We start from the raw sequence: 56860 nt of genomic DNA on the forward strand, positions 1-56860 counted from the left end.
TCGGCGGTTCGGCGGTTCGGCAGTCGATACCCCGACTTGTCACCGAGTGCGCGACCGATCGGCACCGGACCAAGCTCCAGGATCCGATGTCGCCGACGCTTCGCCAAATCCCCCGGCCCTGACGGCACCACACCGCCCGTTCCTGCCGCGCACCGCGCAATACCCGGCGCCTACGCGGCCTCCGCCTCTTCCCCGCCCGCCGCCGCGCGCTGCTGCTGCAGCGCCCACATCTGCGCATACAACCCGTCGGCGCGCACGAGTTCGTCGTGCGTGCCGCGCTCGACGATCCGCCCGTGATCCATCACGAGGATCTGCTGCGCGTGCACGACCGTCGACAGCCGGTGCGCGATCACGAGCGTCGTGCGATGCCGCGCGATCTGGTCGAGCTCGTGCTGGATCGCCCGCTCCGAGCGCGAATCGAGCGCCGAAGTCGCCTCGTCGAACAGCAGCACCGGCGGATCCTTCAACAGCGTGCGCGCGATCGCGACGCGCTGCTTCTCGCCGCCCGACAGCTTCAGCCCGCGCTCGCCGACCGGCGTGTCATAACCCTTCGGCAAGCTTTCGATGAAATCGTGGATGTGCGCGGCGCGCGCGGCCGCGATCACCTCGTCGCGGGTCGCGCTCGGCCGGCCGTACGCGATGTTGTAGTAGATCGAGTCGTTGAACAGCACGGTGTCCTGCGGCACGATCCCGATCGACGCACGCAGCGAATCCTGCGTGACGTCGCGGATGTCCTGGCCGTCGATCCGGATCGCGCCGCCCGCCTGCCGGTCGAGATCGTAGAAGCGGAACAGCAGCCGCGACAGCGTCGACTTCCCGGAGCCGCTGTGGCCGACCACCGCGGTCGTCGTGCCCGCATCGATCGTGAAGGAGACGTCGTGCAGGATCGGCCGCGCCGGCTCGTACGCGAAATTCACGTGCTCGAAGCGCACCTGCGCGCCGGCGACCGCGAGCGGCCGCGCATCGGGCAGGTCGGCCACTTCCTTCGCGGCCGACAGCAACCCGAACATCCGGTCCATGTCGGTGAGGCTCTGCTTCAGCTCGCGATAGACGACGCCGAGAAAGTTCAGCGGAATGTACAGCTGCAGCATGAACGTGTTGATCAGCACGAGATCGCCGAGCGTCAGCTTGCCCGCGAGCACGCCCTGCGTCGCACGCCACAGGATGAACACGAGCCCCGTGCCGATGATCGCCTGCTGGCCGAAGTTCAGCACCGACAGCGAATTCTGCGAACGGATCGCGGCCTTCCGGTAGCGCTTCAGGTTCTCGTCGTAGCGCTGCGCTTCCCACTCCTCGTTGCCGAAGTACTTCACCGTCTCGTAGTTGATCAGCGAATCGATCGCCCGTGAGTTCGCGCGCGAATCGAGTTCGTTCATCGTGCGGCGGAAATGCGTGCGCCAGTTGGTGACCTTCACCGTGAACACGATGTACGTGACCAGCGCCGCAAACGTCACGTACGCGTAATAGGCCTCGTACTTGACCACGAAGAAGCCGAGCACGAGCCCGACCTCGACGAGCGTCGGCAGGATGCTGTACAGCGAATACGAGATCAGCTGCTGGATGCCACGCGTGCCGCGCTCGATGTCGCGCGACATGCCGCCCGTCTGGCGTTCGAGATGGAACCGCAGCGACAGCCCGTGCAGGTGCCGGAACACCTGCAGCGCGAGCTGGCGCACCGCGCTCTCGGTGACCTTCGAGAACAGGATCTCGCGCAGCTCGGTGAACAGCGACGTCGACAGCCGCACGAGCGCATACGCGACGACCAGCAACCCGACGCCGCCCGCGAGCACGATGCCGGCCGACTGTTCGGCGCGGCCGAGCGCGGTGATCTGCTGGACGTAGGACAGGTGGTCGACGATGCGCTTCATCACGACCGGCACGCCGAGGTTCGCGACCTTCGCGCCGATCAGGCAGGCGAGCGCGAGCGCGACGCGCCATTTGTAGGTGGTCAGGTACGGCAGCAGCGACCGGATGGTCTGCCAGTCGTTGCGGGGCCCGGTCGAAGCCGGCGCGGGCTCGCCGGAAGCGGGAAATCGGCGCATGGGGAAGTCTCTGTGGCGGTGCACGACGCGTGTATCGGCGGCCGGCTTGCGCACTTTCTCGTACAATTTGCGAACGTTGTATTGTCGCAGAAGCCGCTTCGCGCCGCTGCCGGCGCCCTCGCCGGCCGGCCTGCGCACGGCGGCATGTTTCTTACAGGATGAAAGCCCCCGCCATGACCGATTCGACCCTCGAACTCCCGCAAAAGCAGCCCGCGCTGCGCGTCGTCCCGCAACCGCACGACGCGAACGTCCACGGCGACGTGTTCGGCGGCTGGATCATGTCGCAGGTCGACATCGCCGGCTCGATCCCCGCGAGCCAGCGCGCGAACGGTCGCGTCGCGACGGTCGCGGTCAACTCGTTCGTGTTCAAGCAGCCGGTGTTCGTCGGCGACCTGCTGAGCTTCTACGCGACCATCATGCGCACCGGCAACACGTCGATCACGGTCGACGTCGAGGTGTACGCGCAGCGCATGCGCCTGATGGGCGAAATCGTGAAGGTCACCGAAGCGACGCTCACCTATGTCGCAACCGGCCCCGACCGCAAGCCGCGGCAACTGCCGCCGCTCTGACCGGCGAGCGCCGCGACCGTGCGGCGCACGGCCAGCTCAGTGCGTGGCCGTCAGCCCGAACTCCCGCATCGCGGGCAGGAAATCGTGGTTCAGCTTCGGCTTGCGCGACAGCTTCACCAGCACGTAGCGCTGGAACGGCGCAAGCTGCTGCCACTGCGCGAGCCCGGGCGCCGTCAGCCCGGCCAGCGCGCTCTGCTGCACGAGCGACTCCGGCACGATGTCGGTGGCACGCCAGGCCGGCTGCTCGTCCGGCTGGAACCACGAGGGTTCCAGATCCGCGTGCGTGCGCAGCATTTCGAACAGCGCGTGATCGAAGTTGGGCTCGATCGCGGTGTCGTCGTCGGCCGGAAAGCGTGCGAGCAGCTTGCGGTCCTCGAGCGGCAGCAGTTGCCACTGCTCCAGCGAAATCCGCAGACCGAAACGGTCAAGATTGAAACGCACGATCATCGGGATGTACGTGAAGTTTTCCGACGATTCGTGTTCGAAGGCGAATAACAGTGGAGCGTCGCTGAGTCCCATGGTCGTTACCTGATGTGGCGGATGCCGGCGCGGCCGGCTTGCCTGGGGTATTTTAGAACCTCTGCGCGCGGGCAGCGGATACGAATGCCGCCGCCCGCGCGCCGAATCAACGGGAGTACTCGTGAATCCGACCGAATCCGGTGAAATGCGCGACGAACCGCGCGGCGCGATCGAACTGTCCGTGCGCCGCACGCGCGGGGGCGCCGTCGAAACCGCGCACGACTACGTGGGCCAGGAATGGCCCGTCGCCCTCGTCTTCAACGGCATCTCGCACGCGGTGATGATGTGTACGCCGTGCGACCTCGAAGCGTTCGCGGTCGGTTTCGCGATCTCGGAAGGGATCGTCGCGCGCGGCAGCGACATCAAGGACATCGAGGTGATCCTGCACGCCGACGCCCCGCTGCCGCATGCGGAGGTCCACCTGGAGGTCGTCCAGCAGGCGTTCGCCGCGCTGAAGGACCGGCGCCGCGCGCTCGCGGGGCGCACCGGCTGCGGCGTATGCGGGATCGAAAGCATCGACCTGCTCGACCTCGCGCCCGAGCGCGTGCCCGATACGGGCTTTCTCGCGCGCCTCGCCCCCGACGCGCTGACGCGCGCGGCGCAGGCGCTGCCGGCGCATCAGGCGCTCACGCAGCTCACGGGCGGCCTGCACGCGGCCGCGTGGTGCGACGCAACAGGCGCGATCCGGATGGCGTTCGAGGACGTCGGCCGCCACAACGCGCTCGACAAGCTGATCGGCTCGCTCGTGCTGTCGCGTGCCGACCCGACCGACGGGTTCGTGTTCCTGTCGAGCCGCGCGAGCTACGAGCTCGTACGCAAGGCCGCCCGCGTCGGCATTCCGATGGTCGCGACGATCTCCGCGCCGTCGTCGCTCGCGATCGAAATCGCGAAAGCGGCCGGCTTGCGGCTCGTCAGCTTCTGCCGCGAAACCGGCCACGTCGACTACGGCACGGCCTGATCGCGTTCGCGGCGGCGCGCTGGCGAGCCATCGCCGGCGCGGCCTGCTCCATCAGTCGAACTGACGGAAATCCGGCTTGCGCTTCTCGAAGAACGCCGTCATTGCCTCGCGCGCTTCGGGCGCGCGCAGCATCGCGGCGAAGTGGCCCGCCTCCTCGGCCATCCGCGCGGACGTCGCCACACCGCCCGTATCCTTCAGCAGCGCCTTCGTCACGCGCAGCGATGCCGCCGGCAGCGCCGCGAGCTTCGCCGCCTGCTTCGCCGCGAACGCGTCGAGCTCGGCCGCCGGCAGCACGCGGTTGACGATGCCGATCCGGTGCGCTTCCAGCGCATCGAACGCCTCGCCGAGCAGCAGCTTCTCGGCGGCAACCTGATGGCCGGCCAGGCGCGGCAGCAGCACGCTCGACGCGGCTTCCGGGCACAGGCCGAGCTGCGCGAACGGCAGCGAGAACGTCGCGGTGTCGGCTGCGTACACCAGATCGCAGTGCAGCAGCATCGTCACGCCGACGCCGATCGCCAGGCCCGGCACGGCGGCCACGATCGGCTTGCTCGCGGTGCTGATCCGTGCAAGGAACTGGAACACCGGGGCGGTGTCGTCCTTCGGCGGCGCCTTCAGGAAATCCTCGAGATCGTTCCCCGCGGTGAAATTGCCGTCGCTGCCGCGCAGCAGGATCACGCGGATCGCCTTGTCTTCCTGCGCGTCGGCGAGTGCATCGGCCATCGTCTGGTACATCGCCGCCGTCAGCGCATTCTTCTTCGCCGGGCGTGCGATCGTGATCGTCATCACGCCTTCGGCGCGTTCCACTTGAATTTCGGCCACAACCGTCTCCTTGACTTTCCTCTATCGGAATGAAAAAACGGTGCGCGAGCTTGTGGCCCGCGCACCGTCGTCGCTTTGCGTCGCGTCCTGCTTACAGGCGTTCGATGATGCCCGCGGCACCCATGCCGGTGCCGACGCACATCGTGACCATCCCGTACTTCAGGTTACGGCGGCGCAGGCCGTGCACGACGGTCGCCGCGCGGATCGCGCCGGTCGCGCCGAGCGGGTGGCCGAGTGCGATCGCGCCGCCCATCGGGTTGACCTTCGACGGGTCGAGGCCGAGGTCGCGCATCACCGCCAGCGATTGCGCGGCGAACGCTTCGTTCAGCTCGATCCAGTCGAGATCGTCCTGCTTCAGGCCAGCGGCCTTCAGCGCGGCCGGAATCGCTTCCTTCGGGCCGATGCCCATGATTTCCGGCGGCACGCCGCGCACCGCGAAGCTCACGAAACGCGCGAGCGGCGTCAGGTTGAATTCCTTCAGCACCTTCTCCGACACGACGAGCAGCGCGCCCGCGCCGTCCGACGTCTGTGAGCTGTTGCCGGCCGTGACCGAGCCCTTGTTGGCGAACACCGTGCGCAGCTTCGCGAGGCCTTCGATCGACGTATCCGCGCGCGGACCTTCGTCGAGCTTGATCTCGCGCGTCTTCACGTCGACTTCGCCGGTCGCGAGGTTCGGGAAACGCTCGGTGATCGTATAGGCGGCGATCTCGTCGTTGAATTCGCCGGCCTGCTGCGCGGCGAGCGCCTTGCGGTGCGACTCGACCGAGAACGCGTCCTGGTCGTCGCGGCTCACCTTCCACTGCTCGGCGACGCGCTCGGCCGTCAGGCCCATCCCGTACGCGATGCCGAAGTCTTCATTGCGATCGAAGATGTGCGGCGACATCGACGGCTTGTTGCCCATCATCGGCACCATGCTCATCGATTCGCAGCCGCCCGCGAAAATCGCGTCCGATTCGCCGACGCGGATGCGGTCGGCCGCCATCGCGAGCGCCGTGATGCCCGACGCGCAGAAGCGGTTGACCGTCACGCCGCCGACCGTCTGCGGCAGGCCCGCGAGCAGCGCGCCCATCCGCGCGACGTTCAGGCCCTGCTCGGCTTCCGGAATCGCGCAGCCGATGATCGCGTCCTCGATCAGCTTCGTGTCGAAGCCCGGCACCTGCGCAACCGCCGACTTGATCGCGTGGACCAGCAGCTCGTCCGGGCGCGTGTTCTTGAAGACACCGCGCGGGGCCTTGCCGATCGGCGTGCGGCTGGCGGCGACGATGTATGCGTCTTGCAATTGTTTGCTCATTTGAGACTCCTTGCCTTATCGCTCGCTCAGTTACGCACCGGCTTGCCGGTCTGCAACATACCCATGATCCGTTCCTGCGTCTTCTGCGTGCCGAGCAGCTCGACGAACGCGCGGCGCTCGAGCGCGAGCAGCCACTGCTCGTCGACGAGGCTGCCGGCTTCGACGTCGCCGCCGCACACGGCTTCGGCGATGCGGCTCGCGATCAGGTAGTCGTGGTCGCTGATGAAGCGGCCGTCACGCATGTTGACGAGCGATGCCTTGATCGTCGCGATCGCCGAGCGACCCGCGACCGGCACGTCCTTCGCACGCAGCGGTGCGCGGTAGCCGGTGGCGGCCAGCGCACGCGCTTCCTTCTTCGCGGTGTCGAGCAGTTCGAACACATTGAAGACGATCGTGTCGGACGGCTTCACGTAGCCCATCGCACGCGCATCGTGCGCGGACGCCGAGACCTTCGCCATCGCCGCGTTCTCGAACGACTTCGTGACGAACTTCAGGATGTCGGTGGTCGCGTTCGCGGCCGTCGCGGCGTCCGCTGCGCGCAGCGCCGCTTCCTTCAGGCCGCCGCCCGCCGGCACGAGGCCGACACCCACTTCGACGAGGCCGATGTAGCTCTCGACGTGCACGACGCGCTTCGCGCTGTGCAGCATCAGCTCGCACCCGCCGCCGAGCGCGATGCCCGACACGGCCGCGACGACCGGCACGTTCGCGTACTTCACGCGCAGCATGCCTTCCTGGAACTTCTTCACGAACGGCTCGATACCCTTCGCGCCGCCCATCATGAACGCGGGCATCGCCTCTTCGAGGTTCGCGCCGGCCGAGAACGGGCCGCCCGGCGTGCCGAGCTTCAGCGACGTCGGCTGCCAGATCACCACGCCCTTGTAGTCCTTCTCCGCGAGTTCGATCGCCTGCACGAGGCCGTCGATCACGCTCGGTCCGATCGTGTTCATCTTCGACTTGAACGACACGATCACGACGTCGTCTTCACCCGCACGATCGTCGACCCATGCGCGCACCGCGTCGGTCTCGAACAGCGTCTTGCCGTACGTCTTCGGATCGGCGCCCGCTTCGCCGAGCAGCGGCGCGCGGAATACCTGCTTGTCGTAGACCGCGAGGTCCGAACGCGGCACGAAGCGCTTCGCAGCCGGTGCCCACGAGCCTTCGGCCGTGTGCACGCCGCCCTTCTCGGCAACCGCGCCTTCGAGCACCCACGACGGCAGCGGCACGTTCGCGAGCGCCTTGCCGGCCGCGATGTCTTCCTGCACCCACTCGGCCACCTGCTTCCAGCCGGCGGCCTGCCAGCCTTCGAACGGGCCTTCGTTCCAGCCGAAGCCCCAGCGGATCGCGAGGTCGACGTCGCGCGCGTTGTCGGCGATCGACTCGAGATGCACGCCGATGTAGTGGAACACGTCGCGGAAGATCGACCACAGGAACTGCGCGTGCGGATGGTCCGTCTCGCGCAGCAGCTTCAGGCGTTCCGCCGGCGGGCGCTTCAGGATGCGGCCGACCGTTTCGTCAGCCTTCGCGCCCGAGTCGACATAGGTGCCCGTCTTCGCGTCGAGCACCTTGATCGCCTTGCCTTCCTTCTTGTAGAAACCGCCGCCCGTCTTCTGGCCGAGCGCACCCTGCTTCACCAGTTCGGCGAGCACGGCGGGCGTCTGGTAGACCGGGAAGAACGGATCGTCGGCGAGGTTGTCCTGCATCGTCTTGATCACGTGCGCCATCGTGTCGAGGCCGACCACGTCCGCGGTGCGGAACGTCGCCGACTTCGCGCGGCCGAGGCGGCTGCCCGTCAGGTCGTCGACTTCGTCGAAGCGCAGGCCGAACTTCGCGGCCTCGGTGATCACCGCGAGGATCGAGAAGATGCCGACGCGGTTCGCGATGAAGTTCGGCGTGTCCTTCGCGCGCACGACGCCCTTGCCGACGATGCTCGTCAGGAAGGTTTCGAGCTGGTCGAGGATCTCCGGGCGCGTATGCGCGGTCGGGATCAGCTCGACGAGGTGCATGTAGCGCGGCGGGTTGAAGAAGTGCACGCCGCAGAAGCGCGACTTCAGCTCGTCCGAGAAACCTTCGGACAGCTTCGTGATCGACAGGCCCGACGTGTTGGTCGCGAAGATCGCGTTCGGCGCGATGTGCGGCGCGACCTTCTTGTACAGGTCGTGCTTCCAGTCCATCCGCTCGGCGATCGCTTCGATCACGACGTCGCACTCGGCGAGCTTCGCGATGTCGTCTTCGTAGTTCGCGGCCTCGAGGTATTTCGCGTCGTCCTTCACGCCGAACGGCGCGGGCGACAGCTTCTTCAGGTTCTCGATCGCCTTCAGCGCGATCGCGTTTTTCGGGCCTTCCTTGGCCGGCAGGTCGAACAGCAGCACCGGCACGCGCGCGTTGATGAGGTGCGCGGCGATCTGCGCGCCCATCACGCCGGCGCCCAGCACGGCGACCTTGCGAATCAGGAAATTGCTCACGGGATGTCTCCGGATAGTGTCGTGCAGCGCGGAGGTTGGGGCTGCACGGAGAAGTGAGTACCAGGAACCGATGCATCCGGGCGGCGCGCCTCGCGCCCCGCCCGGACTCGCGTCAGAACAGCGATTCGTCGACTTCCATCATCGTCTTCGAACCGGCGCGCGCGGCGCGGATCGTCGACGCCGTCTCGGGCAGCAGGCGCGCGAAGTAGAAGCGTGCCGTCGCGAGCTTCGACTTGTAGAACGGATCGCCCGACGCTTGCTTGTCGAGGGCGAGGCGTGCCATGCGCGCCCAGAAGTACGAGAACACCAGATGGCCGACGGTGCGCAGGTACGGCACGGCGGCGGCACCGACTTCGTCGGGGTTCTGCATCGCCTTCATGCCGATTTCCATCGTCAGCTTCTGCACCTTGTCGCCGATGTCGGCGAGCGGGTTGATGAACTCGGCCATTTCCGGCTTCACGCCTTCGGCTTCCGCGAATTCCGTCACGAGCTTGCCGAACTTCTTCAGCTTCGCGCCCATGTCGCCGAGCACCTTGCGGCCCAGCAGGTCGAGCGACTGGATCGAGTTCGTGCCTTCGTAGATCATGTTGATCCGCGCGTCGCGCACGTACTGCTCCATGCCCCACTCGGAGATGAAGCCGTGGCCGCCGTAGATCTGCATCGCGTGGTTGGTCGACTCGAACGCGTTGTCGGTCAGGAACGCCTTGATGATCGGCGTGAGCAGCGCGACGAGATCGGCCGCTTCCTTGCGCACCGCTTCGTCGGCGTGCGACAGCTCCTTGTCGATCTGCAGCGCGGACCAGTACGTGAACGCGCGCGCGCCTTCGGCGTAAGCCTTCTGCGTGAGCAGCATGCGACGCACGTCCGGGTGCACGATGATCGGGTCGGCCGGCTTGTCCGGTGCCTTCGGGCCCGTCAGCGAACGCATCTGCAGGCGTTCCTTCGCGTACGTGAGCGAGTTCTGGTACGCGACTTCCGTGAGGCCGAGGCCCTGCATGCCGACGCCGAGACGCGCGGCATTCATCATCACGAACATCGCGTTCAAGCCCTTGTTCGGCTCGCCGACCATCCAGCCCTTCGCGCCGTCGAGGTTCATCACGCACGTCGAGTTGCCGTGGATGCCCATCTTGTGTTCGATCGAGCCGCACTTGATGCCGTTGCGTTCGCCCGGCTCGCCCGACGCGTCCGGAATGAACTTCGGCACGATGAACAGCGAGATCCCCTTCGTGCCCTGCGGCGCGTCCGGCAGGCGCGCGAGCACGAGGTGGATGATGTTCTTCGACATGTCGTGCTCGCCGCTCGAGATGAAGATCTTCGTGCCGCTGATCGAGTACGAGCCGTCGCCGTTCGGTTCGGCCTTGGTGCGCAGGATGCCGAGGTCGGTGCCGCAGTGCGGCTCGGTCAGGCACATCGTGCCCGTCCATTCGCCCGACACGAGCTTCGGCAGGTATTGCTTCTGGAGTTCCGGCGCGCCGTGCGCGTGCAGGCATTCGTACGCGCCGTGCGACAGGCCCGGATACATCGTCCATGCCTGGTTCGCCGAGTTCAGCATTTCGTAGAGCGCGTTGTTCACGAACGCGGGCAGGCCCTGGCCGCCGTAGTCCGGATCGCAGCCGAGCGCCGGCCAGCCGGCCTCGACGTATTGCTGGTAGGCCTCCTTGAAGCCGGTCGGGGTCTTCACGACGCCGTCGCCTTCATACGTGCAGCCTTCGCGGTCGCCGACCTGGTTCAGCGGGAACAGTACCTCGGAGCAGAACTTGCCCGCTTCCTCGAGGACCTGGTTGATCGTGTCGGCGTCGAGGTCCGCATGCTTGGGCATTTGCTTGACTTCGGCTTCGACGTTCAGAAGCTCGTGCAACACGAATTGCATGTCGCGCAGCGGCGCGGCGTACTGTCCCATGACTCTCTCCAAAGGTGGGCAAAACGGCTCGAGCTCCTGGCGGGCGGATCACGCGCCGCTAACGGCTCTCGCTCTGATACGAAACAATCGTCTTTTCCAGCGCGGCCCACGTGAGGCGCACGGCATCCGGCGAATGCAGGAAACGTGCGTCGTGATGCAGGCCGAGCGTGAAGCTGTACAACTCGAAGAGCATCAGGTCCGGATCGGTATCCGCACGCAGATGGCCTTCTTCCTTCGCCTGCGAAATGGCCCGCAGCATCGCGGCACGCCAGGCCGTCACGCTCGCGATCAACTGCTCGCGCACGGGGCTGTCAGGCCGGTCGTCGTACTCGACGGCCCCGCTGATGTAGATGCATCCGGTCGTCACCTCCTGGATGCGCTTCTCCGTCCAGCGGGCCAGCATCGCCCGAAGGCGCGGCAAGCCTCGCGGCTCGCGCAGGCTCGGAAAGAACACCTCGTTTTCGAAACGATGGTGATACTCGCGGACGACCTCGACCTGCAGGTCCTCGCGCGATCCGAAGTGCGCGAACACGCCGCTCTTGCTCATCTGCATGCGCTCGGCCAGCAGGCCGATCGTCAGCCCCTCCAGCCCGTCACGGCTGGCGAGGTCCAAAGCAGCTTCAAGTATCGCGGCACGCGTCTGTTCGCCTTTTCGCATAGCTATTTCTGTAACCGTTCGGGGGTTCGAATAAAATCGAACGGCCGTACTATTATTGAGTGCGACCGCTCGCGAAACAAGGAAATTATTAGAAACCGGTGTCTAACCGAGCCGCTATTTTGCGCGATTCCGGCGGGACCGGAGCGGCTTTTCCGCACGAACGTGCGGACAGATTTTTGAAGCGAACGCTTAGTCTGCGTCAGTCGTAACCACCGACCGTCAGCGCCTTCATCACGAGACGATACGTGGTGTACGCAAGCCAGTTCAGCAGCCGCTCGAGGCGCGGACGCGCGGCGAAGCGCGCGGGGTCGATCTCCCGGCCGTCGGCGAACGCGGCCGCGATCGCGTCGCGCAGTTCGTTCGTGACCGCATCGTAACGCACCAGCACGACGTTCGCTTCATTGTTCAGCATCAGGCTCAGCGCGTCCAGATTCGACGAGCCGACCGTCGCCCAGTTGTCGTCGATCACCGCGACCTTGCCGTGCAGCATCGTCTTGTCGTATTCGGCGACGCGCACGCCCGCGCGCAGCAGCGCGTGATACAGGAACGGCACGGCCGTATCGAGTGCCGCGAATTCCTTGCGGCCGATCAGGATCCGCACATCGACGCCGCGCCGCGCGGCGCCCGTCAGCGCTCGGCGCAGCTTGCGCCCCGGCATGAAATACGGATTGGCCAGCAGGATCCGCTGGCGCGCCTGGCCGATCGCCGCGAGATACGCCTTCTCGATCGCGCGACGGTTCACGACGTTGTCGCGCGCGACGAACGCGACGCTCGGCTCCGTCACGACCCGCAGCGCGCCGGCCTTGATCCAGCGATGGCTGCGCATCCAGCGCCGGAACATGTCGGGGAACGCTTCCCCGCCATGCAGCCCGGCCGCGTATTGCGCATAGGGCTTGTGGCCGAACATGATCCGGTGCCACTGCAATTCGAATGCGGCGCGCACGTCGGACACCGCGGGGCCCGCCATCTCGACCGCGAAATCCCAGCGCGGAAACGGCAGCGTCGTGCCGCCCTGCGCGTAGTCGTCGACGATATTGATGCCGCCGCAGAATGCAACCGCGTGATCGATCACCGCGAGCTTGCGATGCGTGCGCGAGAAACCGAAGCGGCCGAACAGGAAACGGTTGTAGATGCAGTGCTCGACGCCGGCCGCCACCCACGTGTCGAACAGCGGCAGGCGCGCGGTGCCGATGCCGTCGGTGATCACGCGCACGCGCACGCCGCGCTGCGCCGCGCGGATCAGCGCGTCCGACACCGGCCGGCCGGCCGCGTCGTCGCAGAAGATGTAGGTTTCGAGCATCACCTGCTCGCGGGCGGCATCGATCCGCTCGATCAGTGCCCGGAAGAACGCGCCGCCGCCCTCGCACAGCCGCACGGTGTTGCCCGACGTAAAGGCGAGCCGCGACGCGGAACCTCGTTCCTGCAGGAACATCTGCCGCAATTGCGCGAAGCGCTTGCGGGCTTCCGCCGTCATGCGGACGAGCCGTGCGGCGCGCGCGACAGTGCCACGCGCGCGGGCAATTGCAGGATCGCCTCGGCATTCGACGGCGAGAAGCAGCGTGCGGCCGCCTCGCGGAACGGCAGCCACGCGTGGTCGACGTGCTCGCGCGGCGACAGCGTCACGTCGACGCGATGCGGCACGCACAGGCCGAACCAGTGCTCGGTGTTGCGCGTGACGCCCGGTGCATAGCGGTGCAGGTATTGCGGATAGATCGTGTACTCGATCCGGTGGCGCCAGTCGACGAGCGCGCTGGCCGGCACATCCGCGGTGCCGATCGTGATGCCGGTTTCCTCGGCCACTTCGCGCGCGGCGGTGACCGCGAGCGGCTCGTTGAGCTCGTCCTTCGAGCCGGTCACCGATTGCCAGAAATCGGGCTGGTCGGCACGCTTGATCACGAGCACATCGAGGTCGGGCGTGTAGATCACGACAAGAACGGATTCGGGGATTTTCGGCGGCTTCGTCATCTTTGTTTCATGCAGCACGGGGCCGCGCGACGGGCACAGGCTCCGAACGGACGGCAAGTGCTGCGACTGTACCGCAAAAAACGAAAAAGGCGCATCGCTGCGCCTTTTTCATGAGCGTCGTGTGCGCGCGAACGCACACACGACCGGATGCGAAGCGCGTTACGCCTTCGGCTGTTCCGGCTGACGCAGGCGGATGTGCAGTTCGCGCAGCTGACGCTCGTCGACCGGGCTCGGTGCCTGCGTGAGCAGATCCTGCGCACGCTGCGTCTTCGGAAACGCGATCACGTCGCGGATCGAATCGGCGCCGGCCATCATCGTGACGATGCGGTCGAGACCGAACGCGATACCGCCGTGCGGCGGCGCGCCGTACTGCAGTGCATCCAGCAGGAAGCCGAACTTGAGCTGAGCCTCTTCCGCACCGATCTTCAGCGCACGGAACACCTTGCTCTGCACTTCCTCCTGATAGATACGCACCGAGCCGCCGCCGATTTCCCAGCCGTTCAGCACCATGTCGTACGCCTTCGCGAGGCAGCGGCCCGGGTCGGTCTCGAGGTACTCGAGGTGCTCGTCCTTCGGGCTCGTGAACGGGTGGTGCGCAGCGACGTAGCGCGCATCTTCGTCGTCGTATTCGAACATCGGGAAGTCGACGACCCACAGCGGCTTCCAGCCGGCCTGGACCAGACCGTTCGCCTTGCCGAATTCCGAATGGCCGATCTTCAGGCGCAGCGCGCCGAGGCTGTCGTTGACGACCTTCGCGCGGTCGGCCGCGAAGAAGATGATGTCGCCGTCTTCGGCGCCGGTGCGCTCGAGGATCGCCGCGATCGACGCGTCGTGCAGGTTCTTGACGATCGGGCTCTGCAGGCCGTCACGGCCCTTCGCCTTCTCGTTGACCTTGATCCATGCGAGGCCCTTCGCGCCGTAGATGCGCACGAATTCGGTGTAGCCGTCGATGTCGCCGCGCGACAACTCGCCACCCTTCGGCACGCGCAGCGCCGCGACTCGACCGTCCTTCGCGTTGGCCGGCGTGCTGAACACCTTGAAGTCGACGTCCTTCATCGCGTCGGTCAGCTCGGTGAATTCGAGCTGCACGCGCAGGTCCGGCTTGTCCGAACCGAAACGCGCCATCGCTTCCGAGTACGGCATCACCGGGAATTTCGCGTCGAGCTCGACGTCGATCGTCGTCTTGAAGATGTGACGGATCATGTCTTCGAACAGGTCACGGATTTCCTGCTCGCCGAGGAACGACGTTTCGCAGTCGATCTGCGTGAATTCCGGCTGACGGTCGGCACGGAGGTCTTCGTCGCGGAAGCACTTGGTGATCTGGTAGTAACGGTCGAAGTTCGCGACCATCAGCAGCTGCTTGAACAGCTGCGGCGACTGCGGCAGCGCAAAGAACTGGCCCGCGTTCACGCGCGACGGCACGAGGTAGTCGCGCGCGCCTTCCGGCGTGCTCTTCGTCAGCATCGGCGTTTCGATGTCGATGAAGCCCTGCTCGTCGAGGTACTTGCGCGCCTCGATCGCGACGCGGTAGCGCAGGCGCAGGTTGTGCTGCATCTGCGGGCGGCGCAGGTCGAGCACGCGGTGCGTGAGGCGCGTCGTTTCCGACAGGTTGTCGTCGTCGAGCTGGAACGGCGGCGTGACCGACGCGTTCAGCACGTTCAGTTCGTGGCACAGCACTTCGATCTTGCCGCTCTTCAGGCCGGCGTTGACCGTGCCGTCCGGACGGTTGCGCACGAGGCCCTTGATCTGCACGCAGAACTCGTTGCGCACGCCTTCGGCGGTCGCGAACATTTCCGCGCGATCCGGGTCGCACACCACCTGCACGAGGCCTTCACGATCGCGCAGGTCGATGAAGATCACACCGCCGTGATCGCGGCGGCGCTGCACCCAGCCGCACAGCGACACGGTTTGGCCCAGCAGGTGTTCGGTCACGAGACCGCAGTATTCAGTACGCATCGACATGATGTTTGCTTTCGTTCGGTTTGATCAACGGGCGCCGCAACGCGCGGCCCGGGCGATGATTCTTTACTTACAGCGGCGGCTCGACGGGGCGGCGCGCAGGCGCCGGAACCGGCGCCGGGGGCGCCACCACGCCCATCGAGACGATGTACTTGAGCGCGGCATCGACCGACATGTCGAGTTCGATGACTTCGCTCTTCGGCAGCATCAGGAAGAAGCCCGACGTAGGGTTCGGCGTCGTCGGAATATAGACGCTCACGTATTCTTCCGTCAGATGATTGAGCACGTCGCCGCCCGGCGTGCCGGTCAGAAACGCGATCGTATACGAGCCGCGACGCGGGTATTCGATCAGCAGCGCCTTGCGGAACGCATTGCCGCTGCTCGACAGCAGCGTGTCCGACACCTGCTTGACGCTCGTGTAGATCGGCCCGACGACCGGGATGTGACGCACCACGGCGTTCCACCACGTGACGAGCTTCTGGCCGATGAAGTTCTGCGTGGCCAGCCCGACGACGAAGATGAACGCGAGCGTCAGCACCGCGCCGATCCCCGGCAAGTGGAAGCCGAGCATCCGCTCGGGTTGCCACGATTCGGGCAGCAGCAGCAGTGTCTGGTCCATCGTGCCGATGATGAGGCCGAGCACCCACAGCGTGATCGCGAGCGGGACGAGAACCAGCAGGCCGGTCAGAAACACCGATTTCAGGGTCGTCTTTTTCATCATCTGCCGTCAATGAACCGCGCCGGCGGCGCGGGTTGGTCGCAGCCCGGCCGGGCCGCGACGGTCAACTGCTGGCGGCGGGCGCGGCTGCCGGGGCAGGCGCAGCGCTCGTCGTCGTGCTTTCGGAACTGCTCGATGCAGCCGGCGCGGCCGCGGCGGGCGCGGCTTCCGCCGGTGCGGCCGGCGCTGCGTCGCCCGACGCCGTCGCCGGCGCGCTGGTGCCGCCCGAACCGCCGCGGAAATCGGTGACATACCAACCCGAACCCTTCAGCTGGAAGCCCGCCGCAGTGACCTGCTTGCGGAATGCATCCTTCCCGCATTCAGGGCACTGCGACAGCGGCGCATCGCTCATCTTCTGGAGCACGTCCTTCGCGAAACCACACGCTTCGCATCGATAGGCGTAGATCGGCATGATATTTTTCCCGCGGAAACTGGAAACAGCTTGCAAAACCTTGAATTATAGCCGAAACCCTGCCGCGCTCCGGCAATGGCCGCGACACCTGCGCATCAGCGACGGCGCCACGTGAGCCAGCGCTCGTGACCTTCGAACACGGGCAGCGAATCGGTCACCGGCAAATCCTCGATCAGTTCGAAGTGCGGCGTGAGCAGCGCATCGAGTTCGGCACGCTCGATCCCGAACGGCGGCCCCTTCGGTTTCGCCATCAGGAAAAAATAGCCGGCCAGCAATCCGTCCACGGGCAGCAGCTCGGCCATGCGTGCCGCGTAGCCGGCGCGCATGGCCGGCGGCAGCGCGCACAGGAACGCGCGCTCGTACACCCACTGCACGTCGAACGGCGGCCGGTACGAAAAGAAATCGGCCTGCTCGACGACTTCCGCGTGCACGCCGAGCTGCGCTTTCGCAACGGCCACTGCCTGCGCGGAGAAATCGATCGCACGCACGGGCCAGCCGGCCTGTGCGAGCCACCCGGCCTCCTGCGCACTGCCACAGCCGGGAATCAGCACCGCGCACGGCTCGAGCCGATGCGCGAACACGCGAAACCCGTCGGGCACGCCACCAAATTCCCACGGCGTCACGCCACGCGCGAAACGTTCGTCCCAGAACGATGCGTTGCCGGGATCGCGCGTCGCGAAATCGGCGGCTGCCGGTGTGGACGGTTGCTTCGGATCGGACATCGCCCTGCTCCTTTCGGTCATGTGCCGTACGCGAGCGCGAGCAGCACGCGCGCAACGAGCGCCCCGACGCCGACGGCGAGACCGAAGATCAGCAGCGCCTGCAGCAGCCGGTTCGTCCGCTTCTGCTCGACGAGAATCTGGCGCATCAGGTCCTCGCTCGCCGCGCGCGGCGCGTCGTGGCGCGCCGCCATCGCGTGGTGGATCAGGCGCGGCAGTTGCGGCAGCGTCTTGCTCCACTGCGGCGCCTCGACCTTGAAGCGCTCGTACCAGCCGCGCAGGCCGATCTGCTCGGTCATCCAGCGCTCGAGGTACGGCTTCGCGGTCTTCCACAGGTCGAGCTCGGGGTCGAGCGATCGGCCGAGCCCCTCGACGTTCAGCATCGTCTTCTGCAGCAGCACGAGCTGCGGCTGGATCTCGACGTTGAAGCGGCGCGACGTCGAGAACAGGCGCATCAGCACCTGGCCGAGCGAGATGTCCTTCAGCGCACGATCGAAATACGGCTCGCACACCGCTCGGATCGCGCTTTCGAGCTCCTCGACACGCGTCTCGGGCGGCACCCAGCCCGATTCGAGGTGGAGCGTCGCGACGCGGTGGTAGTCGCGCTTGAAGAACGCCAGGAAGTTCTGCGCGAGGTAGTTCTTGTCGAAATCGGACAGCGCGCCGACGATCCCGAAATCGAGCGCGATATAGCGTCCGAACGTGCTCGGATCGAGGCTCACCTGGATGTTGCCCGGGTGCATGTCCGCGTGGAAGAAACCGTCGCGGAACACCTGCGTGAAGAAGATCTCGACGCCTTCGCGCGCGAGCTTCTTGATGTCGACACCGGCCGAGCGCAGCGTCTCGACCTGGCTGATCGGCACGCCGGTCATGCGCTCCATCACGAGCACCTGCGACGTCGAGAAATCCCAGAACATCTCGGGCACGAGCAGCAGGTCGAGGCCCGCGAAGTTGCGGCGCAGCTGGCTGCCGTTGGCGGCCTCGCGCATCAGGTCGAGCTCGTCGTGCAGGTACTTGTCGAACTCGGCGACGACTTCGCGCGGCTTCAGGCGCCGGCCGTCGGCCCACATGCGCTCGGTCCAGATCGCGATGTCGCGCATCAGCGCGAGGTCGGAATCGATCACGGACAGCATGTTCGGGCGCAGCACCTTGACGGCGACGGCCTTGCCCGCGTGTTGGCCCTGCTTGAGCTTCGCGAAATGCACCTGTGCGATCGACGCGCTCGCGACCGGCTCGCGCTCGAATTCGTCGAACAGCTCGTCGACCGGCGCACCGAGCGACTTCTCGATGATCCCGATCGCGACCGCCGAATCGAACGGCGGCACCTGGTCCTGCAGCTTCGCGAGTTCGTTCGCGAAATCGACCGACAGCAGGTCGCGGCGCGTCGACAGCACCTGGCCGAACTTGACGAAGATCGGGCCGAGGCTTTCGAGCGCATGGCGCAGCCGCACCGCAGGCGGATCGGAATAACGGCGGCCGATCGTCGTGATCCGCAGCAGCAGCTTCACGCGCCGGTCGTCGATCCGGGACAGCATCACTTCGTCGAGACCAAAGCGGATGACGGTGTAGACAATCTTGATGAAACGGAAAATGCGCATGCCCTGCGGCCCTCAGTGCGCGCCGCGCGGGCCGGAACCCGTGCGCGCGCCGATTTTATGTTCGAGTCGCTCGACCCGCTTTTCGACCCGCGCGAGCGCATCGCGTGCGCGCGCCAGTTCGGCGTCGAAGCCGCCGAGCGACGCGCGGCGGACGACTTGCGGGTTCTCGTCGAGCCAGTATTCGGCGACGGAATCGAGCACGTTGCGGCCGGTACGTCGCGCGCGCGCGCCGGCGTCGCGCACGACCGTCGCGATCCGGTAGGCCGCCGCGTCGCCGACCAGCTTCGCGAGATCTTCTTCAGGTTCCCAGCGCAGGTGCTCGGCCAGCTTCGCGATCTGCGTCGCGAACTCCGCATCGCCCTCGATCTTCACGTGCTTCATCACGGCCGCCTGGCCGCCCTGCAGGAACGCGGCGACCGTGTCGCCCGCGAGCGCGATCGACACGTCGACCTGTTGCGCATCGTGCGCGTCGACGGCCGACAGATAGCCGTCGGGCTGCACCAGCAGCGTGAGCGTAACGGGAGGCACGTCGATCCGGGCAGTCTTGCCCGCATACGGAATCAGGCGGTCGCGCGCCCACGATTCGCGGGCGAGCAGGTGATTGACGGCAGCAGCAAAAGGCTTGGCGGCAAAGGTCATCGGGCTGGGAAAGAAAAAACCCGCGCAGGCCGGGCGCCCACGCGGGTTTCTATTGTAACGTCGGATCGTCGGCAGGCCGTGCCTGACCGCACACCCGGGTGGCAAGCGGTCGCAGTGCGACGGCCGTTGCCCGGATGTCCGGCGGCGTGGCCGCCGGACACGCTCAGTGCGTGTTGATCTGCTGGATGCCCGCGAGCAGCCAGCCCTGACTGCCCGACTTCGACAGGTTCCACACCTCGTCGAACGGCGCGGCCGACGCATTCGCCGATTCGCGGATCAGGCCGTGGAAACGCACGCTCGCCGACTGCTCGATGCCGCGATCCTCGATCGCGACCAGTTCCGCGTCGAGCTGCACGACGTCGGTCTGGTTCGACTCGTTGCCGCGCGAATCGAGGTCGATCTTGATCTCGGCGAACATTTCGGGCGTCGTGAACTCGCGGATGTCGGCCAGGTTGCCCTGGTCCCACGCGGCCTGCAGGCGCACGAAATAAACCTTCGAGCTGCGCAGGAACGCTTCGGTGTCGAAGCCGGCCGGCACCTGGAGCGGTGCTGCCGCCGCCGCTGCCGCGCCTGTGGCCGCGGCACCGCTGCCGAACACGCCTTGCGCTTCGTTCGCGTAGCTGCTGCCGCTACCTGCATAGTTGCTGCCGGTACCGCCCTGCTGGAACGACGGGCTCTGCGAGTAGCCACCCGACGACGACGCCGAGCCGCCGACCGAGTATGCCGGCTCCTGCGGACGACGGCGGTTCATGAACTTGCGGATCAGCCAGATGCCGACCATCGCGAGCAGCGCGATCACGATGACGTTCGCCATCATGCTCGCGAATGCGCCGCCCAGGCCGAAGTGCGACAACAGCGCCGCGATGCCGAGACCGGCCGCGAGGCCGGCGATCGGCCCGAGCCAGCGCGAGCGGTTGGGCTGCGCGGCCGGCGCGGGCGCGGCCGGGTTCGCACGCTGCGCCTGCGACGGCGCGGCCTGCTGCATCGGCTGCTGCGCAGGCGGCGTGGCCTGGCGCTGCGTGACGGTGGAATTCTGGCGGCCGATGCTGCGCCCGCCGCCCATGCGCTTGGCTTCAGCGTCGAGCGATGCGAACGTGCCGGCCGTGAGCAGGCCGACCATCAGCAGCGTGCCGACTCGTCGAGCCCACGGCTTCGACGGCTTGCTACGGTTGAACAACGAACGCGTTTCGGACATCAGCTTCTCCAGATGTAAGACAAATGTATGGAAAGAGCCCCTTAGTACTTGGCTCCCATGTGTAAAGCTACCACGCCACCTGACAAATTGTAATATTTGACGGCATCGAGGCCCGCTTGTTCCATCATCGTCTTCAGCGTGTCCTGATCGGGGTGCATCCGGATAGATTCAGCAAGATACCGGTAACTTTCAGCATCTTTCGCGAACTTGTCGCCAAGCCACGGTAATACTTTAAAAGAATACAGATCGTACGCCTTTTTCAGCGGATCCCAGACTTTCGAGAATTCCAGCACCATCACGCGGCCGCCGGGCTTCGTCACGCGGCGCATCTCCGCCAGCGCGGCATCCTTGTGCGTCATGTTGCGCAGCCCGAACGCGACCGTGACCAGATCGAAGTGGTTGTCCGGAAAGGGAATTTTCTCCGCGTCGCACAGCAGCGACGGCGTCACGATGCCCTTGTCGAGCAGCCGGTCGCGACCGACGCGCAGCATCGATTCGTTGATGTCCGTGTGCCAGACCTCGCCCGTCGGCCCGGCTGCCTTCGCGAACGCCTTGGTCAGGTCGCCGGTGCCGGCCGCGATGTCGAGCACCTTGAAGCCGGGACGCACGTTCGCCTGCGCGATCGTGAACGCCTTCCACGCGCGGTGCATGCCCGCCGACATCAGGTCGTTCATCAGATCGTAGTTGCTCGCGACCGAATGGAACACACCCGCCACTTTCTTCGCTTTTTCGTTTTCCTCGACGCTTTCGAAGCCGAAGTGGGTTTTGCTCATCGCGTTGATCCTCAGTAAATGGCAAGACGGCGCCGAGCGGGCGCCGTCGAATTTCAGTGGCAGTGGCCGTGCGACGCGGAGGCCGCCTGCATCGGGGCGTCGCGCTCGACGCCCGCCGCCTTCAGTTTGTCGAAATAGTCGCGCCACAGCGCGTCCTGCTGCGTGGCCAGCTCGTACAGCAGGTCCCACGAGTAGATGCCGGTCGAATGGCCGTCGGAAAACGTCGGCTGCAGCGCATAGTTGCCGACGCCCTCGAGCGCGGTGATCGTCACCTCGCGCTTGCCGGTCTGCAACGTCTCCTGGCCGGGCCCGTGGCCGCGTACCTCGGCGGACGGCGAATACACGCGCATCAGTTCGAACGGAATCCGGTAGCTTTCACCGTTCGGGTACTGCAATTCGAGCACGCGAGATACCGCGTGCACGACGACGCCGGAAGGAATCGGCGTCGTGGAAGTCAAACCGCTCATGGCTGCCTCGAATCGGTCATGCGTTGAATTTCCTCGCGCACCGCATTGTGCAGCAGCGAGGCCTGCGCCGCGCGCGTGCGCAGCAGCGCCTCGGACACGCTGCGCTGGCGCGGCGCCCAGACGGGCTGCGGGAAGTGGGCATCGTTGGAAAAGCGCGGGATCACGTGCCAGTGCACGTGCGGCACCATGTTGCCGAGGCTCGCGAGATTCACCTTGTTCGGCTGCATCACGCGGCGCACGGCCCGCTCGACCGCGTAGACCACGCGCATCAGGTGGGCCCGCTCGGGCTCGCCGAGATCGGAGAACTCGGCCACGTGCGTGCCCCAGATCACCCGGCAGAAGCCCGGATACTCGTGCTCGCCCGTCGCGAGGACGACGCGCAGCGCATCGTCCTGCCAGAGCACCTCGCCGCCGTCTTCACGGCAAAACACGCATTCCATCGTCGCTCCCATGTGGACGGGCGCCGGCATTGCCGCGCCGGCGCCCGCTCATCCCCAGCCCGGTCGGGCGGTCGTCATGCCCGCATTAGACCAGCACGCGCTCGATCCCGCCATTGTTCGCACGTGCGACATAATCGGCCATCCAGTTCTCGCCGAGCACCTGGCGCGCGATTTCGACCACGATGTAGTCGGCTTCGAGGTTCGCGTCCTCGCTGTAGCGCGACAGGCCCTGCAGGCACGACGGGCAGCTCGTCAGGATCTTCACGTCCGGGCCGTTCGCGGCCGCAGCGGTCGGCGCCGGCGCGTTGCCGGCCACGACCGGGATGCTGCGCAGCTTCGCGGCGCCCTTGCGGATCTCCTCTTCCTTGCGGAAGCGGACCTGCGTGGACACGTCCGGGCGCGTGACCGCGAGCGTGCCCGATTCGCCGCAGCAACGATCGTTCTTCTCGATCTTGTAGCCGTCCTTCTCCGCGCCCATCAGCTCGTTGACGAGCTTTACCGGATCGATCGTCTTGATCGGCGTGTGGCACGGGTCGTGATACATGTAGCGCGTGCCCGTCACGCCGTCGAGCTTCATCCCCTTCTCGAGCAGGAACTCGTGGATGTCGATGATCCGGCAGCCCGGGAAGATCTTGTCGAATTCGTAACCGGCGAGCTGGTCGTAGCAGGTGCCGCACGACACGACCACCGTCTTGATATCGAGGTAGTTCAGCGTGTTCGCGACCCGGTGGAACAGCACGCGGTTGTCGGTGACGATCTTCTCGGCCTTGTCGTACTGGCCCGAGCCGCGCTGCGGATAACCGCAGCACAGGTAGCCCGGCGGCAGCACGGTCTGCACGCCCGCCTCCCACAGCATCGCCTGCGTCGCGAGGCCGACCTGCGAGAACAAACGCTCGGAGCCGCAGCCCGGGAAGTAGAACACCGCTTCCGAATCGACGGTCGTCGACTTCGGGTTGCGGATGATCGGCACGATCTTGTTGTCCTCGATGTCGAGCAGCGCGCGTGCCGTCTTCTTCGGCAGGTTGCCCGGCATCTTCTTGTTGACGAAGTGGATCACCTGCTCGACGACGGGCGGCTTGCCGACCGTCGCCGGCGGGTGCTGCGTCTGCTTCTTCACGACGTTCTTCAGCATGTCGTTCGCGAAGCGCTGCACCTTGTAGCCGACGCCCATCATCACGCTGCGCGCGGCGTTGATCGTCTGCGGGTTGGTCGCGTTCAGGAAGAACATGCCCGCCGCGTTGCCGGCGTTGAATTTCTTCTTGCCCATCTTGCGCAACAGGTTGCGCATGTTCATCGTGACGTCGCCGAAATCGATCTTCACCGGGCACGGGGTCGCGCACTTGTGGCACACCGTGCAGTGGTCGGCCACGTCGTTGAACTCGTCCCAGTGCTTGATCGACACGCCGCGGCGCGTCTGTTCCTCATACAGGAACGCCTCGACCAGCAGCGACGTCGCGAGGATCTTGTTGCGCGGGCTGTACAGCAGGTTCGCGCGCGGCACGTGCGTCGCGCACACCGGCTTGCACTTGCCGCAGCGCAGGCAGTCCTTCACCGAATCGGCGATCGCGCCGATGTCGGACTGCTTCATGATCAGCGACTCGTATCCCATCAGCCCGAAGCTCGGCGTATAGGCGTTGCGCAGATCGGCGCCTTCGAGCAGCTTGCCCTTGTTGAAGCGGCCGTTCGGGTCGACACGCTGCTTGTACGCGCGGAATTCGGCGATCTCGTCGTCGGTCAGGAACTCGAGCTTCGTGATGCCGATGCCGTGCTCGCCGGAAATCACGCCGTCGAGCGAACGCGCGAGCGTCATGATGCGCGCGACCGCCGCGTGGGCGTCCTGCAGCATCTCGTAGTTGTCGGAGTTGACCGGCAGGTTGGTGTGGACGTTGCCGTCGCCCGCGTGCATGTGCAGCGCGACGAACACGCGGCCGCGCAGCACCTGCTTGTGGATCGCCTGCGCTTCGTCGAGGATCTGCTTGAACGCGCCGCCGTTGAAGATCGCGCGCAGCTCCGCGCGGATCTCCTGCTTCCACGAGATGCGCACCGTGCGGTCCTGCGTGACGTGGAACACGGTCGCGCCCGGCTGCTCGTCCGCGCGATCGGCGAACTTCTCGGCGAGCGCCTCGTAACCGAGCTGCACGAGGTAGTGCTGCGCCTCGCGCAGCGGCTGGTCGAGCCGGTCGCGCACGAATTCCCAGCGCGCGCGCACGCGCTTGAGCAGCTCCAGTGCCTGCTGGACGCGATCCTCGAGCAGTTCGGCGCTCGGGATCTCGTTCGCGTCGTCGGTCTTGCCGAGCGGCAGGTTGCCGGCGCGGAAAAACGCTTCCAGCGCGTCGACCAGCTGCAGCTTGTTCTTCAGCGACAGCTCGATGTTGATCCGCTCGATGCCGTCGGTGTACTCGCCCATCCGGTTCAGCGGGATCACGACGTCTTCGTTGATCTTGAACGCGTTCGTGTGCTTCGCGATCGCGGCCGTGCGGCTGCGGTCGAGCCAGAAGCGCTTGCGCGCCTCCGCGCTGATCGCGACGAAGCCTTCGCCGCTCTTGCCGTTCGCCATCCGGATCACTTCGGACGTCGCGTGCGCGACCGCGTCTGCGTCATCGCCGACGATGTCGCCGATCAGGACCATCTTGGGGAATGCGTTGCGCTTGCTCTTGGTCGCGTAGCCGACCGCGCGCAGGTAGCGCTCGTCGAGGTGCTCGAGGCCCGCGAGGATCGCGCCGCCCTGCTTCGACGTCTCGAACAGGTAGTCCTTGATCTCGACGATGCTCGGGATCGCCTCGCGCGCCTGGCCGAAGAATTCGAGGCAGACGGTGCGCGTGTGCGCGGGCATCTTGTGCAGCACCCAGCGCGCGGACGTGATGAGCCCGTCGCAACCTTCCTTCTGCACGCCCGGCAGGCCGGCGAGGAACTTGTCGGTCACGTCCTTGCCGAGACCTTCCTTGCGGAACCGGCGGCCCTCGATCTCGAGCATCTCGCTCTTCAGCAGCTTCTCGCCCGGCGCATATGCGCCGTCGAACCACTTCAGCTCGAAACGCGCGACCGCGATGTCGTGGATCTTGCCCTGGTTGTGCTCGTGGCGCGTGACTTCGAGCCAGTTGCCGTCCGGGTCGACCATCCGCCACCAGGCCAGGTTGTCGAGCGCGGTGCCCCACAGCACGGCCTTCTTGCCGCCCGCGTTCATCGCGACGTTGCCGCCGATGCACGATGCGTCGAGCGAGGTCGGATCGACCGCGAACACGTAGCCGGCCGCTTCCGCGGCTTCCGTCACGCGGCGCGTGACGACGCCCGCGCCGGAGAAGATCGTCGGCACCTTGTGCGCGACGCCCGGCAGCTCGGTCAGCTCGACCGCGCCGAGCTGTTCGAGCTTCTCGGTGTTGATCACCGCGGAGAACGGCGTGAGCGGCACCGCGCCGCCCGTGTAGCCGGTGCCGCCGCCGCGCGGGATCACGGTCAGGCCGAGCTCGAAGCAGGCCTTGATGAGGCCGGCGATCTCGGCTTCGGTATCGGGGGTGAGCACGACGAACGGGTATTCGACCCGCCAGTCGGTCGCGTCGGTCACGTGCGACACGCGCGACAGCCCGTCGAAACGAATGTTGTCCTTCTGCGTGCAGCGGCCGAGCGCCTTGGTCGCGCGGCGGCGCAGGTCGGCCATCTTCTCGAATTCGTCGGCGAACTCGTCGACCGCGCGCTGCGCGGCGGTTTCGAGCATCTCGACGCGCGATGCGCGTTCGCGGCCCGCGTCGTCGCGGTGCTCGGTGAGATCCGCGCTGCGGCGCTTGCCGATTTCGGTCAGCCGGTGGTTCAGCGCCTCGATCAGCAGCGCGCGGCGCTTCGGGTTGTCGAGCAGGTCGTCCTGCAGGTACGGGTTGCGGCGCACGACCCAGATGTCGCCGAGCACCTCATACAGCATCCGTGCCGAGCGGCCCGTACGGCGCTCGGCGCGCAGCTCGTCGAGCACCGACCACGCCTCTTCGCCGAGCAGGCGGATCACGATCTCGCGATCCGAGAAGGACGTGTAGTTGTAGGGAATCTCGCGCAACCGGGGCGCGGGGTCGGCGGCGACGGCGGCGGCCGCGCCATGCGGATCGAAAACTTGTGGTGCGTTCATGTTCGGACGACTCGGAGGGCCGATACACCGTGCACGGGCGTCGGCAAGCGCGTGGGCGCAATCTTGGGGAAATCTGTTCTGTTACCAGGCGCGCGGCTGTCCTTCATGGGGCCGGAGCGGGCGGCGATTCACCCCTCCTGGCCGGCGACAGGGCCTGGCGGCACTCGATCATCGGCACGATCGCGCGCGGCGCGCATGCCGTTCCGCCGCGGGGCTGGCTGCGCGCGGCGTCGGCTTCAACGGTGCGATCCGAGGGTGCCTCTGCATCTTCCGAATCCTTGATTCAAAACGGAATTCTAACCCATGATCGGGCCACGCGTGACACGTCGGACAGGTCGTGGGGCTATCGCCGCGAGCCGCGCCAGGCCTGGCTCGGCGCGATTTCACGCGGCCATTCGCCGTCCGTCCGGTCGGTAACCACGCGGTTAAGCCGGCAAAAGAGGCCGCGCAACGTCGCCGATGCACCGCCTGCACGGCCCCGCGAGCGTGCACCCGGCATGCCGCTTGCATACGGGCGGACCCTTGGCGCTATCATTGACCTTTTACCGTCTGCTACCGCACTGCACGCGAGCGCCCATGGCATCCCACGATTACCTGAAGAAAATCCTCACCGCGCGCGTCTACGACGTCGCGATCGAGACGGAACTCGAATCCGCCCGCAACCTGTCCGCCCGGCTGCGCAACGCCGTCTACCTCAAGCGCGAGGACAACCAGCCGGTGTTCTCGTTCAAGCTGCGCGGCGCGTACAACAAGATGGCGCACATTCCGGCGGACGCGCTCGCACGCGGCGTGATTACGGCATCGGCCGGGAACCATGCGCAGGGTGTCGCGTTCTCGGCGGCCCGGATGGGCGTCAAGGCGGTGATCGTCGTGCCCGTCACGACGCCGCAGGTGAAGGTCGATGCGGTGCGCGCGCACGGCGGCCCGAGCGTCGAGGTGATCCAGGCCGGGGAGTCGTACAGCGACGCGTATGCACACGCGGTCAAGGTGCAGGAGGAGCGCGGCCTCACGTTCGTCCATCCGTTCGACGATCCGTACGTGATCGCCGGCCAGGGCACGATCGCGATGGAGATCCTGCGCCAGCACCAGGGCCCGATCCACGCGATCTTCGTGCCGATCGGCGGCGGCGGGCTCGCGTCCGGCGTCGCGGCCTACGTGAAGGCGGTGCGACCGGAGATCAAGGTGATCGGCGTGCAGGCCGAGGATTCGTGCGCGATGGCGCAGTCGCTCGACGCAGGCAAGCGCGTCGAGCTGAGCGAGGTCGGCCTGTTCGCGGACGGTACCGCCGTGAAGCTGGTCGGCGAGGAAACCTTCCGGCTCTGCAGCGAATACCTCGACGGCGTCCTGACGGTGAACACCGACGCGCTGTGCGCGGCGATCAAGGACGTCTTCCAGGACACGCGCAGCGTGCTCGAGCCGTCCGGCGCGCTCGCGGTCGCGGGCGCGAAGCTCTACGCGGAACGCGAAGGCATCGAGAACCAGACGCTCGTCGCGGTCACGTCCGGCGCGAACATGAACTTCGACCGGATGCGCTTCGTCGCCGAGCGCGCGGAAGTGGGTGAAGCGCGCGAAGCCGTGTTCGCGGTCACGATCCCCGAGGAACGCGGCAGCTTCAAGCGGTTCTGCTCGCTCGTCGGCGACCGCAACGTCACCGAGTTCAACTACCGGATCGCCGATGCGCAGGCCGCGCACATCTTCGTCGGCGTGCAGATCAAGCGCCGCGGCGAATCGGCCGAGATCGCCGCGAACTTCGAATCGCACGGCTTCAAGTCCGTCGACCTGACGCACGACGAGCTGTCGAAGGAACACATCCGCTACATGGTGGGCGGCCGTTCGCCGCTCGCGCTCGACGAGCGCCTGTTCCGCTTCGAATTCCCGGAACGGCCGGGCGCGCTGATGAAGTTCCTGTCGTCGATGGCGCCGGACTGGAACATCAGCCTGTTCCATTACCGCAACCAGGGCGCGGACTACAGCTCGATCCTCGTCGGGCTGCAGGTGCCGCAGGCCGATCGCGCCGAATTCGAACGCTTCCTCGCGGCACTCGGCTACCCGTATGTCGAGGAGAGCGCCAACCCGGCTTACCGCCTCTTCCTGTCGTAAAGGCGTCACGCATGAATCCCGAACATTCCCCGCTCGGCAAGGCCACCGTCTACGCGGCCCAGTACGACGCGTCGCTGCTGTTCCCGATCCCGCGCGCCGGCGCGCGCGAGCAGCTCGGCATCGCGTCGGCGCTGCCGTTCTTCGGCACCGACATCTGGAACGCCTACGAGCTGTCCTGGCTCAACGCGCGCGGCAAGCCGCAGATCGCGGTTGCGACCTTCTACGTGCCGGCCGAATCGCCGAACATCGTCGAATCGAAGTCGTTCAAGCTGTATCTCGGCTCGTTCGCGCAGACGAAGTTCGACTCGATCGACGCGGTGCGCGACACGCTGAAGCGCGACGTGTCGGCCGCGTGCGGTGCGAGCGTCGCCGTGCAGCTCGTGTCGCCGCACGATTTCGGCAAGCTCGAAATGGACGAACTCGACGGGCTGTCGCTCGACCGGCTCGACCTCGACACCGACGTGTACGAACCCGATCCGTCGCTGCTGTCGGCGGCCGTCGACGAAGCGCCGGTCGAGGAGACGCTCGTGTCCGACCTGCTGCGCTCGAACTGCCCGGTCACCGGCCAGCCCGACTGGGGCAGCGTGCAGATTCACTACGTCGGGCCGCAGATCGACCACGCGGGCCTGCTGCGCTACATCATCTCGTTCCGCAACCACACGGGCTTTCACGAGCAGTGCGTCGAGCGGATCTTCCTCGACATCCTGCATGCGTGCAAACCGGTGAAGCTCGCGGTGTATGCACGCTATACGCGCCGCGGCGGGCTCGACATCAACCCGTTCCGCACGAACTACAACCAGCCGATGCCGGACAACGCGCGCAACGCGCGGCAGTGACGGCGGCGGGTGGCCGCCGCGGTTTGCCTTTTGCCGCCGGCGACGCGCGGCCGCCACCCCAAATACAACAGCCCGACCGGAATCAACCGGCCGGGCTGTTTTTCATTGAACGGGAAACACGTGAATGCGCCGGGCCCGTTCTGGAGCGGCTCGCCGTTGCGGCGTTACTTCGCCGGTGCCTTGTACGCGATGCAGTCGACCTCGACCTTGCAGTCGATGACCATGCTCGACTGCACGCACGCGCGTGCCGGCGGATGCTCGCCGAAGTACGACACGAACACCTTGTTGAACGACGCGAAATCGCGTGCGTCGTCGAGCCACACGCCGCAGCGCACGACGTGCTCGAGGCCGTAGCCGGCTTCCTTCAGGATCGCGATCACGTTCTCGATCGTCTGCTTCGACTGCGTGACGATCCCGCCTTCGACGACCTCGCCGTTCACCATCGGCGTCTGGCCCGACACGTACAGCCAGCCGTCGGCCTCGACCGCGCGTGCGAACGGCATCACCTGGCCGCCCGTCCCCTTCGCTTCGCCTACGCCATATCGCTTCATCGTTTCACTCCTTGTTTGTCGACCGCCTCGACGCTTCAGCGCCGGCGCCGGTCCCATGCAACGCACGGTTGCGGATGCGCGCGCCGACGATGGCGCGCGCGGCAGATCGGAACAACAACCGCGTTCAGAACGCGGTGTCGGCACTCGCCGGCACGCGCTCGCCGCGTGCGACGAAGCCGCCGGCGCGCTCGCCGGTCGGCTGGCCGTTCTCGTAGGTCAGCACGCCGTTCACCCACACGGCGTCGATTCCGTGCGCGGGCTGCTGCGGCTTCTCGAACGTCGCGGCGTCGATCACGCGTGCCGGGTCGAACAGCACGAGGTCGGCGTGGTAGCCCACATGCACCTCGCCGCGCCGCGCGATGCCGTAGCGGCGCGCGGACAGCGACGTCATCTTGCGGATCGCCTCCTCGAGCGGCAGCAGGTTCGTGTCGCGCACGTAATGGCCGAGCACGCGCGGGAACGCGCCCCACAGCCGCGGGTGCGGCAGCGGATCGTTCGGCAGGCCGTCGGAGCCCACCATCGTCGCCGGGTGCGACAGGATCCGGCGCACGTCCTCCTCGGACATGTTGTGGTACACGGCGCCCGCCGGGCGGATGCGCTGCGCGGCTTCCTGCTCGGTCACGCCCCAGTCGGCCGCGATCGTCTTCAGCAGCTTGCCCGCCACTTCCGGGTGCGGCTCCGACCAGGTGATCGTGATGTCGATGTCGCCCGTCACCTGCTTCAGGTCGAGCGTCGACGAGCTGCGGCTGTACGGATAGCAGTCGCAGCCGACCGGCTGGTAGCGGCGCGCGCCTTCGAGCGACGCGAGCACTTCGGTGCTGCGCCCCCAGTTCGACGGGCCCGCGCACTTCAGGTGCGAGATCACGACCGGCACGCGCGCATGACGGCCGACTTGGTACGCCTCTTCCATCGCATCGAGGATCGCGTCGAATTCGGTGCGCATGTGCGTCGTGTACAACGCGCCGGCGTTCGCGAGCGGCTCGGCGAGCGCCATCACCTCTTCGGTCGGCGCCGCGAACGCGGAGCCGTACGCGAGGCCCGACGACAGGCCGAGCGCGCCGTTCGCGAGCGCCTCCTCGAGCTGCGCGCGCATCCCGGCGATCTCGCCGTCGGTCGCCGCGCGGTCGAGGCGGTCCATCTGGTTGTTGCGCAGCGCCGTGTGACCGACGAGCGCCGCGACGTTCACGGCCGGACGCGCATCGTTCACGGCCGCGACGTAGTCGGCGAAGGTCGGGTACTGGAACGCGCCGCGCTCGCCGAGCAGGTTCATCGGATCGGGCGGATCGCCCGCGAGCGTCACCGGCGACGCGCTGATCCCGCAGTTGCCGACGATCACGGTCGTCACGCCCTGCGAGATCTTCGGCACCATCTGCGGCGCGCGGATCACGTGCGTGTCGTCGTGCGTGTGCACGTCGACGAAGCCCGGCGCGAGCGCGCGGCCGTTCGCATCGACGACGGTTTCGGCGAGCCAGTTCGACAGGTTGCCGATCGCCGCGATCACGCCGTTGCGGATCGCGACGTCGCGCGTGACGGGCGGCGCGCCGGTACCGTCGTAAAGCTGCGCGCCGACGATCAGCGTATCGGCGGCTTCGGGATGCGAATGCATGGTCAGTCTCCTACCGGTTGACGGTCTCCGCCGCCGCGGTGCGCATCGAGCGCGTGCTTGATGCGACGCAGCGATTCCCGGCCCGCATCGCCGAGCCGCAACGCGACTCCGGTGACGAGCACGTCGATCGCCATCATCATCGCGTAACGCGATGTCGACGGCTTGTAAATGAAATCGGTTTCGAACGCGACGACCGGGATCAGGTGGTCGGCCAGCTTCGCGAGCGGCGAGGCCGGCGCGGTGATCGCGATCAGCTTCGCGCCGTAGCGCTTCGCGAGCCGGCAGCTCTCGAGCAGCTCGGGCACGCGCCCGCTCACCGACAGCGCGACGACGACGGTGTCGCGCGACAGCGTCGCGGCCACCATCCGCTGCAGCACGCTGTCCTGGTAGCTCGCGACCGGCCGGCCGAAGCGCACGAGCCGGAAACGCAGCTCGTCGGCGAGCGCGGTCGAGCCGCCGCCCTGCCCGTACACATAGGTCATCTTCGCGCCGGCGAGCAGGTCGGCGGCTTCCTCGAACGACGTATTGCGCAGCAACTGGTGGTTGTGCGCGAGCGCCACGCGGATCTCGTCGTAGACCATCGACGCGGGGCTCGTATCGTCGGCCGGCGCGTCGTCGGACGGCACGAGGAAGCGCTGGCCGACAGCCGCCGCCTGCGCGACCAGCACCTTCAGTTCGCGCACGTCGCGGCAGCCGACGGCCTTCGCGAAACGCGTGACCGTCGCGACGCTGACCTCCGCGTCGCGCGCGAGCGCGCCGATGCTCGCATGTGCGGCGCGCGCGAGATCGGCGAGGATGAACGCGGCGACCTTGCGCTCGGCTTCGCGCAGCTCGGGCGCGCATTCGGCGATCCGCGCGACGATGTCGAGGACCGGCGGGGCGGCCGGTGCCGGATAGGGCTCGGCCGCGTGCGAAGCGGACGGGTTGGCGGGCGTATTCATCTGCGGAAAAGGGTGCGAAGCTCGATGTTACTAAATAACATCACCGCGCAGATGCTACTTTCTGTACCATCTGCGTGTCAACTTCAGTGCAATGCATAGTGATGATGGAGCGGGATGACATGAAAGTTACAAACTATCAGGAAGCGACGATCGATCCGTTCGGCAAGGGCCTCGGCAATCTGCCGAGCGCGAGCGTGCCGCTCGGCGACGCGGGCCGCCTCGAGTGGAACCTGCTCGCGGAAGACGTCAGCCTGCCGGCCGCCGTGCTTTACGAGGATCGCATCGAACACAACCTGAACTGGATGCAGGCATTCGTCCAGAAGTACGGCGTCAAGTTTGCGCCGCACGGCAAGACGACGATGGCGCCGCAACTGTTCCGCCGCCAGCTCGACGCCGGCGCGTGGGGCATCACGCTCGCGACCGCGCACCAGACGCAAGCCGCGTATCACGGTGGCGTGCGGCGCGTGCTGCTCGCGAACCAGCTGGTCGGCCGCCAGAACATGACGATCATCGCGGGGCTGCTGTCCGATCCCGATTTCGAATTCTTCTGTCTCGTCGATTCCGCGGAGAGCGTCGACCAGCTCGGCCGCTTCTTCGGCGCACTGAAGAAGCCGCTGAACGTGCTGCTCGAGCTCGGCGTGCCGGGCGGCCGCGCGGGTGTGCGCGATGCCGCGCAGCGCGAGGCCGTGCTCGCCGCGATCGCGCGCTATCCGGACACGCTGAAGCTGGCCGGCATCGAACTCTACGAAGGCGTGCTGAAGGAGGAAGGCGAGATCCGCACGTTCCTGCAGGAAGCGGTCGCGCTCACGCGCGAACTGGCCGAGGCCGGCCGCTTCGCGCGTACGCCGGCGATACTGTCCGGCGCCGGTTCGGCGTGGTACGACGTGGTCGCGGAAGAATTCGCGAAGGCGTCCGACGCGGGCTTCGCGGAAGTCGTGCTGCGTCCGGGCTGCTACCTGACGCATGATGTCGGCATCTACAAGAAGGCGCAGACCGACGTGTTCGCGCGCAACCCGATCGCACGCACGATGGGCGAAGGGCTGCTGCCCGCGCTGCAGTTGTGGGCCTACGTGCAGTCGGTGCCCGAGGCCGACCGGGCGATCGTCGCGCTCGGCAAGCGCGACGCGGCGTTCGACGCGGGGCTGCCGGAGCCGGCGCGCCACTTCCGCCCGGGCCGCGACACCGCCCCGCGCGACGTCGCCGCCGCCGAAGGCTGGGCCGTCACCGGGATGATGGACCAGCACGCGTACCTGCAGATCCCGCCGGGCGCGGACGTGAAGGTCGGCGACATGGTCGCGTTCGACATCTCGCACCCGTGCCTGACGTTCGACAAGTGGCGCCAGGTGCTCGTGCTCGATCCGCAGTTCCGCGTGACGGAAGTCGTCGAAACCTTCTTCTGACGCACGTCGCGCGCACCGCCCCGCCGCGCGCGCGGGGCGGCCGTCACGCGCGCTTCAAGCGGCCGGAGTACACTGCGCTTTCGTCCTCGGGGCCCCGGGCGGGCATGGCATTCGTCTGCCGCGGCGGGCCCTCAACGCAGCTCCACTGGAGAAAGCCATGGCCGCGAAGAAGATCCTGTTCCTGACCGGCGATTTCGCCGAAGACTACGAAACGATGGTGCCGTTCCAGGCGCTGCAGGCGGTCGGCCACCACGTCGATGCAGTCTGCCCGGGCAAACGCGCGGGCGACAAGATCAAGACCGCGATCCACGATTTCGAAGGCGACCAGACCTACACCGAGAAGCCCGGCCACCAGTTCACGCTGAACGCGGCATTCGACGACGTCGACGCCTCGCGCTACGACGCGCTCGCGATCGCGGGCGGCCGCGCCCCCGAATACCTGCGACTCGATCCGAAGGTGATCTCGCTCGTGCGCGAGTTCGCCGAAGCCGGCAAGCCGATCGCCGCGATCTGCCACGCAGCGCAACTGCTCGCGGCCGCCGACGTGATCCGCGGCAAGCGCATCTCGGCCTACCCGGCCTGCGCGCCCGAGGTGAAGCTCGCGGGCGGCGAATATGCGGACATTCCGGTCGACGCGGCCGTGACCGACGCGCCGTTCGTCACCGCGCCCGCGTGGCCCGCGCATCCGGCCTGGCTCGCGCAGTTCCTCGCGCTGCTGGGCACGCGCATCGAGCTTTGAACCCGCAGGGAAGCGAAATGAGATGAAGTGCCGGGCCGGCGCGGCGCATTCACGCCGGCCTGCGCCGCCCTGCCCCGTGCTTCAACGCGCGGCCGGCGTCGAGCCGACGTCCGCGATCCGCGACTCCAGCATCGCCAGCGCGCCCGACAGCGCATTCAGCACGTCGTCCGGCAATTGCGCCATCGTCTGTTCGAGAAACGCCTTGCGGCGCGGCAGGCATGCGTCGAACGCGGCGCGGCCAGCGTCCGTCAGCGTCACGTTGGTCACGCGATTGTCGCGTGCGTCGGATTCGCGCTCGATCCAGCCGAGCGCGTCGAGCGACTTCAACTGGCGCGTGAGCGCGCCCGGATCGATGCGCAGCACTTCGACGAGCTTCTTCTGCGACGAATGGCCGCCCATCGTGTGCAACGCGACCATGATGCGCCAGCGCGGCATCGGTTGCCCGACGTGCGTCTCGAATGCGGTCATGAACGCGCGATACGTCCGTCCGAATTGCTGCAAGATCGCGACGCGGTCCTGTTCTTCCATGCGCTCAGTTCTACTCGTTCAATCGTTCAATCGGCCGCGACATGCGGTTCGATCTTGCGCCTCAGCGCGATCGGCGGCACGCGGCGGCACTGCCACACCGACACCACGGCGACGACGGCCGCCATCGCGACGCCCACGTGAATCGCGCCGACGAGCGATTCGCGGGCCGCTTCCAGCAGCAGCGCGCCATTATGCCCGGCACGGGTCAGCTCCGCGACAAGGCCGCCCTGCGCGGCGCGATCGATCAGGATCTGCGGATCGGCGAGCTGCGCGTGCCACTGCATCGCGTGATCGGCCGACAGCGCATCGCGCACGCCGCCCGAGTACATCTGGTTGACGAGCGTGCCGGTCAGCGCGGTGCCGATCATCCCGCCGACCATCCGCAGCGACTGCAGCAGCGCCGTGGCGATGCCGAGGTGCTCGCGGCCGGCCGTCTGCTGCGCGAATACGGTGAGGTTCGGCAGCACGAAGCCGAGCCCGATGCCGCCCGCGACCATCAGCGCCATCAGCAGCCATTTCGGCGTCGTGTGGGTCGACACGACGACGCCCGCGCAGGTGATCGCGAACAGCACGAAACCGACGTGCAGCATCGCATTCGGATTGCGGATGCGCGTGACGACACGCCCGTTCATGATGCTGCCGATCGTGATGAACACGACGAGCGGCGTGATCACGAGCCCCGCCTCCTTCGGCGACATCCCGAAGCCGCCCTGGAACAGCAGCGGTGCGTAGAACAGCAGCGAGAACATCGAGAAGCCGGCGAGGATCGCCAGCACGAAGAGCGCCGACAGCGCGCGGTTGCCGAACATGTCGAACGGCAGGATCGGCTGCGCGCAGCGCTTCTCCCAGTGCCACAGGCCGAAACCGGCCGCGACCGCGACGACGAGCAGGAGCGACGCCCAGCTCGCGACGCCGTACTTCGGCAGCCATTCGACGAACAGTTGCAGCGCGCCGAGCGACAGCGCGATCAGCAGCGCGCCCGGCCAGTCGAGCCGCATCTTGCGATCGTGCTCGACGTGGCGCAGGTGCGGCAGGTAACGCCACACGAACAGCAGCGACAGCAGGCCGATCGGCAGGTTCACGTAGAACACCGAGCGCCAGCCGAACGACTGGGTCAGCACGCCGCCGAGCGACGGGCCGACCGCGTTCGCGATGCCGAACGCGGAGCTCATCAGCACCTGCCAGCGCAAGCGCACGACGGAATCGGGGAACAGGTCGGGGATGCACGCGAACGCGGTGCCGACCAGCATCCCGCCGCCGATCCCCTGCAGCCCGCGCGCGAGCACGAGCATCAGCATGTCGTTCGCCATTCCGCACAGCACGGACGCGCCGGTGAACACGACGATCGACACGATGACGAACGGCTTGCGCCCGTAATAGTCGCCGAGCCGGCCGAAGATCGGCACCGTGATCACGGAACTGAGCAGGTACGAGGTCGCGACCCACGCGTACAGGTCGAACCCCCGAAGCTCGGCGACGATGGTCGGCAACGCGGTGCCGACGACGGTCTGGTCGAGCGCGACGAGCATGGTGACGAACGAGATTCCGATCATCGCCAGCAGCGATTCGCGGAACGGCAGGACTTGCCCGCTCGAATGGTGGGCGGCTGTATGGACGGCCATTTTTTGTTGGCGCAACTTTTGACGAGTCAAACAATCTCGAAATTCTAGCATGCGGGAGTAATCTAGGCTGGCGACGGTCAAACCGTTCCAGACCGCCAAGGAGAAAGATGGAACCGATTTCAATCCCCCCCGCCACCACGCTGTCGCAGGACGATCGGGACGCGCTGTGGCGCGCGAAGCAGGTGCTGGAAAGCCCGTCGCTGACGATGAAGCTGACGGGCATGCTGGGCGCACCGGTCGAGAAAATGATCGCCCGGCTGCCGGATTTCGCGACCGGCAAGATCAACGACGCGACGCAGCTCGCGCTGCGCAAGTGCCTGAACATCGCGCTGCGCACGCTCGGCAAGCCGCCCGCGCCGGACGCCGAGCCCGACAAGCCGAGCAACCTGCTGCACAAGCTCGCGGTCGCGACGACCGGCGCGGCGGGCGGCGCGTTCGGCTTTCTCGCGCTGCCGGTCGAGCTGCCGGTGACGACGACGCTGATCTTCCGCTCCGTGTGCGACATCGCGCGCAGCGAGGGTGAAGACCTGGGCTCGGTAGATACGCAGCTGCAATGCCTGGCCGTGCTCGGCATGGGCGGCAACCCGGACAAGCAGGAAGAGGACGCCGATCTCGGTTATTTCGTGCTGCGCGGCGCGCTCGCGCAGGCGATCTCGAAGGCGTCGTCCGACATCACGACGAAGGGCATCGCCGCGCACAGCTCGGCGGCCGTGTTCAAGCTCGTGCAGACGGTGGCGTCGCGCTTCTCGGTGCAGGTGACCGAGCAGATGGCCGCGAAGTCGATTCCGGCGATCGGCGCCGTGCTCGGCGCGACCGTCAATACGCTGTTCATCGACCACTTCCAGCAGATGGCGCACGGCCACTTCACCGTGCGCCGACTCGAGCGCAAGTACGGCCCGGCGGCCGTCAAGGCCGCCTATCAGGCAATCGACGTCTCGCCGGCGCGCTGAACCGCGCGCTCGACCGCGACGCGGCGCAGGAACGCGGCCGCGCGGTCGAGCGCGTCGCGTGCTTCCGGCACCATCGGCACGTACAGCTGCCACACGTGCGGCATGTCCGGCCACACCTCGATCTCCACCGCCACCCCGGCGGCCTTCGCCTTCTCGGCGACGCGGCGCGAATCGTCGAGCAGCACCTCGGTGCTGCCGACCTGGATATACAGCGGCGGCAGGCCCGCGAAATCCGCATAGAGCGGCGACGCGTACGGATTCGTCCCCGGCTCGTCGCCGAGGTACAGCTTCGCGGCCTTCGGCAGCGCCGCGCCCGCGAACATCGGATCGGCGCCGTCGTTCGTGCGCAGCGTGGCGCCGGTGGCGGCCAGGTCGGTCCATGGCGAGAACAGGATCGCGCCGGCCGGCAGCGGCTCGCCGCGATCGCGCAGCGCGACGAGCGTCGCGAGCGCGAGGCCGCCGCCCGCCGAATCGCCGCCGAACACGATCGATTCGGGCGGCGTGCCGAGCGCGAGCAGCTGCCGGTACGCGGCCAGCGCGTCGTCGAGCGCGGCCGGGAAACGGTTTTCGGGCGCAAGCCGGTAGTCGAGCGAGAACGAGCGCACGCCCGCGCGCTTCGTCAGGCCGAACACCAGCGGCCGATGGGTCTTCGTCGAACAGAAGTAATAGCCGCCGCCATGGAAGTACAGCAGCGTACGGCCCGGCCCGCGCCCCGCAGCCGCGTCGGTGCGTTCGAGCCATTCGCCGCGCAGCGGCGCGTCGCCCGCGCCGTAGCACTGGCGCAACCGGTAGCCCGACGGCGCGCGGCGCGGCGCCATCATCCGCAAGTCGGTAAAGCGCCGTGCGCGGGCGGGATCGAGCACCTCGCGCGTGGTCTCGGGACGGAACTGCCTGCGCAGCAGCCAGCAGGCGAACTTGCTTTGCCAACTCATCGGACGCACTCCGTATTCGCAGTGTGACGATGGTACGTGCGATCGTTCCCGCACCGCTCGACAGGTGCCTCCATATCAAACGCCGGCGCTCAGTTCGCCGGCATCACCTGGCCGCGGATCTCGCCGGCCGGGTGCTCCTTCGTATGGACGTTGAAATACCACTTGCCGCCCATCAGGTCGGTGACCTGTGCGTCGGTGAGTGCCTTCGAACCCTTGATCGGGCTCGCCAGCTCGTCCTTTGGAATCGGCACCTGCACGCCCGCGTTCTGGCCGACCGGCGCGGGCCCGTGGAAATGCGCGGCGGTGGCCGGGCCGGTGAGGTGTTCGTAACGGACCGTCCACTGCAGCATGTGCGTTGCCGTGTCGTAGGTGGCCTCGACGTCGCCCGAGCCCTTGGTCGCCGTCGGCGGCACCTCGCTCGACGGCTGGAGATTGGCGGACAGGCGCACCGTTTCGGCGGCGGCGGTGCCGGCGGCCAGCACACCCGCGAGTAACGCGACCTGGAGCAAACGCAGCTTGAGCATGGACTCTCCTTGTACGACGTTGTACGCCGACCGAACGGCGGCGCCACACATGATGGTAGTCGATCGCCGCCGATCCGGGAGCCCGCCGAACGGCCATGCCGCAAAACGCCGCAGCGCGCTCGGCAGGCCAGTCTGCCTCAGGCTGGAAGGGACCTTTGCAGCCTGATGGCTGAATCCGCGTGCGGCCTTTCGCTACACTTCATCTCACAGTTGCTTGTTTCCTTCGTCCGAAGGAGTCTGCGAGTATTCACGCGGCCACCCGGCCGCGTTTTTTTTGCCCGCCGCCGGATTCGGGACCTGCCGCATCGAACCTCACGAAGCGATCACGCCGCCCCGCGTCACGCCCGATAGCCGGGATCGATGCGATCGACGATACGCTGCAGTGCGTCGAACGCATCCTGCCCCGCGCCATGCTTCGGATCGAAATTCAGCGAATCGCGCACGCACCCTTCGAGCACGGGCGGCGCGATCGCCAGTGCGTCGCCGATCGCATGCGTGGCGACCTGCACCTCGCACGCGCGATTGAGCAGCCACATCAGCGAGAACGTCTGCGCGAGCGTCGCGCCGATCGTCACGGGCCCATGGTTGCGCAACAGCAGCACGGGCCGGCCGCCCGCGCTCTCGACGATGCGCCGCCCCTCCTCCAGATGCACGGTGATGCCCTCGAAGTCGTGATACGCGATCTTCCCGTACAGCTGCGCCGAATAGAAATTCGAGAACGACAGCCCGTCGCGCGAACAGCACACGGCCATCGTCGGCGTCGTGTGCACGTGCATCACGCAGTGCGCATCGGGCAGCGCCGCATGGATCGCACTGTGGAACGTGAAGCCGGCCGGATTGATCGGCCAGTCGGAATGACCGATCACGTTGCCGTCGATGTCGATCTTCACGAGGTTCGACGCGCACACCTCGCGGTAATGGAGCCCGAACGGGTTGATCAGGAAGTGCCCGTCCTCGCCCGGCACGCGCAGCGAGATATGGTTGTAGATCAGCTCGGTCCAGCCGAGATGGTCAAAGATGCGGTAAGCCGCCGCGAGCTGCACGCGCGCCTGCCATTCGGCTTCGGAGAAACGGGCGGGACGCGTGAACGGCTGGTTCGGGACACGTTGCATGGGGAACTCCGGTTGCGGATGTGCGCGGCACGGGCCGCCCGGCGGCGCCGGCCGGCGCGCCACACTCGTTGCGCGCACAACCATATCACCTTTGCCCGCGCACCGGAAACGCGGGTTTAGCCGGAGCGCTTCCGTCCCCTAAAGCTGGTCGTCGACCGGCAGCAGCATGAAGACGCCGGTCATCAGGTTGCGCAGCAGCCCCGCGTGCGGATCGACGTGATAGACGGCGGGCTTGCCGTCGTCCGTGCCCGTCCATTCGAGTTCGGGCGTGCCGCCGCCCGCCGGCGTCACGAGGCTCACGCGGTAGCTTTCGTCCGGCTGCGCCGCGCGCGCGAAGATCTGCGCGACCTGCTCGGCGAGCGCCGGGCTATGAATCACCAGCGCCAGTTCGGTGTTCAGGTGCGCGGAACGCGGATCGAGGTTCATCGAGCCGATCACGAGGATCTTCCGGTCGATCACGTACGCCTTCGCGTGCAGGCTCGCGCGCGAACGCGACCCGAACAGGCGCGGACGCTGGCGACCCGGCTGCGCCTTGAACTCGTACAACTCGACGCCGTGCTGCAGCAGCGGCACGCGGTACGGCCCGTAGCCGGCCTGCACGGCGACCGCGTCGGTCGCGGCGAGCGAATTGGTCAGGATCGCGACGCGCACGCCGCGCGCGGTCGTGTCGCCGAGGATCTTCACGCCCGCGTCGTGCGGCACGAAATACGGCGAGAACGCGAGGAATTCCCGCTGCGCGCCGCGCGTCAGCTCGACGAGGCGCTGCATCGGCGGGCTCACGTACGCGTCGGTCGGCTGCGCGACCTTGTCGGGCGCGTCGACCTTGAACTCCGCCGGCGCCCACACGAGCCCGAGCTCGTCGCGCGCGATCTGCTGCGCGAGCGGCGTCGCGTTCAGCGGCTTCGCGTTGTACGGATCGGCATTCTTGCGCCAGTGCTCGCGCAGCTCGTCGCGCATCGCGTCGAGCTCCTTCGGATCGAACGACTGATGATTCAGCACGCGCAGCGGATAGCTGCTCGCGCTCGACCAGTAGGTGTCGAAGCTCGCCGAGACGTCGTTCGTCACGGGGCCCGCAGCGAGCACGTCGAGATCGCGGAACTGCAGCGTCGGGCTCGCGCTGAAGTATTCGTCGCCGAGGTTGCGGCCGCCGACGATCGCGATCTGGTTGTCCGCGATCATCGCCTTGTTGTGCATCCGGCGCGTGAAGCTGTCGATGCGCGTGAAGAAGTTGGCCGTGCGCTCGACCATCCCCTGCGATGCGCCGAACGGGTTGAACACGCGGATCTCGATGTTCGGGTGCGTGTTCAGCGCGGCCATCACGCGATCGATGTCGCGGAAATTCAGGTCGTCGACCAGCATCCGCACGCGCACGCCGCGATCGGCCGCGTAGAGCGCTGCGGCGAGCAGCAGCTTGCCGGTCGTGTCCTCGGTCGCGATGTAGTACTGCATGTCGAGCGTCTTCGTCGCGGCGCGCGCGAGCGCGATGCGCATCTGCAACGCCTGCGCGCCGTCGGCCAGCAGCCGGAAACCCGACTGGCCCGGATGCGCGACCTCGGGCGCGGCCAGCGCATCGCGCAACGGCGTCGCGGTATCGGGCGGCAACGCATGGGAGACCGGGCGATCGAGCGTGGTGGCGGGCGGATGCGTCGCGCACGCGGCGACGAGCGACAGGAGTAGGCCGGCGGCCAGCGCGCGGGCCGGGCGGCATGCGGCGCGCCACGACAGCGCGGCCGGTGCGCGCCGGATCAGGGACGTGAACACGAAGACTTCCTCGACTGGCGGAACACAGGGCCCGCATGCGCCGCGGCGCGCGGCTGGCGCGCGGTTCCGGCCGATTCTAGTAGGCGCCCGATGAACCGGTCAATCGCGCGGGCGGCACCGACGTCCTCGAACCGCGGGCGTGCGCGCGCGTGCCGGGCATCGAGGCCCGCCGCACCGAAGGTGCCCGCCGGGCGGGCCTCGCACCGAAGTAGTCCGACCAATCTCAGGCCTCGTCGCCGCTGCGCTCGAAATGGCTGCGCACGTAGTCGATATGGGTCTGCATCGCGGTGCGCGCCTCCTCGGGCCGTTGCGCGCAGATCGCGTCGCACACGACGCGGTGCTGCAGCAGCAGGAGTTCGGACGCGTGCTCGTCGTGCGTCGTCATGCCCGCCACGTTGATCGAGATGTGCTCGCGCAGCATCCCGATCACGCTCGTATGCAGGTGCAGGAACATCGTGTTGTGCGACGCGAGCGCGATTGCCTCGTGCAGCTTCGCGTCGGTCGCGGCTTCGACGGCCGCCGCGCCGTTCGCGTGCGCGGTTTCGAGCTCGCGCAGCAGCGCACGGATCCGGCGCCGGTCGTGCGCGTCGGCGCGCAGCGCGGCGAAATACGCGGTCGCGCCTTCGAGCACGCGCCGAAACTCGAGGATGTCGTCGCGCAGCGCGGGGTGATCGGCGACCAGCTGCCCCCACGGCGACGCGATGCCGGCGCGCAACTGGTCCGTCACGTAGACGCCCGCGCCGCGCCGGCTCTGCAGCAGCCCGCGCGCGACGAGCCGCTGGGTCGCCTCGCGCACCGTATTACGCGCAACCCCGTACTGCTGCGCGAGCACGCGCTCGGCCGGCAGGCGTGCGCCGGCCGGCCACGTGCCGTCGAGCAGTGCCGTCTCGATCTTGCGCATCACCCCTTCGGTCCGGCCCCGTGCCGTCATCGCTGCCATCGTCGCGTCTCCCCGCTCAATGCGTGCCGCGCCGATTGGCCCAACCAATTTGAGCCGCAGCGCCGTCGCGGGAATTATGCAGCGAAATCGTCGTCCCGCATCCGCATGCCGGGCCGTCGCCACTGGAGCGAGACATGAACGAAAGGCAATACCCCGCCGCCGCCCCCGCGCACGTCTATCTGTTCGCGACCTGCCTGGTCGACCTGTTCGTCCCCGAAGCCGGGCTCGACGCGGTCCGACTGCTGGAACGCGAAGGCCTGACCGTCCACTATCCGCGCGGCCAGAGCTGCTGCGGGCAGCCGGCCTACAGCAGCGGCAATCCCGACGAAGCGCGCCGGGTCGCAGCCGCGCAGCTCGACCTGTTCGCGCAAGCGTGGCCCGTGATCGTGCCCTCCGGCTCGTGCGCGGGGATGATCCGCCACCATTGGCCGGCGCTGTTCGCCGACGATCCCGTGTACGGCCCGCGAGCCCGCGCAATCGCGGAGCGGACCTATGAACTCGCCGAATTCCTCGTCCACGTGCTCGACGTGCGGCTCGACGCGGCGACGGCCGGCGCCGGGCCCGACGAACGCGTCGTGCTGCACACGTCGTGCGCGGCGCGGCGCGAGATGGGCACGCGCGGGCACGGCGTCGCGCTCGTCGACGCACTGCCGGGCGTGACGCGCGTCGAACACGAACGCGAATCCGAATGCTGCGGCTTCGGCGGCACGTTCTCGCTGAAACATCCCGACATCTCCGGCGCGATGGTGCGCGACAAAGTCGCGTCGGCCTGCGCGACGGGCTGCGACCGGCTCGTGTCCGCCGACTGCGGCTGCCTGCTGAACATCGGCCACGCGGCGGCCAAGGCCGGCGCGGCGCTGCCGGTCGAGCACCTCGCCAGCTTCCTGTGGCGGCGCACGGCAAGCGCCGCGTCGCTGCGCGGAGACCAGCGATGAGCGCGCGCGACGCGATCCTCGCGCGGCTGCGCGCCGCCGCGCCGGGCGTCGCCGCCACGTCCGGCCGCGCGCTCGACGCACGCATCGACACGCATTACGACACGCGCCGCTCGCAGGCCGGGACCGCACACGATCCGCACACGCTCGCCCACACGATGCAGGCCGCGCTCACCGCGTCGCACGCGGACGTCTGGTGCGCGACCGGCGACGCATGGCCCGCGCAACTCGCCGCGCGGCTCGCCGAAGCCGGCGTGCGCCGGCTGCTGCTCGACCCGGCCCGCGCCGAATCCGCGGCACTCGCCCGCGCGCTGCCCGACACGGTCGCGCCCGTGCCGTTCGACCGGCCGATCGACGCGTGGAAGGCCGAGCTGTTCGACACGATCGACGCGGGCTTCACCGTCGCGCGTTCGGGCATCGCGGCCACCGGCACCGTCGTGCTCGCCCCCGATGCCGGCACGCCGCGCACGGTGTCGCTGGTGCCGCCGCTGCATGTCGCGCTCGTCCATGCGAGCACGCTGCATCCCGACCTGCACGCGGCCGTCCACGCGGAGCGCTGGCACGCCGGCATGCCGACCAACCTGGTGCTGGTGTCGGGCCCGTCGAAAACGTCCGACATCCAGCAGACGCTCGCCTATGGCGCACACGGCCCGCGCCGCCTGTGGGTCGTGATCGTCACCGATTCCGCCGCCCCGCCGGCTGCAACCGCCCGCGAGGACCTCCCGCAATGAGCGACCACACGCTGCAATTCGTCGCCCCCGGCGACTTCAAGGCCCGCGCACGCGCCGCGCTCGACGATCCCGCATTGCGCCGGAGCTTTCGCGGCGCAATGGACTTCCTGCAGGGCAAGCGCGCGACGCAGTTCCCCGACGACGCCGAGCTGCAGCAGCTGCGCGACCTCGGCGAAGCGGTGCGGCAACACGCGCTCGCGCAGTTGCCCGCGCTGCTCGAACGGCTGGAGACGAAGCTCACCGAAGCCGGCGTGCACGTGCACTGGGCCGAGACGGCCGCCGACGCGAACGCGATCGTGCTCGGCATCGCGCAGGCGAAGAAGGCGCGCCGCGTGATCAAGGGCAAGTCGATGGCGAGCGAGGAAATCGAGCTGAACCATTACCTCGCGGAGCACGGCGTCGACTGCATCGAATCCGACATGGGCGAATTCATCGTGCAGCTCGCGGGCGAGAAGCCGTCGCATATCGTGATGCCGGCGATCCACAAGACACGCGGCGACATCGCCGAACTGTTCGAGGCCCACATCCCCGGCACGCGCTACACGGAAGACGTCGACGAGCTGATCCAGACCGGCCGGCGCGCCCTGCGGCGCGCGTTCGCCGAGGCGGACATCGGCCTGTCCGGCGTGAACTTCGCGGCGGCCGACACGGGCACGCTGTGGCTGGTCGAGAACGAAGGCAACGGCCGCCTGTCGACGACTGTGCCCGACACGCACGTCGCGATCATGGGGATCGAGAAGGTCGTCGAGAAACTCGAGCACATCGTGCCCTTGTCGAGCCTGCTCACGCGCTCGGCCACCGGCCAGGCGATCACGACCTACTTCAACCTGATCTCGGGCCCGCGCCGCGACGGCGAACGCGACGGCCCGCGCGAGCTGCATCTCGTGCTGCTCGACAACGGCCGCACGCAGGCCTATGCGGACGAACAGCTGCGCGCGACGCTGCAGTGCATCCGCTGCGGCGCGTGCATGAACCACTGCCCCGTCTACACGCGCATCGGCGGCCACGCGTACGGCACGACCTACCCGGGCCCGATCGGCAAGATCATCTCGCCGCACCTGCTCGGCCTCGACGCGACGGCCGACCTGCCGACCGCGTCGACGCTGTGCGGCGCATGCGGCGAGGTGTGCCCGGTGCGGATCCCGATCCCGCAACTGCTCGTGCGGCTGCGTACCGAGGCGAACCGCAAGCCCGGCGAACCCGTCGCGCATCCGCTGCGCGGCCAGGGCGCGAACTACACCCGCACGGAAGACCTCGTGTGGCGCTTCTGGTCGGGCGCGTTCGCGCATCCGCGCGCGTACCGCGCGTTCCGCTGGACCGCGACGCGCCTGCGTGCGCTGACACCCGCGAAACAGATGGGCTGGACGCAGCACCGCACGCCGCTCGAACCGGCACCGCGCAGCCTGTCCGACCTGCTGCGCGCACGCGGCCAGCCCGAGTAGCCCCCGCTTTACCCACCCATACCCATAGATAGACAGACACAGATGGAGGAGACACCCATGCAGGTTTGGCACCAGATCTATACGCCGCTCGGCAGCCTCGGGCTGTCGGCGTTCGTCGCCGCAATCCCGATCATTTTCTTTTTCGTCGCACTGGCCGCGCTGCGGCTCAAGGGCCACGTCGCCGCGGCGATCACGCTGCTGCTGTCGCTCGGCGTCGCGATCCTCGCTTACGGGATGCCCGTGCCGCAGGCGCTCGCGGCGGCCGGCTTCGGCTTCGCATACGGCCTGTGGCCGATCGCGTGGATCATCGTCGCGGCCGTGTTCCTGTACAAGATCGTCGTGAAGACCGGCCAGTTCGACATCATCCGCGCGTCCGTGCTGTCGATCACCGACGACCAGCGCCTGCAGATGCTGCTGATCGGCTTCTCGTTCGGCGCGTTCCTCGAAGGCGCGGCCGGCTTCGGCGCGCCCGTCGCGATCACGGCCGCACTGCTCGTCGGGCTCGGCTTCAAACCGCTGCACGCGGCAGGACTGTGTCTGATTGCAAACACCGCGCCGGTCGCGTTCGGCGCGATGGGGATCCCGATCATCGTCGCCGGACAGGTGACGGGCATCGACCCGTTCCATATCGGCGCGATGGCCGGCCGCCAGTTGCCGCTGCTGTCGCTCGCGGTGCCGTTCTGGCTCGTGTTCATGATGGACGGGCTGCGCGGCGTGCGGCAGACGTGGCCGGCCGCGCTCGTCGCGGGGGGCAGCTTCGCGGTGACGCAATACTTCACGTCGAACCACATCGGGCCCGAGCTGCCGGATATCACGTCGTCGCTCGTCAGCCTCGTCGCGCTCGCCGCGTTCCTGAAGGTCTGGCAGCCGCGCACCGCGAAGCAGGCGGCCGGCAGCGTCGTTGCGTCGGGCGGCGGCGCAGCGCTCGCGGGCTTCGGCGGCGCGGGCTCGCGCAACGGCTTCGGCGCGGGCGCCAGCCGGCAGGCATCGCCGTACACGCTCGCGCAGACCGTGCGCGCATGGTCGCCGTTCCTGATCCTGACGGCCGTCGTCACCGTGTGGAGCATCGCGCCGTTCAAGGCGCTGTTCGCCGCCCACGGCGCGCTCGCGTCGACCGTGCTGAAATTCCACGTGGCGGGGCTCGACCAGCTCGTCGTGAAGACCGCACCGATCGCCGCGACGCCGAAGGCACTCGACGCCGTGCTGAAGATCGATCTCGTGTCGGCGGTAGGCAGCGCGATCCTCGTGACCGCGCTGATCTCGATGGTGCTGCTGCGGATGAAGCCGCGCGACGCGCTCGTCACGTTCGGCGAGACGCTGAAGGAACTGACCCGCCCGATCCTGTCGATCGGCCTCGTGCTCGCATTCGCGTTCGTCGCGAACTATTCGGGGATGTCGTCGACGCTCGCGCTGATGCTCGCCGCGACCGGCGCCGCGTTCCCGTTCTTCTCGCCGTTCCTCGGCTGGCTCGGGGTGTTCCTGACGGGCTCGGACACGTCGTCGAATGCGCTGTTCTGCTCGCTGCAGCAGGCCACGGCCCATCAGCTCGGCGTACCCGAGACGCTCGCGGTGGCCGCGAACACGACGGGCGGCGTGACCGCGAAAATGATCTCGCCGCAGTCGATCGCGGTGGCATGCGCGGCAACGGGCCTCGTCGGCAAGGAGTCGGTGCTGTTCCGCTTCACCGCGCGCCACAGCCTGCTGTTCGCGGTGATCGTCGGCCTGATCACGCTCGTGCAGGCGTACGTGTTGCCGGGGATGGTGCCGTAAGCAAGCGGCCGGCCGTTTTCCGGTTCCCCGAAAAACAAAAAACCCACGCCGCGAAGCGTGGGGTTCCGTTCATCCAGGGCGCCGGACGGAGCCGGCGCATCGGGCGGCGATCAGCTGCCCTTCGCGATGCGATCCTGGATGTGCTGCGCCCGGCTCGACGACGACGGGTGCGAGCTCATCATCGAGCTCTTGCCGCCATCGAGCTGCGCGAGTTTCTGGAATGCGGTGACGAGGCCCTTCTGGTTCATGTTCTTCTGCTTCATCAGGTCGAACGAGTAGTCGTCGGCCGCGCTTTCCTGCGTCTGCGAGAACTGCGCGTTGATGAACTTCTCGGTGATGTCGCCGAGCTGCGAGCTCGTCAGCGCCGCCACGCCCGGCGATGCCGCGCCGGCTGCGGTGCGCGCCGCGCTGACCGCGTAGGCCGTCTGCATCGCCTTCTTCGAGTGACCCAGCGCGACGTGGCCCATTTCATGGCCGATCACGCCGCGCAGCTCGTCGTCGTTCATCATGTCCATCAGGCCGCTGTACACGCGCACGCAGCCGTTGCCCATCGCCCACGCGTTGACGTCCTTGGTCATGTAGACCTTGTAGTTGATCTTCTGGCCGTTCAGCGTCATGTCGCCGAAGCCCTTCATCACTTTCGTCAGACGCTTCGAGTACGCGCTGTTCGCCGGCGCGACCTTCGATTCCGCATCGCTCGACTTGCACGAATCGTTCGACAGCGCGGCGATGTCGGCATCCGACAACGTCGCTGCCTTGTACAGGCTCGTCCCCGCCGACGTCAGGCTGTTCGCGTCAAGGCTCTGTACCCCGCCGCACGCGCTCAACAGAAACGCCACGCCACACGCTGCCACCGCTTTCTTGAGTTGCATCCCGGATCCCTCGATAGTTTTATTTGGGAGCGGCGATTTTGCATAATCCGGCAGAAAATTACCAGATGTTTACATCGGATGACACGTTCATTACTCGGCAAACTGGAACGAAGCGGTGCGCCGGCGCGGGATTGATGACAAAAAGCGGGGCAATCGCCGCGACCGGGCGACGATCGGCATGAAAATCGGGCGTGCTCAGGCCGTCTGATCGTGGCGTCGCGCCAACCGCCGCGCGACCAGCATCGGCAGCCGCGCCACGAAGCCGGTGAAAAGGCGCAGGTGCATCCACGCGAGCAGCGCATTGTCGCGGCCGTAGTGGAAGTGCGAGACGCCGCCCTCGTGACGGCCGAAATAGCGCACCGGCGCGTCGATGCGGATCGGACGCACGCCGGCCCAGCACAGCCGCACGGCCGCCTCGGGATCGAAGTCGAAGCCGCGCATCCACGGCTGGCGGCGCATGATCGCGGCCAGCGGCGCGACCGGATACACGCGAAACCCGTACAGCGAATCGCCGATTCCGGCCCACAGCGTCTCGAGGTCGGCCCACGCGTTCGACAGCCGGCGCCCCTGCACGCGCAACTGCGGCGCGCTCGCGTCGAACTTCGGCACGCCCAGCACCATCGCGTCGGGTGCGGCCTGCGACGCGGCCATGAACGCGGGAATCAGGTCGGCCGGATGCTGGCCGTCCGAATCCATCGTCAATACATGCGTGAAGCCGCTCGCGGCTGCCGCGTCGAGCCCGGCGAGCACCGCGGCGCCCTTGCCGCGGTTCTCGGGCAGCACGATCACGCGCAACCCCGGGTCGCGTTCGGCCATGGCCTGCAGCCGTTCGGCGCTGCCGTCGGTGCTGCCGTCGACGACGACCCACACCGGATTCCACTGCGCTCGCGCATTGCGCACGGTCGTGTCGACCTTGGTGCCCGGGTTGTAGCTCGGAATCAGGACGAGATGGGTGGACGAGGCGTGCTGCTTGGACATGGAAACGGCCGATTGCGAAGACGGGGATCCTGACAAAAGTTTATGACTTGCCGGCGAACGCAGGCAGGCTTCGTCGGCGCCGCCCGAATGCGGAGCCGGTTGCCGGATCGTGAGGCTCTCGCGCTTCATGACAGCCACGCCTCCTCATGACCCGCGCTGGCCTCGATCTCGACCAGCAGGTCGTCGCGGCACACGTCCGCATGGACGACGAGCGGCCGCACGCCGGGGCCGGCCGCGTCGCGCAGCACCTGCCCGATCGCGGCCAGCGCTGCGGCATCGCCGGCGTCGCGCACGTAGACGCGATAGCTCAGGTCGGCGAGCGTGAACGGGCCGTGCCCCTGGCGCGCGGCCTGCTCGAGCACGGCCGCGAGGTTCGCGACCGTCTCGCGCGTTTGCGCGACGACGTCGCCGAGATGCACGGTGCGATGCCCGACGATGCTCGCGGTGCCCGACACGAACAGCACCGGTGCGGCATCGCCCGCCGGCCATGCGGCTGCGCGCGCGAACGTCGGTGCCCGCGGGCCGTACTGCGCCGGATAGTGATACGCGCTGACCTGGCGCGGGTTCTCAATCGGATCGGCCGGCGTGCGGCTCGCGAGGAAATGGATCGCGAGCGGCGCGGCCGGCGATGCATCGCCCGCGACCGGCACGACCGAACCGAGCGCGCACGCGGCCGGCACGCCGCCCGTCAGCGCGCGGCGGCACGCGTCGAACGAATGCTGGCGGCCGATATTGAACTGACGATAGCGCTCGATCCCGAACTGCACCGCATTGATCGCCGGCACCGTATTCCAGATGCGCAGCGGATGCGGCATGCCGAGCGAATCGAGCACGTCGAACAGCGTGCGGTACGCATCGTGCGTCGCGCGTTCGAGCGGCGTGCCGCCGTCGCGATGCGCGTCGGGCGTGTCGCGCTCGTGCACGACGATGCTGCCGAACACGAGACCCGCCGCTTCGCTGTAGCGATAGTGCAGCGCGCCGTGTCGTTCGCTGCGCAGGTCACGCGCATGGCATTGCCAGATTTCGCAGACGGCGTCGTCCGGCGCGATGCCCGCGCCGAGCAGCGCCATCGGCACCGGCGCGACCGGCAGGTCGGGCACGACGTCGGCCAGCATCCGCGCCGCCGCGTCCGCGTGCGATCCGGTCCGGGATGTGCGCTGCAGGTCGCTCGCGCCGATGCACACCGCGCCCAGTGCGCCGGGCAACACGTGGTCGAATCCGTCGTCACGGCTGCGTGCATCGTGCAGCAACGCGGCGAGCCGGGCATCGCTCATCCGGACGAGCCGCAGCGCGCGGCCCTCGTCGTGCGCGAGCGGCACGCCCGGTCGCAATGCGGCCGGCCCGGCCGCCGCCTGCCCGCGCGCGAGCGGCGCAGCGGAGGACGACAGGGAACACGGGCGCCGTTCGGCGTCGACTGGATGCACGGACACTTCGATTTCCTCACTATGCGGCGCTGGTCGCGCAACCTCGCGGCATGCGCTGCGTTGCGTTATGCCGCGTTGCGTTTCGTCACGCCGACGCCGCGCCCTTCGTCATGCGAGCCCGCCGTTGACGGACAGCACCTGTCCCGTCACATAGGCCGCGGCATCGGACACCAGGTACGCGACCATCGCCGCGACTTCGTCGGGCCGGCCCGCGCGCTGCGCGGGCACGAGCTGCTTGATGCGTTCGGCGGGAAACGCCTGTTCGGCCATCGGCGATTCGATGATGCCGGGCGCGACCGCGTTCACGGTGATGCCGCGCGACGCGAGCTCCAGCGACAGCGACTTCGTCGCGCCGATCAGCCCCGCCTTCGCGGCCGCGTAGTTGACCTGCCCGCGATTGCCGGTCACGCCGGCCACCGACGCGATGTTGACGATCCGTCCGCACCGCGTGCGGATCATCGGCAGCAACAGCGGCTGCGTGACGTTGAAGAAGCCGTTGAGCGTCACGTCGATCACGCTGTGCCACTGCCGGCGCGACATGCCGGCCATCGGCGCATCGTCGTGAATGCCTGCGTTGTTGACGAGGATCTGCACCGGCGCATCGTCGGCCAGCGGCGCCAGCGCGGCGAGCGTCGCATCGGCGTCGGTCACGTCGAACGCGATCGCACGCGCGGTGCCGCCGGCCGCGACGATCTGCTGCGCGACCGCCTCCGCCTGCGCCAGATGGCGGTTCGCATGCACCCATACTTCATGGCCGGCCTGCGCGAGCGCCGTGCAGATCGCCTGCCCGAGTGCGCCGCTGCCGCCCGTCACGAGCGCCCGCATCGAATTGCTCCGTTCATCGCGTTCCACCTCGATCGACGCGGTCGCGTATCGTCTGCCGATCGCGGCCGCGTGCCGTCATCATCTGCGCGCCGCGCCCGTGCGCGACGCCGTCACTTCGTGCGGTGCGCGGCGACGTACGCAGCCAGTGCACCGAGCGTCGCGAAGATCTTCTGGTTGTCCGGATTGTCCGAACGCAGCTCGAAGCCGTATTTCTTCGAGATCAGCAGCGCGATTTCCAGGATGTCGATGGAGTCGAGCCCGAAACCCTCGCCGTACAGCGGGGTGTCGGCCGTCACTGTTTCGAGCGGGACGTCTTCGAGATTCAGTTCGCCGATGATCAGCGTGGCGAGCTCTTGTTCCAGTGCGTTCATCATGCGTGCGGGCAGGCGGCCCGTGGCAGCGGAAGGCGCCCGGAAACGGCAATCGCCATGCACGCCCGGCGCGTGCGTATCTCCGTCCCTCCGGCGTCTGCCGGCTTCCCCGCCTGCGTTTTTTGGGGATCGTTTGTAAAAGTTACGCGGATTCTAGACGAACGGGTATCGGGCCGTATACCGCCAATGGTTACAGACTGGCGAGCCGGCGCCGCGCCCCGTTGCGGGCCCCGGATGCAGCAGATGCTTGAGCCGCTTTGGATGGAAATGGACCGACCCCGCGAAACCGTTCGTCCGGCGCCATACAATCGGTTACAAAACCCGTTCGCGCCCGCTCCGAACACGCGGTGCCGCGGCCCTAAAATGAGCGTGCCCGACCACCGGCCCGGACCCGTCCCGGCCGCCTTTCATATGATGTTTGACGGCCCGACCCTCGCGTCCGGCCACGATCCGCCCGATGTCGCCAGTCATGCCGCGCCCGTCCTTCCGCTCCGTTCCGGTTCGCCCGTCCGTCCGCCGCCGCCCGGCCGCCGGTGACGGGTATTCGCGCCGCGCGCACGGAGGCCGTCGATGAGCCGGCTGCTGCCTGTCGCACGCGGCATCGCCGCGGTCGGCGCCGTCGCGGCATACCAGGCCGGTGCGCACTACGCGGCCGCGACGCCCGGCGCGCACGGCCTCGGCCTCGCGATGGCGCTCGTGCCGCCGCTGCTGCTCGGGCTGGGCGCGGCGCTGCGCTCGCCGCATCGCATCGGGTTCGTGTCCGCATGGCTGCTTGCCGCCGCCGCGCTGTGGGCCGCGCGCGTGCCGCTCGCGCGGCACTTCGAATGGGGCCTGTACCTGGAACACGCGAGTTTCAACCTCGCGATGGCGCTGCTGTTCGGCCGCACGCTCGCGGCCGGCAAGGTGCCGCTGTGCACGCATTTCGCGACGATGATCCATGGCGCGATCACGCCGGCCGTCGCGCACTACACGCGGCAGATCACACTCGCGTGGACGCTGTTCTTCGTCGCGATCGCCGCCGTGTCGACGCTGCTGTTCGCGACCGCGCCGATCGTCACGTGGTCGACGTTCGCGAACTACCTGTCGCTGCCGCTCGTCGCCGTGATGTTCGCGGCCGAGCACGCGTGCCGACGCTTCGCCCTGCCGCACGAACCGCGGCCGCGCATGGTCGACGCGGTGCGCGCGTATCGCGCGACGACACACGCGTCGCAGGCATCACGATGAATTCACGGCCGGCGCGGCGCCGCAACGCGGCCGCGCCGGCCTTCGCTCCTGTTTCGACCGATTTATGCCGACTCACCCGCTGGTTTTCCATTCGTCGCCCGACCAGACGATCGCCTGGCGCGACGGCGCGCCCGTCACCGTGCGCACGTTCGTCGCCGACGTCGCGCGCGTGGCCGCCGCGCTGCCCGCCGGCGCGCACGTGTTCAACGTGTGCCGCGACCGCTACCGCTTCGCGGTCAGCCTGTGCGCCGCGCTCGTTGCCGGCAAGGTCAGCCTGCTGCCGTCGACGCATACACCGGAAATGGTCCGCCAGCTCGCGTCGTTCGCACCTGACGCGTTCTGCCTGCACGACGCGCCCGACTGCACGATCGACCTGCCGCGCTTCGCGTATCCCGATGCCGCCCCCTGCGCGCTCGCGGACGACGCGCCGTTCGCGGTGCCGCAGATCGATGCGGCGCGGATCATGGCCTACGTGTTCACGTCCGGCTCGACCGGCGCGCCGGTGCCGCACCGCAAGACCTGGGGCTTCCTGGTCGGCTGCGTGCGCGCGGCGGCCGACCGCCTCGGGCTGCTCGACGGCCGCGCGGCCACGCTGATCGGCACGGTGCCCGCGCAGCACATGTACGGCTTCGAGTCGACGGTGCTGCTCGCGCTGATCGGCGGCCTCGCGTTCAGCAACCGCCAGCCGTTCTACCCGGTCGACATTCGCGACGAACTCGACGCGATCCCTCAGCCGCGCGTGCTCGTCACGTCGCCGATCCACCTGCGTGCGCTGCTGGCGGCCGGCCATGCGCTGCCGCGCGCGGCGCTCGTGCTGTCGGCCACCGCGCCGCTGTCGGAAAAGCTCGCGTGCGAAGCAGAGGCCGCGCTCGACGCGCCGCTCGTCGAGATCTACGGCAGCACCGAGACCGGCCAGATCGCCACCCGCCGTACGTCGCAGGGCGCGGCATGGGAACTGTTCCCGGACATCCGTCTCGACGCGCGCGCCGAACCGGACGACGACGACAGCGGCCCGACCGTGTGGGTGTCGGGCGGACATGTGGAGGCCCCCGTACCGATGGGCGATGCACTCGAACTGCTCGGCGACGGCCGGTTCCTGCTGCACGGCCGCAAGGCCGACCTCGTCAACATCGCCGGCAAGCGCACGTCGCTCGCGTACCTGAACCATCAGCTCAACGCGATTCCGCAGGTGCTCGACGGCGTATTCTTCATGCCCGACGAAGCCGCGGCGGCACACGACGACACCCGCCTCGAGCCGGTCACGCGCCTCGTCGCGCTCGTCGTCGCGCCGACGCTCACCGCAGCCGGCCTGCAGCGCGCGCTGCGCGAACGGATCGATCCCGCGTTCATGCCGCGCCCGCTCGTGTTCGTCGATACGCTGCCGCGCAACGAAACCGGCAAGCTGCCGCGCGACGTGCTCGCCGCACTCGTTGCGCAACATGCGCGCCCCGTGCCCGTGCCCGTGCCCGATCCGGCCGGCACGCCCGCACTCGGGTTCACGATCCCCGCCGATCACCCGGCACTGCCCGGCCACTTCCCCGGCCATCCGGTCGTGCCGGGCGTCGTGCTGCTCGATCACGCGATCCATGCGCTCGGCACCGCGCTGAACCGCCCGCTGCACGCGTGGCGGCTCGGGTCCGCGAAATTCCTGAGCCCGGTCGCGCCCGGCGAGCCGCTCGATCTCGCGTACGACGCCGCGGCCAGCGGTGCGATCCGCTTCACGCTGCGCGCCGGGGCGCGCGACGTCGCGAGCGGCGTGCTGTCCGCGCCGCCGGCCGAGCAGGATGGTGCGCAGCCATGAAGCGCACCGCGTGGGCCGAACGCCAGGAGCGCAGCAATGCGGGCTTGCTGCGCGCGATGACGTGGATCTCGCTGCGCTTCGGCCGGCCGCGCGCGCGCGTCGTGCTGCACCTGATCGCGACGTACTTCGTGCTGTTTTCGCCGGTCGCGTGCGCGGCATCGCGCGACTACCTTCGCCGCGTGCTCGGCCGCCCCGCGCGCTGGCGCGACGTGTACCGGCACGTGTTCACGTTCGCGGCGACGATCCACGACCGCATCTACCTGATGAACGGGCGCTTCGACCTGTTCGACATCCGGCTGCACGGCGAAACGCTGGTAGACGAAGCGCTCGCGGGCGGACGCGGCGCGTTCCTGATGGGCGCGCATCTCGGCAGCTTCGAGGTCGTGCGCGCGATCGGCCGCACGCACCCGGACCTGCGCGTCGTCGTGACGATGTACGAGAAGAACGCGCGCAAGATCAACGCAACGCTCGCCGCGGTGAATCCCGCCGCGCAGCCGGAAGTGATTCCGCTCGGGCAAGTCGACTCGATGCTGAAGGTGCGCGAGCGCCTCGACGCGAACTGCATGGTCGGCATGCTCGCCGACCGCACGCTGCTCGACGACGCGGCCGCGTCGCTGCGGCGGCTGCCGCTGCTCGGCGCGCCGGCCGCGTTCCCGCTCGGGCCGCTCTACATGGCCGCGATGCTGCGGCGCCCGGTGATCTTCATGACGGGCCTCTATCGCGACGGCAACCGCTACGACGTGCACTTCGAGACGCTCGCCGACTTCTCCGACGTGCGGCGCGATGCGCGCGCGGCGGCCGTCGACGCGGCACTCGCGCGCTACGTCGCGCTGCTCGACAGGTACTGTCGCTCGGCACCGTACAACTGGTTCAACTATTTCGACTTCTGGCACGGCGGCGATGCCGCGACCGCGGCCGCGCGCGGCGACGCCGCGTGCGCCGGTGCCGGCCTGTCCGCCACAAGGGATTCCGACGCATGACCGCCGTTCGCCGCCTGCCCACGCTCACGCCCGCCCTGCGTCGCGCCGTCCGCACGCTGGCCGCCGCCATCGCCGCAAGCACCGCCGCGATCGCGCTGGCCGCCGCGCCCGCGCGGGGGGCCGACGCGGCGCCCGCGTGGACCCTCGACCGGCTGATGTCGACGCTCGCGCAGCACAAGTCGGGGCGTGCGACGTTCACCGAGACGAAGTACCTGTCGATCGCGACGCTGCCGGTCGAATCGTCCGGCGAACTCGTGTTCGTCGCGCCCGACCATCTCGAGAAGCACACGCTGAGCCCAAAGCCCGAACACCTCGTCGTCGACGGCGACATGCTCACCGTCGAGCGCAACAACCGCAAGTACACGCTCGCGCTCGCACGCTATCCGGAACTCGGCGCGTTCATCGACAGCATCCGCGCGACGCTCGCCGGCAACCGCTTCGCGCTCGAGCAGGTCTACCAGGTCGCACTCGCCGGGCGCGGCGACGACTGGACGCTGACGCTTACGCCGCTCGACTCGCGGATGCTGAAGGTCGTCAGCACGATCACGCTCGACGGCACGCGCGACCTGTTGCGCAGCGTCGCGATCCGGCAGGCCGACGGCGACCGTTCGGTGATGCGCCTGCAACCCGCTCCGGCGAACCCGAACTGATGGACGAACGCACCCGGCCCCCGTCTTCGCCGGTCGCCCGCCGCCTGCACGCGCTGCGGCAGCGCGCGGTGCTCGTCTGGCTGCTCGCGCTCGTCGCGTGCGGC

Annotated in this window: 51 protein-coding genes (1 of these 51 running past the window's edge); 16 read left to right on the forward strand and 35 right to left on the reverse strand. The window is 67.9% G+C overall.

Translation table 11 applies throughout. The features are described from left to right. Positions 1-170: 170 nt before the first annotated feature. Positions 171-2042, reverse strand: a complete 1872-nt coding sequence (locus tag FOZ70_RS32020) for an ABC transporter ATP-binding protein/permease (protein ID WP_059495431.1) — start codon at positions 2040-2042, stop codon at positions 171-173. A gap of 173 nt (positions 2043-2215) precedes the next feature. On the opposite strand from FOZ70_RS32020, the gene FOZ70_RS32025 reads away from it, so the two are divergent. Then, a complete protein-coding gene (locus tag FOZ70_RS32025) occupies positions 2216-2611 on the forward strand; it encodes an acyl-CoA thioesterase (protein WP_027789162.1) in 396 nt (131 codons plus the stop codon). A 36-nt stretch (positions 2612-2647) separates the two neighbouring features. On the opposite strand, the gene FOZ70_RS32030 is transcribed toward FOZ70_RS32025, so the two are convergent. After that, positions 2648-3130 (reverse strand): nitrate reductase associated protein, encoded by a 483-nt coding sequence (locus tag FOZ70_RS32030; protein WP_021158425.1) that lies wholly within the window; start codon positions 3128-3130, stop codon positions 2648-2650. A gap of 121 nt (positions 3131-3251) precedes the next feature. Here FOZ70_RS32030 and fdhD point away from each other — a divergent pair, with 121 nt between their 5' ends. Next, positions 3252-4088 (forward strand): formate dehydrogenase accessory sulfurtransferase FdhD, encoded by an 837-nt coding sequence (gene fdhD, locus FOZ70_RS32035; RefSeq protein WP_059620570.1) that lies wholly within the window; start codon positions 3252-3254, stop codon positions 4086-4088. Between the two features lie 51 nt (positions 4089-4139). Here fdhD and FOZ70_RS32040 read toward each other — a convergent pair whose 3' ends face one another. From FOZ70_RS32040 to FOZ70_RS32125, 18 genes are all read right to left on the reverse strand, one after another. After that, the gene (locus tag FOZ70_RS32040) at positions 4140-4907 is read right to left on the reverse strand and encodes an enoyl-CoA hydratase (protein WP_021158423.1); all 768 of its coding nucleotides are present in this window, start codon (positions 4905-4907) and stop codon (positions 4140-4142) included. Between the two features lie 91 nt (positions 4908-4998). Then, complete coding sequence (locus tag FOZ70_RS32045; RefSeq protein ID WP_021158422.1) at positions 4999-6198, reverse strand: acetyl-CoA C-acyltransferase; 1200 nt, start codon at positions 6196-6198, stop codon at positions 4999-5001. 26 nt (positions 6199-6224) lie between these two features. Next, positions 6225-8660 carry a 3-hydroxyacyl-CoA dehydrogenase/enoyl-CoA hydratase family protein gene (locus FOZ70_RS32050; RefSeq protein ID WP_021158421.1) on the reverse strand — a complete coding sequence of 812 codons (2436 nt, stop codon included), beginning with the start codon at positions 8658-8660 and terminating at the stop codon, positions 6225-6227. Positions 8661-8772: 112 nt separating this feature from the next. After that, positions 8773-10560, reverse strand: a complete 1788-nt coding sequence (locus tag FOZ70_RS32055) for an acyl-CoA dehydrogenase C-terminal domain-containing protein (RefSeq protein ID WP_151289617.1) — start codon at positions 10558-10560, stop codon at positions 8773-8775. 58 nt (positions 10561-10618) lie between these two features. Further along, positions 10619-11218 carry a TetR/AcrR family transcriptional regulator gene (locus tag FOZ70_RS32060; RefSeq protein ID WP_006751498.1) on the reverse strand — a complete coding sequence of 200 codons (600 nt, stop codon included), beginning with the start codon at positions 11216-11218 and terminating at the stop codon, positions 10619-10621. Positions 11219-11417: 199 nt separating this feature from the next. Beyond that, a complete protein-coding gene (gene clsB / locus FOZ70_RS32065; RefSeq protein WP_059815532.1) occupies positions 11418-12692 on the reverse strand; it encodes a cardiolipin synthase ClsB in 1275 nt (424 codons plus the stop codon). After that, a complete protein-coding gene (gene nudB / locus FOZ70_RS32070; protein WP_124589354.1) occupies positions 12689-13183 on the reverse strand; it encodes a dihydroneopterin triphosphate diphosphatase in 495 nt (164 codons plus the stop codon). The genes clsB and nudB overlap by 4 nt, the downstream gene beginning before the upstream one ends. 159 nt (positions 13184-13342) lie before the next feature. After that, a complete protein-coding gene (aspS, locus tag FOZ70_RS32075) occupies positions 13343-15145 on the reverse strand; it encodes an aspartate--tRNA ligase (protein WP_021158416.1) in 1803 nt (600 codons plus the stop codon). A 67-nt stretch (positions 15146-15212) separates the two neighbouring features. Further along, a complete protein-coding gene (locus FOZ70_RS32080; protein WP_021158415.1) occupies positions 15213-15863 on the reverse strand; it encodes a DUF502 domain-containing protein in 651 nt (216 codons plus the stop codon). Positions 15864-15924: 61 nt separating this feature from the next. Beyond that, positions 15925-16272 (reverse strand): FmdB family zinc ribbon protein, encoded by a 348-nt coding sequence (locus FOZ70_RS32085; protein WP_027789154.1) that lies wholly within the window; start codon positions 16270-16272, stop codon positions 15925-15927. 95 nt (positions 16273-16367) lie between these two features. Continuing rightward, on the reverse strand, positions 16368-16994 hold the full coding sequence (locus tag FOZ70_RS32090) for a methyltransferase domain-containing protein (protein ID WP_021161318.1): 627 nt from the start codon (positions 16992-16994) through the stop codon (positions 16368-16370). A 17-nt stretch (positions 16995-17011) separates the two neighbouring features. Continuing rightward, positions 17012-18589 carry a ubiquinone biosynthesis regulatory protein kinase UbiB gene (gene ubiB, locus FOZ70_RS32095; protein WP_048026149.1) on the reverse strand — a complete coding sequence of 526 codons (1578 nt, stop codon included), beginning with the start codon at positions 18587-18589 and terminating at the stop codon, positions 17012-17014. Between the two features lie 12 nt (positions 18590-18601). Beyond that, positions 18602-19228 (reverse strand): SCP2 sterol-binding domain-containing protein, encoded by a 627-nt coding sequence (locus FOZ70_RS32100; RefSeq protein WP_219707547.1) that lies wholly within the window; start codon positions 19226-19228, stop codon positions 18602-18604. 163 nt (positions 19229-19391) lie between these two features. After that, entirely contained in the window at positions 19392-20423 is a 1032-nt protein-coding gene (locus FOZ70_RS32105; RefSeq protein ID WP_219707548.1) for a TIM44-like domain-containing protein, read from the reverse strand. A 41-nt stretch (positions 20424-20464) separates the two neighbouring features. Continuing rightward, positions 20465-21196, reverse strand: a complete 732-nt coding sequence (gene ubiE, locus FOZ70_RS32110) for a bifunctional demethylmenaquinone methyltransferase/2-methoxy-6-polyprenyl-1,4-benzoquinol methylase UbiE (RefSeq protein ID WP_048026150.1) — start codon at positions 21194-21196, stop codon at positions 20465-20467. A gap of 53 nt (positions 21197-21249) precedes the next feature. Then, the gene (locus tag FOZ70_RS32115; RefSeq protein ID WP_021161323.1) at positions 21250-21663 is read right to left on the reverse strand and encodes a DUF971 domain-containing protein; all 414 of its coding nucleotides are present in this window, start codon (positions 21661-21663) and stop codon (positions 21250-21252) included. Beyond that, positions 21660-22103 (reverse strand): HIT family protein, encoded by a 444-nt coding sequence (locus tag FOZ70_RS32120; protein ID WP_021161324.1) that lies wholly within the window; start codon positions 22101-22103, stop codon positions 21660-21662. The genes FOZ70_RS32115 and FOZ70_RS32120 overlap by 4 nt, the downstream gene beginning before the upstream one ends. An 85-nt stretch (positions 22104-22188) precedes the next feature. Then, positions 22189-26214, reverse strand: coding sequence for a DUF3683 domain-containing protein (locus FOZ70_RS32125; RefSeq protein ID WP_124469548.1), 4026 nt, complete (start codon positions 26212-26214; stop codon positions 22189-22191). Between the two features lie 576 nt (positions 26215-26790). Between FOZ70_RS32125 and ilvA the strand changes: the two genes are divergently transcribed. Beyond that, positions 26791-28314, forward strand: a complete 1524-nt coding sequence (ilvA, locus tag FOZ70_RS32130) for a threonine ammonia-lyase, biosynthetic (RefSeq protein WP_021161327.1) — start codon at positions 26791-26793, stop codon at positions 28312-28314. A gap of 11 nt (positions 28315-28325) precedes the next feature. Next, positions 28326-29150 carry an NADPH-dependent 7-cyano-7-deazaguanine reductase QueF gene (gene queF / locus FOZ70_RS32135; protein ID WP_027789146.1) on the forward strand — a complete coding sequence of 275 codons (825 nt, stop codon included), beginning with the start codon at positions 28326-28328 and terminating at the stop codon, positions 29148-29150. A 164-nt stretch (positions 29151-29314) separates the two neighbouring features. Here queF and FOZ70_RS32140 read toward each other — a convergent pair whose 3' ends face one another. The 3 genes from FOZ70_RS32140 to FOZ70_RS32150 all read right to left on the reverse strand — a co-directional run bounded on the left by FOZ70_RS32140 (position 29315) and on the right by FOZ70_RS32150 (position 32248). Beyond that, on the reverse strand, positions 29315-29701 hold the full coding sequence (locus FOZ70_RS32140; protein ID WP_006751946.1) for a Rid family hydrolase: 387 nt from the start codon (positions 29699-29701) through the stop codon (positions 29315-29317). 124 nt (positions 29702-29825) lie between these two features. After that, positions 29826-31307: a D-aminoacylase gene (locus FOZ70_RS32145; protein WP_219707549.1), complete on the reverse strand. Its 1482-nt coding sequence runs from the start codon at positions 31305-31307 to the stop codon at positions 29826-29828. Between the two features lie 2 nt (positions 31308-31309). After that, on the reverse strand, positions 31310-32248 hold the full coding sequence (locus tag FOZ70_RS32150; RefSeq protein WP_048023196.1) for a MurR/RpiR family transcriptional regulator: 939 nt from the start codon (positions 32246-32248) through the stop codon (positions 31310-31312). A gap of 119 nt (positions 32249-32367) precedes the next feature. Here FOZ70_RS32150 and FOZ70_RS32155 point away from each other — a divergent pair, with 119 nt between their 5' ends. Then, positions 32368-33648, forward strand: coding sequence for an amino acid deaminase (locus FOZ70_RS32155; protein ID WP_048023194.1), 1281 nt, complete (start codon positions 32368-32370; stop codon positions 33646-33648). 157 nt (positions 33649-33805) lie between these two features. Continuing rightward, complete coding sequence (locus FOZ70_RS32160) at positions 33806-34387, forward strand: DJ-1/PfpI family protein (RefSeq protein WP_021161332.1); 582 nt, start codon at positions 33806-33808, stop codon at positions 34385-34387. A gap of 81 nt (positions 34388-34468) precedes the next feature. Here FOZ70_RS32160 and FOZ70_RS32165 read toward each other — a convergent pair whose 3' ends face one another. Both FOZ70_RS32165 and FOZ70_RS32170 read right to left on the reverse strand, forming a co-directional pair. After that, positions 34469-34915, reverse strand: a complete 447-nt coding sequence (locus tag FOZ70_RS32165) for a MarR family transcriptional regulator (RefSeq protein ID WP_021161333.1) — start codon at positions 34913-34915, stop codon at positions 34469-34471. A 26-nt stretch (positions 34916-34941) separates the two neighbouring features. Next, positions 34942-36537 (reverse strand): MDR family MFS transporter, encoded by a 1596-nt coding sequence (locus FOZ70_RS32170; RefSeq protein ID WP_021161334.1) that lies wholly within the window; start codon positions 36535-36537, stop codon positions 34942-34944. Positions 36538-36644: 107 nt separating this feature from the next. On the opposite strand from FOZ70_RS32170, the gene FOZ70_RS32175 reads away from it, so the two are divergent. After that, the gene (locus tag FOZ70_RS32175) at positions 36645-37487 is read left to right on the forward strand and encodes an EcsC family protein (RefSeq protein ID WP_021161335.1); all 843 of its coding nucleotides are present in this window, start codon (positions 36645-36647) and stop codon (positions 37485-37487) included. Here the strand turns inward: FOZ70_RS32175 and FOZ70_RS32180 are convergent. The 5 genes from FOZ70_RS32180 to FOZ70_RS32200 all read right to left on the reverse strand — a co-directional run bounded on the left by FOZ70_RS32180 (position 37457) and on the right by FOZ70_RS32200 (position 42756). Beyond that, positions 37457-38419 (reverse strand): alpha/beta hydrolase, encoded by a 963-nt coding sequence (locus FOZ70_RS32180; RefSeq protein WP_219707550.1) that lies wholly within the window; start codon positions 38417-38419, stop codon positions 37457-37459. The genes FOZ70_RS32175 and FOZ70_RS32180 overlap by 31 nt on opposite strands. Positions 38420-38508: 89 nt before the next feature. Further along, positions 38509-38943 carry a CHRD domain-containing protein gene (locus FOZ70_RS32185; RefSeq protein WP_021161337.1) on the reverse strand — a complete coding sequence of 145 codons (435 nt, stop codon included), beginning with the start codon at positions 38941-38943 and terminating at the stop codon, positions 38509-38511. 338 nt (positions 38944-39281) lie between these two features. Next, positions 39282-40055: a class II aldolase/adducin family protein gene (locus tag FOZ70_RS32190; protein WP_021161338.1), complete on the reverse strand. Its 774-nt coding sequence runs from the start codon at positions 40053-40055 to the stop codon at positions 39282-39284. 138 nt (positions 40056-40193) lie between these two features. Beyond that, positions 40194-41816 (reverse strand): phospholipase D family protein, encoded by a 1623-nt coding sequence (locus tag FOZ70_RS32195; protein WP_219707551.1) that lies wholly within the window; start codon positions 41814-41816, stop codon positions 40194-40196. Positions 41817-42039: 223 nt separating this feature from the next. Next, on the reverse strand, positions 42040-42756 hold the full coding sequence (locus FOZ70_RS32200; protein ID WP_027789137.1) for a FadR/GntR family transcriptional regulator: 717 nt from the start codon (positions 42754-42756) through the stop codon (positions 42040-42042). A 134-nt stretch (positions 42757-42890) separates the two neighbouring features. On the opposite strand from FOZ70_RS32200, the gene FOZ70_RS32205 reads away from it, so the two are divergent. From FOZ70_RS32205 to FOZ70_RS32220, 4 genes are read left to right on the forward strand one after another with little or no spacing between them, the layout of a single operon-like run. Beyond that, positions 42891-43691, forward strand: coding sequence for a (Fe-S)-binding protein (locus FOZ70_RS32205; protein WP_060157838.1), 801 nt, complete (start codon positions 42891-42893; stop codon positions 43689-43691). Then, the gene (locus FOZ70_RS32210) at positions 43688-44419 is read left to right on the forward strand and encodes a lactate utilization protein C (protein WP_219707552.1); all 732 of its coding nucleotides are present in this window, start codon (positions 43688-43690) and stop codon (positions 44417-44419) included. The genes FOZ70_RS32205 and FOZ70_RS32210 overlap by 4 nt, the downstream gene beginning before the upstream one ends. Further along, complete coding sequence (locus FOZ70_RS32215) at positions 44416-45861, forward strand: LutB/LldF family L-lactate oxidation iron-sulfur protein (protein WP_219707553.1); 1446 nt, start codon at positions 44416-44418, stop codon at positions 45859-45861. Before FOZ70_RS32210 ends, FOZ70_RS32215 begins: the two co-directional genes overlap by 4 nt. Positions 45862-45918: 57 nt before the next feature. Continuing rightward, positions 45919-47631, forward strand: coding sequence for a lactate permease LctP family transporter (locus FOZ70_RS32220; protein WP_219707554.1), 1713 nt, complete (start codon positions 45919-45921; stop codon positions 47629-47631). A gap of 110 nt (positions 47632-47741) precedes the next feature. Here the strand turns inward: FOZ70_RS32220 and FOZ70_RS32225 are convergent, their stop codons facing one another. The 5 genes from FOZ70_RS32225 to FOZ70_RS32245 all read right to left on the reverse strand — a co-directional run bounded on the left by FOZ70_RS32225 (position 47742) and on the right by FOZ70_RS32245 (position 52101). Then, on the reverse strand, positions 47742-48503 hold the full coding sequence (locus FOZ70_RS32225) for a M48 family metalloprotease (protein ID WP_021160648.1): 762 nt from the start codon (positions 48501-48503) through the stop codon (positions 47742-47744). 195 nt (positions 48504-48698) lie between these two features. Then, positions 48699-49481, reverse strand: a complete 783-nt coding sequence (locus tag FOZ70_RS32230; protein ID WP_042975723.1) for a glycosyltransferase family 2 protein — start codon at positions 49479-49481, stop codon at positions 48699-48701. Between the two features lie 125 nt (positions 49482-49606). Then, positions 49607-50911, reverse strand: coding sequence for an endoribonuclease L-PSP (locus FOZ70_RS32235; protein WP_219707555.1), 1305 nt, complete (start codon positions 50909-50911; stop codon positions 49607-49609). 102 nt (positions 50912-51013) lie between these two features. Next, positions 51014-51730: a 3-oxoacyl-ACP reductase FabG gene (gene fabG, locus FOZ70_RS32240; RefSeq protein ID WP_219707556.1), complete on the reverse strand. Its 717-nt coding sequence runs from the start codon at positions 51728-51730 to the stop codon at positions 51014-51016. Positions 51731-51840: 110 nt separating this feature from the next. Next, positions 51841-52101 (reverse strand): phosphopantetheine-binding protein, encoded by a 261-nt coding sequence (locus FOZ70_RS32245; RefSeq protein ID WP_042975727.1) that lies wholly within the window; start codon positions 52099-52101, stop codon positions 51841-51843. 570 nt (positions 52102-52671) lie between these two features. On the opposite strand from FOZ70_RS32245, the gene FOZ70_RS32250 reads away from it, so the two are divergent. The 5 genes from FOZ70_RS32250 to FOZ70_RS32270 form a co-directional block, all read left to right on the forward strand. After that, the gene (locus FOZ70_RS32250) at positions 52672-53325 is read left to right on the forward strand and encodes a hypothetical protein (RefSeq protein ID WP_060331989.1); all 654 of its coding nucleotides are present in this window, start codon (positions 52672-52674) and stop codon (positions 53323-53325) included. Between the two features lie 64 nt (positions 53326-53389). Further along, positions 53390-55126, forward strand: coding sequence for an acyl-CoA synthetase family protein (locus FOZ70_RS32255; protein WP_219707557.1), 1737 nt, complete (start codon positions 53390-53392; stop codon positions 55124-55126). After that, complete coding sequence (locus tag FOZ70_RS32260) at positions 55123-56106, forward strand: acyl-CoA synthetase (protein ID WP_059552887.1); 984 nt, start codon at positions 55123-55125, stop codon at positions 56104-56106. The genes FOZ70_RS32255 and FOZ70_RS32260 overlap by 4 nt, the downstream gene beginning before the upstream one ends. Continuing rightward, positions 56103-56756 (forward strand): outer membrane lipoprotein carrier protein LolA, encoded by a 654-nt coding sequence (locus FOZ70_RS32265; protein ID WP_219707558.1) that lies wholly within the window; start codon positions 56103-56105, stop codon positions 56754-56756. The genes FOZ70_RS32260 and FOZ70_RS32265 overlap by 4 nt, the downstream gene beginning before the upstream one ends. Next, a protein-coding gene (locus FOZ70_RS32270; RefSeq protein WP_219707559.1) for an MMPL family transporter crosses the window boundary here: on the forward strand, positions 56756-56860 show its 5' portion. Its footprint extends 2364 nt past the window's final position; only the first 105 of its 2469 coding nucleotides appear in the window; its start codon is at positions 56756-56758; its stop codon lies beyond the right edge, outside the window. The genes FOZ70_RS32265 and FOZ70_RS32270 overlap by 1 nt, the downstream gene beginning before the upstream one ends.

Origin of the sequence: Burkholderia sp. COPS, from assembly GCF_019425585.1 — a bacterium.
GTDB classification, from domain to species: domain Bacteria; phylum Pseudomonadota; class Gammaproteobacteria; order Burkholderiales; family Burkholderiaceae; genus Burkholderia; species Burkholderia cepacia.

What these genes read in the sequence shown, in the direction of transcription:
- FOZ70_RS32215 (WP_219707553.1), top strand. Translation starts at nt 44,416, where the DNA reads ATGAGCGACCACACGCTGCAATTCGTCGCCCCCGGCGACTTCAAGGCC.
- FOZ70_RS32265 (WP_219707558.1), top strand. Translation starts at nt 56,103, where the DNA reads ATGACCGCCGTTCGCCGCCTGCCCACGCTCACGCCCGCCCTGCGTCGC.
- FOZ70_RS32230 (WP_042975723.1), bottom strand. Translation starts at nt 49,481, where the DNA reads ATGTCCAAGCAGCACGCCTCGTCCACCCATCTCGTCCTGATTCCGAGC.
- FOZ70_RS32160 (WP_021161332.1), top strand. Translation starts at nt 33,806, where the DNA reads ATGGCCGCGAAGAAGATCCTGTTCCTGACCGGCGATTTCGCCGAAGAC.
- ubiE (WP_048026150.1), bottom strand. Translation starts at nt 21,196, where the DNA reads ATGAGCAAAACCCACTTCGGCTTCGAAAGCGTCGAGGAAAACGAAAAA.
- FOZ70_RS32185 (WP_021161337.1), bottom strand. Translation starts at nt 38,943, where the DNA reads ATGCTCAAGCTGCGTTTGCTCCAGGTCGCGTTACTCGCGGGTGTGCTG.
- FOZ70_RS32120 (WP_021161324.1), bottom strand. Translation starts at nt 22,103, where the DNA reads ATGGAATGCGTGTTTTGCCGTGAAGACGGCGGCGAGGTGCTCTGGCAG.
- FOZ70_RS32045 (WP_021158422.1), bottom strand. Translation starts at nt 6,198, where the DNA reads ATGAGCAAACAATTGCAAGACGCATACATCGTCGCCGCCAGCCGCACG.
- FOZ70_RS32225 (WP_021160648.1), bottom strand. Translation starts at nt 48,503, where the DNA reads ATGCAACTCAAGAAAGCGGTGGCAGCGTGTGGCGTGGCGTTTCTGTTG.
- FOZ70_RS32030 (WP_021158425.1), bottom strand. Translation starts at nt 3,130, where the DNA reads ATGGGACTCAGCGACGCTCCACTGTTATTCGCCTTCGAACACGAATCG.
- FOZ70_RS32080 (WP_021158415.1), bottom strand. Translation starts at nt 15,863, where the DNA reads ATGATGAAAAAGACGACCCTGAAATCGGTGTTTCTGACCGGCCTGCTG.
- FOZ70_RS32260 (WP_059552887.1), top strand. Translation starts at nt 55,123, where the DNA reads ATGAAGCGCACCGCGTGGGCCGAACGCCAGGAGCGCAGCAATGCGGGC.
- FOZ70_RS32105 (WP_219707548.1), bottom strand. Translation starts at nt 20,423, where the DNA reads ATGTCCGAAACGCGTTCGTTGTTCAACCGTAGCAAGCCGTCGAAGCCG.
- FOZ70_RS32055 (WP_151289617.1), bottom strand. Translation starts at nt 10,560, where the DNA reads ATGGGACAGTACGCCGCGCCGCTGCGCGACATGCAATTCGTGTTGCAC.
- FOZ70_RS32175 (WP_021161335.1), top strand. Translation starts at nt 36,645, where the DNA reads ATGGAACCGATTTCAATCCCCCCCGCCACCACGCTGTCGCAGGACGAT.
- FOZ70_RS32155 (WP_048023194.1), top strand. Translation starts at nt 32,368, where the DNA reads ATGAAAGTTACAAACTATCAGGAAGCGACGATCGATCCGTTCGGCAAG.
- FOZ70_RS32180 (WP_219707550.1), bottom strand. Translation starts at nt 38,419, where the DNA reads ATGAGTTGGCAAAGCAAGTTCGCCTGCTGGCTGCTGCGCAGGCAGTTC.
- fabG (WP_219707556.1), bottom strand. Translation starts at nt 51,730, where the DNA reads ATGCGGGCGCTCGTGACGGGCGGCAGCGGCGCACTCGGGCAGGCGATC.
- FOZ70_RS32190 (WP_021161338.1), bottom strand. Translation starts at nt 40,055, where the DNA reads ATGCAACGTGTCCCGAACCAGCCGTTCACGCGTCCCGCCCGTTTCTCC.
- FOZ70_RS32205 (WP_060157838.1), top strand. Translation starts at nt 42,891, where the DNA reads ATGAACGAAAGGCAATACCCCGCCGCCGCCCCCGCGCACGTCTATCTG.
- nudB (WP_124589354.1), bottom strand. Translation starts at nt 13,183, where the DNA reads ATGACGAAGCCGCCGAAAATCCCCGAATCCGTTCTTGTCGTGATCTAC.
- FOZ70_RS32115 (WP_021161323.1), bottom strand. Translation starts at nt 21,663, where the DNA reads ATGAGCGGTTTGACTTCCACGACGCCGATTCCTTCCGGCGTCGTCGTG.
- FOZ70_RS32025 (WP_027789162.1), top strand. Translation starts at nt 2,216, where the DNA reads ATGACCGATTCGACCCTCGAACTCCCGCAAAAGCAGCCCGCGCTGCGC.
- FOZ70_RS32200 (WP_027789137.1), bottom strand. Translation starts at nt 42,756, where the DNA reads ATGGCAGCGATGACGGCACGGGGCCGGACCGAAGGGGTGATGCGCAAG.
- FOZ70_RS32090 (WP_021161318.1), bottom strand. Translation starts at nt 16,994, where the DNA reads ATGTCCGATCCGAAGCAACCGTCCACACCGGCAGCCGCCGATTTCGCG.
- FOZ70_RS32145 (WP_219707549.1), bottom strand. Translation starts at nt 31,307, where the DNA reads ATGCATTCGCATCCCGAAGCCGCCGATACGCTGATCGTCGGCGCGCAG.
- aspS (WP_021158416.1), bottom strand. Translation starts at nt 15,145, where the DNA reads ATGTCGATGCGTACTGAATACTGCGGTCTCGTGACCGAACACCTGCTG.
- ubiB (WP_048026149.1), bottom strand. Translation starts at nt 18,589, where the DNA reads ATGCGCATTTTCCGTTTCATCAAGATTGTCTACACCGTCATCCGCTTT.
- FOZ70_RS32020 (WP_059495431.1), bottom strand. Translation starts at nt 2,042, where the DNA reads ATGCGCCGATTTCCCGCTTCCGGCGAGCCCGCGCCGGCTTCGACCGGG.
- FOZ70_RS32250 (WP_060331989.1), top strand. Translation starts at nt 52,672, where the DNA reads ATGAGCCGGCTGCTGCCTGTCGCACGCGGCATCGCCGCGGTCGGCGCC.
- FOZ70_RS32060 (WP_006751498.1), bottom strand. Translation starts at nt 11,218, where the DNA reads ATGCGAAAAGGCGAACAGACGCGTGCCGCGATACTTGAAGCTGCTTTG.
- FOZ70_RS32170 (WP_021161334.1), bottom strand. Translation starts at nt 36,537, where the DNA reads ATGGCCGTCCATACAGCCGCCCACCATTCGAGCGGGCAAGTCCTGCCG.
- FOZ70_RS32140 (WP_006751946.1), bottom strand. Translation starts at nt 29,701, where the DNA reads ATGAAGCGATATGGCGTAGGCGAAGCGAAGGGGACGGGCGGCCAGGTG.
- FOZ70_RS32220 (WP_219707554.1), top strand. Translation starts at nt 45,919, where the DNA reads ATGCAGGTTTGGCACCAGATCTATACGCCGCTCGGCAGCCTCGGGCTG.
- FOZ70_RS32210 (WP_219707552.1), top strand. Translation starts at nt 43,688, where the DNA reads ATGAGCGCGCGCGACGCGATCCTCGCGCGGCTGCGCGCCGCCGCGCCG.
- FOZ70_RS32255 (WP_219707557.1), top strand. Translation starts at nt 53,390, where the DNA reads ATGCCGACTCACCCGCTGGTTTTCCATTCGTCGCCCGACCAGACGATC.
- FOZ70_RS32165 (WP_021161333.1), bottom strand. Translation starts at nt 34,915, where the DNA reads ATGGAAGAACAGGACCGCGTCGCGATCTTGCAGCAATTCGGACGGACG.
- FOZ70_RS32125 (WP_124469548.1), bottom strand. Translation starts at nt 26,214, where the DNA reads ATGAACGCACCACAAGTTTTCGATCCGCATGGCGCGGCCGCCGCCGTC.
- FOZ70_RS32150 (WP_048023196.1), bottom strand. Translation starts at nt 32,248, where the DNA reads ATGAATACGCCCGCCAACCCGTCCGCTTCGCACGCGGCCGAGCCCTAT.
- clsB (WP_059815532.1), bottom strand. Translation starts at nt 12,692, where the DNA reads ATGACGGCGGAAGCCCGCAAGCGCTTCGCGCAATTGCGGCAGATGTTC.
- queF (WP_027789146.1), top strand. Translation starts at nt 28,326, where the DNA reads ATGAATCCCGAACATTCCCCGCTCGGCAAGGCCACCGTCTACGCGGCC.
- FOZ70_RS32100 (WP_219707547.1), bottom strand. Translation starts at nt 19,228, where the DNA reads ATGACCTTTGCCGCCAAGCCTTTTGCTGCTGCCGTCAATCACCTGCTC.
- FOZ70_RS32245 (WP_042975727.1), bottom strand. Translation starts at nt 52,101, where the DNA reads ATGAACGCACTGGAACAAGAGCTCGCCACGCTGATCATCGGCGAACTG.
- FOZ70_RS32085 (WP_027789154.1), bottom strand. Translation starts at nt 16,272, where the DNA reads ATGCCGATCTACGCCTATCGATGCGAAGCGTGTGGTTTCGCGAAGGAC.
- ilvA (WP_021161327.1), top strand. Translation starts at nt 26,791, where the DNA reads ATGGCATCCCACGATTACCTGAAGAAAATCCTCACCGCGCGCGTCTAC.